The 57,671-nt window shown below is 66.3% G+C and carries 40 protein-coding genes, 1 tRNA gene and 1 rRNA gene (1 of these 42 running past the window's edge); 19 read left to right on the forward strand and 23 right to left on the reverse strand.

The window, feature by feature from the left end; translation table 11 throughout:
• Positions 1–23 precede the first annotated feature (23 nt).
• From rrf to AC1D0A_RS11985, 4 genes are all read left to right on the forward strand, one after another.
• Positions 24–140: ribosomal RNA gene (gene rrf, locus AC1D0A_RS11970) — 5S ribosomal RNA — on the forward strand.
• Positions 141–707: 567 nt separating this feature from the next.
• Positions 708–995: an HU family DNA-binding protein gene (locus tag AC1D0A_RS11975; RefSeq protein ID WP_011776355.1), complete on the forward strand. Its 288-nt coding sequence runs from the start codon at positions 708–710 to the stop codon at positions 993–995.
• Positions 996–1,225: 230 nt separating this feature from the next.
• A complete protein-coding gene (locus AC1D0A_RS11980) occupies positions 1,226–3,400 on the forward strand; it encodes a bifunctional copper resistance protein CopD/cytochrome c oxidase assembly protein (protein WP_476945909.1) in 2,175 nt (724 codons plus the stop codon).
• Positions 3,397–5,355: an NHL domain-containing thioredoxin family protein gene (locus AC1D0A_RS11985; protein ID WP_476945910.1), complete on the forward strand. Its 1,959-nt coding sequence runs from the start codon at positions 3,397–3,399 to the stop codon at positions 5,353–5,355. The genes AC1D0A_RS11980 and AC1D0A_RS11985 overlap by 4 nt, the downstream gene beginning before the upstream one ends.
• A gap of 106 nt (positions 5,356–5,461) precedes the next feature.
• Here the strand turns inward: AC1D0A_RS11985 and AC1D0A_RS11990 are convergent, their stop codons facing one another.
• The 4 genes from AC1D0A_RS11990 to AC1D0A_RS12005 form a co-directional block, all read right to left on the reverse strand.
• Positions 5,462–6,454 carry a hypothetical protein gene (locus AC1D0A_RS11990; protein WP_243180440.1) on the reverse strand — a complete coding sequence of 331 codons (993 nt, stop codon included), beginning with the start codon at positions 6,452–6,454 and terminating at the stop codon, positions 5,462–5,464.
• 134 nt (positions 6,455–6,588) lie between these two features.
• On the reverse strand, positions 6,589–8,337 hold the full coding sequence (locus AC1D0A_RS11995) for a helicase HerA-like domain-containing protein (RefSeq protein ID WP_476945911.1): 1,749 nt from the start codon (positions 8,335–8,337) through the stop codon (positions 6,589–6,591).
• A 49-nt stretch (positions 8,338–8,386) separates the two neighbouring features.
• Positions 8,387–9,091 carry a type 1 glutamine amidotransferase domain-containing protein gene (locus tag AC1D0A_RS12000; RefSeq protein ID WP_243180451.1) on the reverse strand — a complete coding sequence of 235 codons (705 nt, stop codon included), beginning with the start codon at positions 9,089–9,091 and terminating at the stop codon, positions 8,387–8,389.
• Positions 9,092–9,160: 69 nt separating this feature from the next.
• A complete protein-coding gene (locus AC1D0A_RS12005; RefSeq protein ID WP_243180453.1) occupies positions 9,161–10,030 on the reverse strand; it encodes an aldo/keto reductase in 870 nt (289 codons plus the stop codon).
• Positions 10,031–10,189: 159 nt separating this feature from the next.
• Here AC1D0A_RS12005 and AC1D0A_RS12010 point away from each other — a divergent pair, with 159 nt between their 5' ends.
• Positions 10,190–10,990, forward strand: coding sequence for a glycoside hydrolase family 25 domain-containing protein (locus tag AC1D0A_RS12010; protein ID WP_243180461.1), 801 nt, complete (start codon positions 10,190–10,192; stop codon positions 10,988–10,990).
• A gap of 133 nt (positions 10,991–11,123) precedes the next feature.
• Positions 11,124–12,113 (forward strand): LLM class flavin-dependent oxidoreductase, encoded by a 990-nt coding sequence (locus AC1D0A_RS12015; protein ID WP_243180463.1) that lies wholly within the window; start codon positions 11,124–11,126, stop codon positions 12,111–12,113.
• 20 nt (positions 12,114–12,133) lie between these two features.
• Here AC1D0A_RS12015 and galK read toward each other — a convergent pair whose 3' ends face one another.
• The 8 genes from galK to AC1D0A_RS12055 all read right to left on the reverse strand — a co-directional run bounded on the left by galK (position 12,134) and on the right by AC1D0A_RS12055 (position 23,131).
• A complete protein-coding gene (galK, locus tag AC1D0A_RS12020; protein WP_243180464.1) occupies positions 12,134–13,342 on the reverse strand; it encodes a galactokinase in 1,209 nt (402 codons plus the stop codon).
• Positions 13,339–14,520 carry a galactose-1-phosphate uridylyltransferase gene (galT, locus tag AC1D0A_RS12025; RefSeq protein WP_476945912.1) on the reverse strand — a complete coding sequence of 394 codons (1,182 nt, stop codon included), beginning with the start codon at positions 14,518–14,520 and terminating at the stop codon, positions 13,339–13,341. Before galT ends, galK begins: the two co-directional genes overlap by 4 nt.
• A gap of 1 nt (position 14,521) precedes the next feature.
• Positions 14,522–16,810: an alpha-galactosidase gene (locus AC1D0A_RS12030; RefSeq protein WP_476945983.1), complete on the reverse strand. Its 2,289-nt coding sequence runs from the start codon at positions 16,808–16,810 to the stop codon at positions 14,522–14,524.
• Positions 16,811–16,929: 119 nt separating this feature from the next.
• Positions 16,930–17,748, reverse strand: a complete 819-nt coding sequence (locus AC1D0A_RS12035; protein WP_079550600.1) for a DeoR/GlpR family DNA-binding transcription regulator — start codon at positions 17,746–17,748, stop codon at positions 16,930–16,932.
• Positions 17,749–17,757: 9 nt separating this feature from the next.
• On the reverse strand, positions 17,758–19,869 hold the full coding sequence (locus AC1D0A_RS12040; RefSeq protein ID WP_476945913.1) for a beta-galactosidase: 2,112 nt from the start codon (positions 19,867–19,869) through the stop codon (positions 17,758–17,760).
• Between the two features lie 2 nt (positions 19,870–19,871).
• Positions 19,872–20,840 carry a carbohydrate ABC transporter permease gene (locus AC1D0A_RS12045; RefSeq protein ID WP_243180492.1) on the reverse strand — a complete coding sequence of 323 codons (969 nt, stop codon included), beginning with the start codon at positions 20,838–20,840 and terminating at the stop codon, positions 19,872–19,874.
• Positions 20,837–21,787: a carbohydrate ABC transporter permease gene (locus AC1D0A_RS12050; RefSeq protein ID WP_028278192.1), complete on the reverse strand. Its 951-nt coding sequence runs from the start codon at positions 21,785–21,787 to the stop codon at positions 20,837–20,839. The genes AC1D0A_RS12045 and AC1D0A_RS12050 overlap by 4 nt, the downstream gene beginning before the upstream one ends.
• 66 nt (positions 21,788–21,853) lie before the next feature.
• Positions 21,854–23,131: an ABC transporter substrate-binding protein gene (locus AC1D0A_RS12055; RefSeq protein ID WP_476945914.1), complete on the reverse strand. Its 1,278-nt coding sequence runs from the start codon at positions 23,129–23,131 to the stop codon at positions 21,854–21,856.
• A 239-nt stretch (positions 23,132–23,370) separates the two neighbouring features.
• Between AC1D0A_RS12055 and AC1D0A_RS12060 the strand changes: the two genes are divergently transcribed.
• Together AC1D0A_RS12060 and AC1D0A_RS12065 are read left to right on the forward strand one after the other, a co-directional pair.
• Complete coding sequence (locus AC1D0A_RS12060) at positions 23,371–24,702, forward strand: hypothetical protein (RefSeq protein WP_243180495.1); 1,332 nt, start codon at positions 23,371–23,373, stop codon at positions 24,700–24,702.
• Positions 24,703–24,904: 202 nt separating this feature from the next.
• Positions 24,905–27,544 (forward strand): trehalase-like domain-containing protein, encoded by a 2,640-nt coding sequence (locus AC1D0A_RS12065; protein WP_476945915.1) that lies wholly within the window; start codon positions 24,905–24,907, stop codon positions 27,542–27,544.
• Positions 27,545–27,574: 30 nt separating this feature from the next.
• Here AC1D0A_RS12065 and AC1D0A_RS12070 read toward each other — a convergent pair whose 3' ends face one another.
• The 5 genes from AC1D0A_RS12070 to AC1D0A_RS12090 form a co-directional block, all read right to left on the reverse strand.
• Positions 27,575–28,729 carry a GmrSD restriction endonuclease domain-containing protein gene (locus AC1D0A_RS12070; RefSeq protein ID WP_476945916.1) on the reverse strand — a complete coding sequence of 385 codons (1,155 nt, stop codon included), beginning with the start codon at positions 28,727–28,729 and terminating at the stop codon, positions 27,575–27,577.
• Between the two features lie 91 nt (positions 28,730–28,820).
• Entirely contained in the window at positions 28,821–29,951 is a 1,131-nt protein-coding gene (locus tag AC1D0A_RS12075) for an FAD-dependent oxidoreductase (RefSeq protein WP_476945917.1), read from the reverse strand.
• Positions 29,952–30,018: 67 nt separating this feature from the next.
• Positions 30,019–30,945, reverse strand: coding sequence for an AEC family transporter (locus tag AC1D0A_RS12080; protein ID WP_476945918.1), 927 nt, complete (start codon positions 30,943–30,945; stop codon positions 30,019–30,021).
• Positions 30,946–31,051: 106 nt separating this feature from the next.
• Positions 31,052–31,480 carry an aspartate 1-decarboxylase gene (gene panD, locus AC1D0A_RS12085; protein WP_028275366.1) on the reverse strand — a complete coding sequence of 143 codons (429 nt, stop codon included), beginning with the start codon at positions 31,478–31,480 and terminating at the stop codon, positions 31,052–31,054.
• A 97-nt stretch (positions 31,481–31,577) separates the two neighbouring features.
• A complete protein-coding gene (locus AC1D0A_RS12090; protein WP_476873816.1) occupies positions 31,578–32,528 on the reverse strand; it encodes a LysR family transcriptional regulator in 951 nt (316 codons plus the stop codon).
• A gap of 142 nt (positions 32,529–32,670) precedes the next feature.
• Between AC1D0A_RS12090 and AC1D0A_RS12095 the strand changes: the two genes are divergently transcribed.
• Positions 32,671–34,134 carry an amino acid permease gene (locus AC1D0A_RS12095; RefSeq protein ID WP_028275368.1) on the forward strand — a complete coding sequence of 488 codons (1,464 nt, stop codon included), beginning with the start codon at positions 32,671–32,673 and terminating at the stop codon, positions 34,132–34,134.
• Between the two features lie 322 nt (positions 34,135–34,456).
• Complete coding sequence (locus tag AC1D0A_RS12100) at positions 34,457–38,011, forward strand: bifunctional proline dehydrogenase/L-glutamate gamma-semialdehyde dehydrogenase (RefSeq protein ID WP_476945919.1); 3,555 nt, start codon at positions 34,457–34,459, stop codon at positions 38,009–38,011.
• A gap of 132 nt (positions 38,012–38,143) precedes the next feature.
• On the opposite strand, the gene AC1D0A_RS12105 is transcribed toward AC1D0A_RS12100, so the two are convergent.
• On the reverse strand, positions 38,144–38,539 hold the full coding sequence (locus tag AC1D0A_RS12105; protein WP_243180521.1) for a hypothetical protein: 396 nt from the start codon (positions 38,537–38,539) through the stop codon (positions 38,144–38,146).
• A gap of 241 nt (positions 38,540–38,780) precedes the next feature.
• Positions 38,781–39,635: a LysR substrate-binding domain-containing protein gene (locus AC1D0A_RS12110; RefSeq protein ID WP_243180531.1), complete on the reverse strand. Its 855-nt coding sequence runs from the start codon at positions 39,633–39,635 to the stop codon at positions 38,781–38,783.
• A 139-nt stretch (positions 39,636–39,774) separates the two neighbouring features.
• On the opposite strand from AC1D0A_RS12110, the gene AC1D0A_RS12115 reads away from it, so the two are divergent.
• A complete protein-coding gene (locus AC1D0A_RS12115) occupies positions 39,775–41,172 on the forward strand; it encodes an MFS transporter (protein ID WP_476945920.1) in 1,398 nt (465 codons plus the stop codon).
• 17 nt (positions 41,173–41,189) lie between these two features.
• On the opposite strand, the gene AC1D0A_RS12120 is transcribed toward AC1D0A_RS12115, so the two are convergent.
• From AC1D0A_RS12120 to AC1D0A_RS12130, 3 genes are all read right to left on the reverse strand, one after another.
• The gene (locus AC1D0A_RS12120; protein ID WP_476945921.1) at positions 41,190–42,350 is read right to left on the reverse strand and encodes a N(5)-(carboxyethyl)ornithine synthase; all 1,161 of its coding nucleotides are present in this window, start codon (positions 42,348–42,350) and stop codon (positions 41,190–41,192) included.
• On the reverse strand, positions 42,347–42,496 hold the full coding sequence (locus AC1D0A_RS12125; protein WP_018774018.1) for a hypothetical protein: 150 nt from the start codon (positions 42,494–42,496) through the stop codon (positions 42,347–42,349). Before AC1D0A_RS12125 ends, AC1D0A_RS12120 begins: the two co-directional genes overlap by 4 nt.
• Positions 42,497–42,586: 90 nt before the next feature.
• Positions 42,587–42,660, reverse strand: a tRNA-Gly gene (locus tag AC1D0A_RS12130).
• 512 nt (positions 42,661–43,172) lie between these two features.
• On the opposite strand from AC1D0A_RS12130, the gene AC1D0A_RS12135 reads away from it, so the two are divergent.
• The 8 genes from AC1D0A_RS12135 (at position 43,173) to AC1D0A_RS12170 (ending at position 56,618) form a co-directional block, all read left to right on the forward strand.
• Positions 43,173–45,638, forward strand: coding sequence for a LamG-like jellyroll fold domain-containing protein (locus AC1D0A_RS12135; RefSeq protein ID WP_476945922.1), 2,466 nt, complete (start codon positions 43,173–43,175; stop codon positions 45,636–45,638).
• A 649-nt stretch (positions 45,639–46,287) separates the two neighbouring features.
• Positions 46,288–47,865 (forward strand): sugar transferase, encoded by a 1,578-nt coding sequence (locus AC1D0A_RS12140; protein ID WP_476945923.1) that lies wholly within the window; start codon positions 46,288–46,290, stop codon positions 47,863–47,865.
• A gap of 10 nt (positions 47,866–47,875) precedes the next feature.
• Positions 47,876–48,334 (forward strand): FAD synthase family protein, encoded by a 459-nt coding sequence (locus AC1D0A_RS12145; protein WP_243180547.1) that lies wholly within the window; start codon positions 47,876–47,878, stop codon positions 48,332–48,334.
• A gap of 71 nt (positions 48,335–48,405) precedes the next feature.
• The gene (locus AC1D0A_RS12150) at positions 48,406–49,602 is read left to right on the forward strand and encodes a DUF1972 domain-containing protein (protein WP_243180549.1); all 1,197 of its coding nucleotides are present in this window, start codon (positions 48,406–48,408) and stop codon (positions 49,600–49,602) included.
• A gap of 173 nt (positions 49,603–49,775) precedes the next feature.
• The gene (locus AC1D0A_RS12155) at positions 49,776–50,399 is read left to right on the forward strand and encodes a CDP-alcohol phosphatidyltransferase family protein (RefSeq protein ID WP_308197238.1); all 624 of its coding nucleotides are present in this window, start codon (positions 49,776–49,778) and stop codon (positions 50,397–50,399) included.
• Positions 50,396–51,157 carry a hypothetical protein gene (locus AC1D0A_RS12160; protein WP_243180552.1) on the forward strand — a complete coding sequence of 254 codons (762 nt, stop codon included), beginning with the start codon at positions 50,396–50,398 and terminating at the stop codon, positions 51,155–51,157. The genes AC1D0A_RS12155 and AC1D0A_RS12160 overlap by 4 nt, the downstream gene beginning before the upstream one ends.
• Positions 51,158–51,261: 104 nt before the next feature.
• Positions 51,262–55,161, forward strand: coding sequence for a LamG-like jellyroll fold domain-containing protein (locus tag AC1D0A_RS12165; protein WP_476945924.1), 3,900 nt, complete (start codon positions 51,262–51,264; stop codon positions 55,159–55,161).
• Between the two features lie 326 nt (positions 55,162–55,487).
• Positions 55,488–56,618 carry a right-handed parallel beta-helix repeat-containing protein gene (locus AC1D0A_RS12170; protein WP_243180554.1) on the forward strand — a complete coding sequence of 377 codons (1,131 nt, stop codon included), beginning with the start codon at positions 55,488–55,490 and terminating at the stop codon, positions 56,616–56,618.
• 58 nt (positions 56,619–56,676) lie between these two features.
• On the opposite strand, the gene AC1D0A_RS12175 is transcribed toward AC1D0A_RS12170, so the two are convergent.
• Positions 56,677–57,671: the 3' portion of a lipopolysaccharide biosynthesis protein gene (locus AC1D0A_RS12175; RefSeq protein WP_243180555.1), read on the reverse strand. The gene runs 352 nt beyond the window's last position; 995 of the gene's 1,347 nt are visible here — the last part of the coding sequence; its start codon lies off the right edge, out of view; it ends in the stop codon at positions 56,677–56,679.

Below are 57,671 nucleotides of genomic sequence, written 5' to 3' on the forward strand. Positions count from 1 at the left end.
CGGGTGCGTGGCGGAGCAAGGGTTACGGCGGTCATAGCGTGGGGGAAACGCCCGGTCCCATCCCGAACCCGGAAGCTAAGACCCACAGCGCCGATGGTACTGCACCCGGGAGGGTGTGGGAGAGTAGGTCACCGCCGGAACACCATTAAMGGTCGAGGACCCCCMCCACCAGGTGGGGGTCCTCCCGCATTTAACCGGCCTTTCAGGACCAGGCCCGTGCCTTCGGCGGCCCGGCCCCGGGGGAACGGCCGCCCGCCGGCCCCGGCTACGTGCCCAGCCGAACCCGGGTCACGGCCTGCCAGAACGCAGGTCCCAGGGCCCGCCACGAGTGCCCCACGTCCCCCGGGCAGCAGGCAGGGCATCCAAGACGGGTGCCGGCGTCGCCCCCGCCAAGGCCCCCCTCACGGCCCGCCAGGACCATGGGACCGGTGCCCAGCGGGCAGCGCCCGGGCTGGCTTCCTGGCGGCGGAAAGTCCGCCGGCGGGGACGGCGGCGGAACTGGGTGAAACGGCGCCGACGAGGGGGCTTCCGCTCTCGGCGCAATTTGACGGCGATCGGCGCCCGATTCCAGTGATTTTCCCCAAAAAAGGCCGAAAACACGCGGAATTTGCCACCTCTGAGGCGCCAAGCTGGTAAGTTTTCGAACAGTGGTTTGTACGCATGCCGTGTGCAGGCTCCAAAAATCGTGACCGTCCAGGAGGACATAAATGGCTAAGAACCGTAGTGAACTTGTTGCAGAGGTAGCAGGCAAGGCCGGCACCAGCCAGGCAGCAGTCAACTCCGTGCTCGACGCACTGTTCGAGGTCTTCGAGACCTCTGTCGCCGCGGGCGAGAAGATCACCATTCCGGGCTGGCTCGCTGTAGAGCGCACCGACCGTGCAGCTCGCACCGGCCGCAACCCGCAGACCGGCGAAACCATCCAGATTGCCGCTGGCCACAGCGTCAAGCTGACCGCCGGCTCCAAGCTGAAGGCTGCAGTCGCCAAGAAGAAGTAGTCTTCTTCGCAGGCTTGAAAGGAGCGGCAACCCTCGGGTTGCCGCTCCTTTTGCGTCCCCGGCCAGTCCCCGGGCAGCCGCCGGCCGGTCCCTAACCGGTCTTAGGCCGGCCGGGCTGCCTTCCCGACCAATCCGCAGCCCTTGAAGGCCGCGCCGGCTGGACGGATCCCCGGAGGCCCAGCCGCCGGGGCCGATTCGCTGAGCAAGGCGGCGTAGCGGACAATGGAGGTGTGCCTTCCGCAGTAAATCCCACGCCCACAACCGCAGCGCCCGTTCCCCCCGGGGACGCACGCGGCCCTGGCTCCGGTCCCGCCGGGATTGCCCGGCCTTGGCTGATCGCAGGCCTTGGCGCGTTGTTTATTGGCCTGGCAGCGGCACTGATCTTCTCCGGCGCAGCAGCCGCCCGCGAGGTCTCAGATCCAGGTGCGCTGGTGCGCTGGGGGCTTCCGGTGAGCAAAGCGATCCACAACGTCGCTGTCGCCACCGTGATCGGCGGCCTTATCTTCGCCGTCGGCATCCTGCCGCGAAACAGGAACAGCTCCCGGTCCAAGGAGCAGGACGCCCCGGAACATCCGGCCTTCACCCGGGCGCTGGCCGTGGCAGCGGCCGCCGGCGCCGTCTGGACGCTGTCCGCGATCACCGTACTGGTCCTGGGCTACGCGGACATTGCGGGGCAGGGCATCTCCGGGGATCCGGAATTCACCCGCTCCCTCGTGTACTTCATGACGGACATCGAAACCGGACGCGCGTGGCTGGCTGTCGTCATCATCGCCGCCGTCGTTACCACCGCCCTGTTCGGAGTGCGGTCCCGCGGCGGCCTGGCACTGACGCTGGTCCTTTCGCTGATCGGTCTGGTTCCCGCTGCCCTGATCGGACACTCCTCCAGCTCCAGCGACCACGAGGGCGCCATCAACTCGCTCGGCCTGCACCTGGTCGGCGTATCGGCATGGGTGGGCGGCATCATCATGCTCGCAGTCCTCTCCGGCGTCCTGGAAGGCACGGGCGCCGGCGGCCGCGCCTCCGGGGCAGGCTCGGGGACAGCAGACATCACCGAGCCAACCCTGCGCCGGTTCTCATCCCTGGCCGGCTTTGCCTTCGCCCTGGTCTTCGCCTCAGGCGTGATCAACGCCAGTATCCGCCTCACCACATGGGCAGACCTCTTCGGCTCGGCCTACGGGCAACTGATCCTGGCCAAGACGGCAGCGGTCCTGGTGTTGGGCGGCATCGGGCTCATGCACCGCCGCTGGGTCATCCCGCAGCTGGGCAACCGCGCCATGGGCAGGTCCGCGCGCCGGGTGTTGTGGCAGTTGGTGATCGTGGAGCTGATCATCATGGGGGCGACGTCCGGGATCGCCGTCGCGCTGGGGCGTTCCGCCCCGCCGCAGCCCACCACTTTCGCCCCCGACGCTTCGCCGGCCTTCATCCTCTCGGGCTACGAGTTGCCGCCGGAACTGACCCCGGACCGATGGCTCACGGAGTGGCGGCTCGACTGGCTCTGGATCGCCGTCGTCGTGTTTGGCTTGGTGTCCTACCTCCTTGGCGTACGAAGGGTGCTGAAACGGGGCGACTCGTGGCCCTGGTTCCGGACGGTCAACTGGGTGCTCGGACTCATGGTCCTCACCTACGTGACCTCGGGGCCGCCGTCGGTCTATGGCAGGGTGCTGTTTTCGGCGCACATGGTGGACCACATGGCCCTGACCATGGTGGCTCCCATCTTCCTGGTCCTCGGCGCCCCCGTCACGCTGGCACTGCGGGCGCTCACCCCCCGGCGCGACAGCTCCCGCGGCCCGCGCGAGTGGCTCATGATCTTCATCCACTCCAAGTTCTCGCAACTGGTGACCCACCCGCTGTTCGCGGCCGCCAACTTCGCCGGCTCGATCGTGCTTTTCTACTACTCGGACGCCTTCGGTTACGCGATGCGGGACCACGTGGGCCACGAACTCATGAACCTGCACTTCGCCCTCACCGGCTACATCTTCGTGCTCACCATGATCGGCACCGATCCGTTGCCGCGCCGCGCACCGTACCCCATGCGGCTGCTGCTCCTGTTGGCCACTATGGGCTTCCACGCGTTCTTCGGCGTCGCCATCATGGGCGGCACCGGGCTGCTGGCCGCCGACTACTTCGGCAACCTCGGGCGGACCTGGGGCCCCGCTGCCCTGCTGGACCAACAGATGGGCGGTGCCGTGGCGTGGGGGATCGGCGAAGTTCCAACCCTGCTGGTAGCGATCGGTGTCGCCGTGATGTGGTCCCGCTCCGACGCGCGCGAGTCCAAACGCACCGACCGGGCGGCGGACAGGAATAACGACGCCGATCTCACCGCTTACAACGATATGTTTGCCAAGCTGGCCGAGCGCGACGCCAGGCTTGCCGAACGCAATTCAAAGCTGGAAGGACGCTCATGACCGAAACCGTACGCACCCACCTCCGGGTCCGGGCCTCCGAACTGGTGGGCCGCAACTGGCTGAACACCGGTGGCAAGTTCCTGGACCTTGAATCCCTGCGCGGCAAGATCGTGCTGCTGGACTTCTGGACGTTCTGCTGCATCAACTGCCTGCACGTCCTGGACGAACTCCGCCCGCTCGAGCAGCAGTACTCGGATGTCCTCGTGACGGTCGGCGTGCATTCGCCCAAGTTCGAGCACGAGGCCGATCCCGTGGCGCTGGCGGCCGCCGTCGAACGCTACGAGATCCGCCACCCTGTCCTCGACGACCCCGAGCTGGACACCTGGAAGGCCTATACGGCCCGGGCCTGGCCGACCCTGGTGGTCATCGATCCCGAGGGCTACATCGTCGCGCACCTCTCCGGCGAGGGCCACGCGGACGGCCTCGCCGTCCTGATCCCCGAGCTGATCGCCGAACACGAAGCCAGGGGCACCCTGCACCGGGGCGACGGCCCCTACGTGGCGCCGGAACCGACGTCGGGAACGCTGCGCTTCCCGGGCAAGGCCCTGTTCCTGCCCGCCGGCCGCGGCGTCGGAAGTGCCGGCGACGGTTCGTGGCTGGTGACCGACACCGGCCATCACCGGCTCGTGGAACTCTCTACCGACTTTCAGACCGTGCTGGCCACTTACGGCTCGGGCGAAAAGGGCCACGCCGACGGCAACGCCGCCACCGCCCGGTTCAACGAACCGCAGGGCCTGGTGCTGCTGCCCGAGGATGTCGCCGCGGCCGCCGGTTACGACGTCGTCATTGCCGACTCCGTGAATCACCGGCTCCGCGGGCTGTCCCTCGCGGACGGCACCGTCCGGACGCTGGCCGGCAACGGCGTACAGCGGCTGCTGGAAACCGGCCCGGCCCGCGTGGACGAGGAAGGCGCCGCCTACGGTACCCGGCTCGAGGCGGACCCGCTCGCGGTGTCCCTGAGCTCGCCGTGGGACGTCGTCTGGTCCACCAAGCTCAACGCCGTGGTGGTGGCGATGGCGGGAGTGCACCAGATCTTCAGCTTCGACCCGACCTCCGGCGCCGTAAAGATCATCGCCGGCAACGGCCTCGAAGGGCTCCTGGACGGCCCGGCCGCTGAAGCCTGGTTCGCCCAGTCCTCCGGCCTTGCCGAAGACGCGGACGGCAACATCTGGGTGGCTGACTCCGAAACCTCCGCCCTGCGCAAACTCGTGATTGATGACGCCGGCAGCATCACCGTCGAATCGGCGGTGGGCAAGGGCCTGTTCGACTTCGGCTTCCGCGACGGCCCCGCCGCGGAGGCGCGGCTGCAGCACCCGCTCGGCGTCACGGTGCTCCCTGACGGTTCGGTGGCCATCGCGGACACGTACAACGGCGCAGTCCGCCGCTACGACCCCGCAACGGGCACGGTCTCCACACTGGCCCGCGGACTGTCCGAGCCCTCGGACGTGATTGTGGACCACACCCAGGTCGCCGGATCCGAGCCGTTGCTGGTGGTGGTCGAGGCCAACAAGCACCAGCTCGTGTACGTGCCCATCCCGAAGGAAGCCCAGCAGGTGGACGAGGGCGCGGCACAGACCCACCGGCCCAAGAGCCCTGTGGCGCCTGGCCCGCTCGAACTGGCGGTCCGCTTCACGGCGCCCACCGGTCAGAAGCTGGACGACCGCTGGGGCGATCCCACCCAGTTGAAGATCTCGTCCACACCCCCCGAACTGCTGGTCTCCGGCGGCGGGACGTCCGTGGGGCTCCTGCGCACCCTGGAGCTTTCCTCCGACGTCCCCGAGGGCGTCCTGCACATCACCGCCCGCGCGGCGGCCTGTGACGGGTCCGAAGACGCCGACGGCGAGATCCCGGACCATGCGGCCTGCCACCTCTACCAGCAGGACTGGGGAATCCCCGTGCTCCTGCAGGCCGACGGAGACACCGAGCTGGTCCTGGACCTGCGCGGAATGGACTGAGCCGCTGCGCCAAGGCTGACCAAAAGGCTGCTGTCCGTGACCCTGCGTCACGGACAGCAGCCTTTAGGCTTTCTTCGGGCCTCCGGCCGGGGAGTCCCGGCGGGTACTAGTAGTCCAGCTGCGGCGTGAGTTTGACGGTGTCGCCGTCGATGTCCAGACGGGTCGTGAAGCTGAAATCGTGGACGGAGTCGATCTCAGACACGGCGCCCGAGAACAGATCCTGTTGGCGGGCCTTGATCCGGGCCTTGCCGTCGAGGGGCGCCACCACCCAGCGGCCGCCGAACGGCTCGATGCTGACGCTCGGGTAGTCCGTGATGCTCCAGTCGATGGTTCCGTCCATCACGCGGTTGTTGGTGGCGTGGTAGAACGGGCAGTTGGGCTGCAGCTTCTGCTGCTTGTCGGCCTCGTCCGCGCAGGAGTCCAGGAACTCCTTGACCTTGCCGCTCACGGCCTCCTTCAGGGCGCCCGTGGCCTCGGTCAGCAGGTTCAGCGATGCCGGAGGCGCGTCCGCGGCCGACACTGTGGCGCGGGTGGCCGGGGCGGAGAAGTACTGGCCGTTCAGGGTCGCCTCGTACTCGCCCGGGTAGAAGACTGCGAAGGAGTTGCGGCCGTTGGGCATGTTCACCGGCACCCCGTTGAGGGTGGCCTCGCTGGAGTTGACCACGGTGACGTCCAGGACGGGCAGTTCAGAGGGGACGAAAGACCATTTGTGGAAGAACAGCCACTCGGTGCCGGAGCGCTCCAACAGGAATTCGGTCCGCAGCTTGTTGCCGTCGACGGTGTACTCCATGGGTACCATGACCTGATTGGCACCACGCTCTTCCGCGGCGCCAAGCTTGACGTCGGAAATGCGTGCCGCGGCGGTTTGCAGGGCCGTGCCGTCGAGCATCGCCGGGTTGCTTTGTGGCACGGAGGCGCGCAACAGGCCCAGCGCCTTTTCGCCATCGCCCTTTTGCAGGGCACTCAAATATTCGCGGACTGGCTGCTGGGGCCCTGCAATGGAGTCGTTCACCAGATTGATCGACACGATGGCGCCGGCGACGGCAAGCATCAGTCCCAGCAGCCACACTGCTGCGATTTTGACCAACGCCTGACTCATCTGCACCATTCTTACGTTACCTGTACCCCACAGGAATCCCGGTGTCACGGTCCGCATCTGTGACGCGGAGCATGGCTGAAGGCCGCCCGGCCCGCGGGCCGGGGACGTTCGGTTGGATGCCGCCGCGGTGATCCCTAGCGGCGGCGGCGTTTGGAGGAAGTGCCGAAGACGCCGCGGAGCAGTTCCCTGCCAAGCTGGGTCCCCAGCGAGCGGGCCATGCTCTGGAGGCCACCGCCCAGGGCCCCGGCGAGTTCGCCGCCGATGCCCCCGCCACCCCCGGCCGGCGGCKGCGCCGGCCGGGGGGCGCGCCGCTCGGCCACGTTGTCATCGTCGGGCGTCCTGGGCGCCGGCGCGGGGCGGCTGCTGGGGCGGCCGAGGATTTCCTCCTCGATCCGCCGGGCTTCGGCGTCGATGGCGCCGGGGTCCAAACCGCCGTCCTGGGCGGATTGCTGGCTGCCGCTGTCCCGGGCGCCGCCGTGGTGTGCGGTCCCGGCCGCCGGCCCGGTGGGGGCGGCGCCTGTGCGGTCGCCGCCTGCGGCGGCGATCTTCTCGTACGCCGAGATGTTGTCGACGGCGGTGCCGTACTTGGGCAGCAGGGCGGAGGCGGCGACGGTGCTGGAGATCAGCTCGTCGGTGCTGGGACCCATCACGGACTCCGGGGCGCGGAGCCGGGTCAGCGCCACCGGGGTCGGCGCGCCCTTCTCATTCAGGACTGTGATGACGGCCTCGCCGATGCCGGCGGTAGTGAGGGTCTCCTCGAGGTCGTAGTCGCTGGTCGGGAAGGTGGAGACGGTGGCCCTGAGGGCCTTGGCGTCCTCCGGAGTATAGGCGCGGAGGGCGTGCTGCACGCGGTTTGCCAGCTGGCCGAGGACGTCGGCGGGGACGTCCTTGGGGGTCTGCGTCACGAAGAAAATTCCGACGCCTTTGGACCTGATGAGCCGGACGGTGGTGGTGATCGCATCAAGGAAGGCTTTCGAGGCGCCGTTGAACAGCAAGTGGGCCTCATCGAGGAAGAACACGAGCTTGGGCTTGTCGAGGTCCCCGGCCTCGGGCAGGTCCTCGAAGAGGTCGGCCAGCAGCCACATGAGGAACGTCGAGAAGAGCATGGGCTTGGTCTGCAGCGTCGGAAGCTCCAGACAGCTCACCACACCGCGGCCGTCCGGCGCGGTACGCAGCAGTTCCGCGGTGTCGAACTCGGGTTCGCCGAAGAACTTCTCCATACCCTGCGCCTCGAGCGTGATCAGTTCGCGCAGGATCACGCCGGCGGTTGCCTTGGAGAGGCCGCCTAGTTCCTCAAGTTCGTCCTTGCCCTCGGCCGACGTCAGGAATTGGATCACGGCCCGCAGGTCCTTGAGGTCGATCAGCTCCAGGTCTTTCTTGTCCGCGAAATGGAAGACGAGCTGCAGGCTGGATTCCTGGGTCTCGTTCAGGTCCATGATGCGGGAGAGCAGGATGGGGCCGAAGGAGGTGATGGTGGCGCGGACCGGTATGCCCTTGCCGTCGCCGCCGAGGGCCAGGAACTCCACCGGAAAAGTCTTGCCGGACCAGGGCTGGCCGATGCTCTCCGTGCGGGCCAGGAGTTTTTCTGTGCCCGTGGCGGCGGTGGCCAGACCCGAGAGGTCGCCCTTGATGTCGGCCAGGAACACCGGCACACCCGCGGTGGAAAGCTGTTCGGCCATCATGTGCAGCGTGACGGTCTTGCCCGTGCCTGTCGCACCGGCCACGAGGCCGTGCCGGTTCATCATCGCGAGCGGCAGCCGGACGGAGGCTTCCTTGTGGAGTTCGCCGTCGACGATCGCCGCGCCGAGCTCGATCGTCGGGCCGTCCAGGGTGTAGCCCTGGACGATCGTGGCGACTTTGTCTGCAGTGGATTTGATGGCCATGCGGTTAGCTTAGCCGGGTCCGGGGTTCCCGGACCCGGCTAAGCGTGGCTTATTCGGCGAGGGCCTTGAGGACCTCCTTGGCCACGTCCTCGCTGGACTGCGGGTTCTGCCCGGTGATGAGGTTTCCGTCCCGCACAACATGAGACGTCCAGGCCGCGCCGTTCTCCACTACCGCGCCCTTCTCCTCCAGGACGTCCTCCACGAACCACGGTGTATTGGGTCCCGTGCCGCCACCCAGCTCCTCCTCATTGGTGAAAACGGTGAGGCGGCGTCCGGCGAAGGTGAACGCGCCGTCGTCGTCCGTGGCGCTCAACAGCCCGGCCGGGCCGTGGCAGAACGGCGCGATGATCTTGCCGGCCGTGTTGACGGCCGTCAGCAGACGGCCAAGATCTGCATCCTGGTAGAGGTCGGCCATGGGCCCGTGTCCGCCCGGCATCACGACGGCGTCGTAGGCGGAGGCGTCGACGTCGGCCAGCACCAGCGGGTTGGACAGTTCGGCGTCGAGGGAATCGATGTAGCGGCGGAAGCTATCCGCACGGTCCTGCCCGCCGGCGGACTCAGCCGCGAGGCTCACCTCATCCACCGTCGGCTTCTTGCCGCCCGGCGTGGCGATGTGCACGGTGTGGCCCGCGTCGAGAAGGGTCCGGTGGGAGACGACGAGCTCCTCGGCCCAGTACCCGGTGGGGTGGTCGCTGCCGTCGCGCATTGTCAGGGAATCTGCTGCCGAGACAACCATCAGAATATTTTTAGCCATGGTGTTGCTCCTGTTCTGCCGGCAGGGCCGGCGGACGGTGGATGAGGTGAATATGGGAAGCGGCGCGGTTCAGCGGGTCGCTTTGAGTTCCGCATAGGTGGCGTCGTCGAGGACGACGCCGGCGGCGGCCAGGTTCTCTTCAAGGTGCTTGACGGAGCCGGTGCCGGGGATCGGCATCATGACGGGGGACCGGCGCAGAAGCCAGGCCAGGGCCACCTGGGAAGTCGTGGCGCCCAGCCGCTTCGCAGCCTCGTCGAGCGGTCCGCCCGGCCGGGCCAGCTCGCCGGCGGAGATCGGCGCCCACGGAATGAAGCCGATGCCGTTCTCCTCGGCGTACTCGAGGACGTCCTCGGAGCTGCGGTCGGTGAGGTTGTAGCGGTTCTGCACCGTAGAGACCGTGAAGTACCTCCCGGCTTCCTCCAGTTCCTCCACGCTGACCTGGGAGAGGCCGAGGGCCTTGACCTTGCCTTCCTTTTGCAGATCGCGCAGCACGGCGAACTGCTCCTCGCGGTCCACCTTGGGGTCGATCCGGTGCAGCTGCAGGAGGTCGAGGGCGTCGACCTTGAGCTTGCGCAGGCTCAGTTCCGTCTGCTGGCGCAGGTATTCGGGCCGGCCGACCGGAACCCAGGCGTTGGGTCCGGTGCGGGTGAATCCCACCTTCGTCGCAATCTTGACGCCGTCCCGGTAGGGGTGCAACGCCTCGGCGAGGATTTCCTCGCTGATGTTGGGGCCGTACGAGTCGGCGGTGTCAATGAAGTCGACGCCAAGCTCCACGGCGCGGCGTACCACGGCGACCGCCGCGGCGCGGTCTGCCGGCTCGCCCCAGACGCCGTCGCCGACGATCCGCATGGCGCCAAAGCCCAGCCGGCGGACGGTTGCCAGGTCCTTTAGGGCGATCGTGGCGGATTTTTCCGGATGCTGTGCTTTGTCATGGCTCATAGGGAAGAGAACATCCTCAGCCTGCTGACTATTCCAAGGTTTCCTAACGGGGCGTCCCCGCGCCGGCGATGCGGGGCCGTGAGCAGCGGCCGTCCGGTCCGAGGATATGCGCCCTTCGGATTTACGCTAACGATTGGAAATTATGCCTTAGACTGTGGCATGCCCAACTCGCTCCCGCGCATCGTGCTGGCCTTTGTCGTGACCCTCGGCCTTGTCCTGCTGGGCGGAAGCCCCGCATCGGCCGCTACGGCCAGTACCTCGGGACCCGGAATCGATGTGTCCTGGCCGCAATGCGGGAAGACCCTCCCAAAGCAGCCGGCCTTCGCGATCGTCGGCGTCAACCATGGCCTGGCCAACAACACGAACCCGTGCCTGGCAAGCCAGCTGGCCTGGGCCAAGACCGCAAAGTCCCCGGCAGCCACGGCGCAGCCGAGGGTGGCGTTGTACGTCAACACGGCCAACCCCGCCCGGCAGGGGTCCTGGTGGCCGATGTTGAACACCTACAACGGGGTGAAGGTCACAAACCCCTACGGCAACTGCGCCTTGGGGTCGCTCAAAGCCTGCTCCTATATGTATGGGTGGGCCAAGGCGTCCGACGACGCCAAGCGCCGCGGGGTCAGCAACCCGCAGTCCTACCTCTGGTGGCTGGATGTGGAAACGGAAAACACTTGGCAGGAAGACAAAGCCGCCAACGTCGCCGTCCTGGAAGGCATGGCCGCCTACTTCAAGAAGATCGGCGCCCGCGTGGGCCTCTACTCCACCGCCTACCAGTGGGGGGAGATCGCCGGAAGCGTGAAGTTCACCAGCCCGCTGGCAGGACTGCCGAGCTGGCTCGCTGGAGCGGGATCGGCGGCCGGGGCCAAGGCGAACTGCGCCCGCCCCGGACTCACCTCGAACAGCCGCGTCTCGATGACGCAGTACATCTCGGGGGGCCTTGACTACAACTACTCGTGCCCCTGAGCCGCCCGCAGAAATATCCCGGGGGCCGCCGTCGTTGACCCCAGTGTGCCCGCGCCGGAAACCCGGTGCCACCCAGGACCGCAGTCCAAACTCCGGCCCGCACACTGCTCCGCTACGAAAGGCCGGCTTTTCCGTGACTGTTCCGCTTTCCATTCTTGATCTCGCTACCATCGGCCCGGGCCAGACGGCGGCGGATAGCTTCGCCGGCAGCGTGGCCATGGCGCAGCTCGCCGAGGACCGGGGTTACCGGCGGATCTGGTACGCCGAGCACCACAACATGTCCGCGATCGCCTCGTCCGCCACGAGTGTGCTGATCGCCCACGTCGCGGCCCACACTTCCAGCATCCGGCTCGGCGCCGGCGGCGTGATGCTGCCCAACCACTCCCCTTTGACCATCGCGGAACAGTTCGGCACGCTTGAGACCCTGCACCCGGGCAGGATCGACCTCGGCCTGGGCCGGGCGCCGGGCAGCGACCAGAACACCATGCGCGCCCTGCGCCGCGATCCGATGTCGGCGGACAGCTTCCCGCAGGACGTCCTGGAGCTCCAGGGCTACCTGAGCGGCCCCACCCGCATCCAGGGCGTCGAGGCCACCCCGGGCAAGGGCACCAACGTGCCGCTGTACATCCTGGGTTCCTCCCTGTTCGGCGCCAGGCTGGCCGCCCAGCTGGGCCTGCCCTATGCGTTCGCCTCGCACTTCGCGCCCAACGCGCTGCAGGATGCGGTGGCGGTCTACCGCCGCGAATTCCGGCCCTCCGCGCAGCTCGAGGCGCCGCACGTGATCGCCGGAGTCAATGTCATTGCCGCCGATTCCGCCGCTGAGGCGCAGGCGATGTTCCAGGCCACCAAGCGGGCCAGGGTTTCCTTGTTCTTCGGCAATGGCCGCGTGTTTAGCGACGACGAGGCGGACATGATCCTGGACTCGCCCCAGGGCCAGCAGATGGCGCAGATGATGAAGTACTCCGCGGTGGGCACCCCCGAGGCCGTTCTTGCGTACCTCGAGGAGTTCACGGCGCACGCCGACGCCGACGAACTGATCGTGGCGCACCAGAGCACCGGGACCGAACCCCGGCTCCGTTCCGTGGAACTTCTGGCCGACGCCGCCCGCCTCGTGCGGGCATAACGATCTGGGGGCCTTCCGGGCTACAGTTCCCGGCGGGCGCCCTCGGAGGCGGTGACGGTGAAGATGTGCGGGGCCGCGTACCCGGCCCGGGCGAAGTCGCGGGTAACTCCCGCGGCCACCGTTGCGGCGCCGTCGTTGCGGACCAGAGCGATGGCTGCGCCACCGAAACCGCCGCCGGTCATCCGCGCGCCGATGGCGCCCAATCCCTGCGCGCTGGCCACGGCGAGGTCGAGCTCAGGGGTGGAGATCTCGAAGTCGTCGCGCATGGACTCGTGCGATTCGTTGAGGAACGGCCCGATCGCGGCGGGGCCGGAGGTCCGCAGTGCCGTCACGGTGTCGAGCACCCGCTGGTTTTCCGTGATGATGTGGCGGACCCGGCGGTAGGTCTGTCCGTCGAGCTGTGCTGCGGCGCGGGGTAGATCGGCCGGGCCCAGCGCCCGCAGGCTGCCGACGCCCAGGCGTCGGGCGCCGTCCTCGCAGGAACGACGGCGGCTGGCGTAGCCGCCGTCGGCATGGGAATGGCTGGTGCGGGTGTCGATCACGAGCAGACCCACCCCGGCACCGGCGAAGCCGAGGGCAACCGCCTCGGTCGACAGGTTCTGGCAATCGAGCAGGATGCCATGATCGGGCTCACCCAGGAGCGAGGCCGACTGGTCCATGATGCCGGTGGGCGCGCCGACCACCCGGTTCTCGGCCAGCTGGCCGATCCGTGCCAGTTCGGGCCTGCCCAGCCCCAAGCCCCAGAGATCGTTCAGGGCCAGGGCCACCGCGCATTCGATGGCGGCGGAGGAGGACAGCCCGGCGCCGGCCGGGACATCCGAGGTCAGCGCCAGGTCCAGGCCGGACATCCCGGACGGGACGCCGGAACCGGCTGCGGAACCGGACGCGACGTCGGAACCGGCGCCGCCGGCTGCCGCCCGGGACATCGCCCAGGCCACGCCGAGGGGGTACGCGGCCCAGCCGGTGAGGCTATCCGGCTCCAGGCGGTCGAGGCTTACCTCTATGACGCCGGGGAAAGAGCTGCTGGTGACCCGGAGCAGACGGTCTGCGCGGACGCGGGCCGCCACCGTGGTGCGCTTGTCGATCGCGATCGGAAACGCGAAGCCCTCGTTGTAATCCGTGTGCTCACCGATCAGGTTGACCCGCCCGGGCGCCGACCACAAGCCGTCCGGCGCGCCCCCAAACTCACTGGAAAAGTACCCACTTTCCCGTTCAAGGACCTCGTTCATGGCTGGGCTGCTTCCTGTTCTGTTGCCGGGAGTTCTGTACGGAATGGCTCGAGCCCTGCTGTACGCGGTGGCCGCGATGCTGCCTCCATGGCGTCGCGGAGCCGGGCGGCGGCCGTTTCCGGCGGGATGTCCGCGATGAATGCCCCCATCGCGGCTTCCGACCCTGCCAGGTACTTGAGCTTGTCCTCCTCCCGGCGGGGCGAGGTCAGTTGCAGCATGAGCCGGATGTCGTCCCGGTGGGCGTGGACGGGAGCCTGGTGCCACGCCGAAATGTAAGGCGTGGGGCTGTCGTAGAGGGCATCGACGCCACGCAGGAGCTGGCGGTACAGCAGGGAGAACTCATCGCGTTCCTCGTCGGTCGTGGCGGCGAGGTCCGGGACGTGCCGGTGCGGGAGGATATGCACTTCCAGCGGCCAGCGCGCCGCAAACGGGACAAACGCCGTCCAGTGCTCGCCCTGGAGCAGCACCCGCTCGGATTTCTGCTCGAAGCTGAGGATGTCCTCGAACAGCGAGCCGCCGTAACTTTCGATCGTGCGGACCAACTGGGCCGTGCGCGGCGTGATGTACGGGTAGGCGTAGATCTGTCCGTGCGGGTGGTGCAGCGTCACGCCGATCGCTTCGCCGCGGTTCTCGAACGGAAAGACCTGTTCGACGCCGGGCAGCGCGGACAGCGCGGCCGTCCGGTCCGCCCAGGCTTCCACCACTGTGCGCATCCGGGACAGGGGCAGGCCCGCCAGGGAGCCGGTGTGTTCCGGGGAGAAGCACACCACTTCGCACCGGCCCACGGACTGCCGGCTGCGCCCCAGCCCTACCCGGGCGAGGTCATCCAGGCCTTCCGGCGCGGCGGCCCCCGCCAGGTCCGGCCCGAAGGAGGGAGACTTGTTTTCGAAGACGGCGACGTCGTAGAGGCTCGGAATCTCCGAGGGATTCTCCGGCGACGCCGGGGCCAGTGGGTCCAGGTGCGAGGGCGGCAGGACCACCCGGTTCTGCCGGGCGGCCGCAATCGAGATCCACTCCCCGGTCAGGACGTCCTGGCGCATGGTGGCCGTGGGCGGCCGGACCGCCGGCGCGCGGAGATCCTCGCCCCGGTGCGGGGGCAGGACGGTATCGGCATCATCGAAGTAGATGATGTCCCGGCCGTCGGAGAGCTTGTGGGAGCGTTTCGTAATCTGGCCCATGCTAGGGGTTCCTCACGGGGTGTGCGCTGTTTGCGGCTGGATCGGCGGCCGGAGCGCCGGCGGTGGTACGGCGGACTGCCAGGAGCAGCCCGTGTTCCGGGTTCAGGACCGGCATTGGGAGCCCGGATTCGGCCAGGAAGCGTCCCGACGCCTCGACGCCGCCCGCAAGCCACGCCGGTGGCGCCGCCTGCAGGAACGCCCGCCGGTCCTCGGCCGCCGGGTAGACCGCTTCCACCCGGTACGCGGTGTCCGGGAGCAGCCCGGGCAGGCAGACCTTCCCCGGGACTTCGGCGAACGAGGTCGCCACCGAGACCAGGGCGTAGAGGGCCTCCCCACCGTCGTGGGACACGACGCCGTGCAGCCGGAGGGCCGGATCGGGCTCGTCGGCCCGCACCATGCGCCCGCTGTGGAGGAGCGGCCGGTACTGCTTGAACAGCGCGATGGCTCGGGCAAGCTCGGTACGTTCGGCATCGTCGAGGCGCCGGACATCCCATTCGAGGCCGAAGTGGCCGAACATCGCGGTGATCGCCCGGAACGAGAGATCGTGCGTTCGCGCCGTGGTGTGGCTCGTGGTGGGGCCAATGTGCGATCCGACGAGCTCCGGCGGCACCACCACGCCGGTCCAGCGCTGGATGGTCTGCCGTTCCAGGGCATCGTTGCAGTCCGAGGCCCAGATCCGGTCGGTGCGCTCCAGGATGCCGAGATCCACGCGGGCCCCGCCGGAGGAGCAGCTTTCAATCTCGACGCCGGGGTGGGCCTTGCGGAGCTCGTCCAGGAGCCGGTAGACGGCCTGAGTCTGGGCGTGCACGGACGGGCGGCCGGCGTGGCCCATCTCGGCCAGGTCCCGGTTCTGGTCCCATTTGAGGTAACTGATCCGGTATTCGCTCAACAGGGCATCGAGCCTGTCGAAGATGTATTGCCAGGCCGCCGGATTGACCAGGTCAAGGACCTGCTGGTGCCGCCATTGCATGGGCAGCCGGCCAGTCAGCCGGCCGGCCGGGCCGCCGTCGTCGGGCGGGTTGCCCCCGGCGGACTGGTTCCCCCCGGGGCTCCGGGGTGCGGGGCCGGCGATCCAGTCCGGATGGGCGCGGGCCAGGTCCGAGTCCAGGTTGACCATTTCGGGTTCGACCCAGAGCCCGAATTCCATGCCGTGGCCTGTGACCGCGTCGATCAGCGGCGTGAGGCCCTCGGGCCACAGGTCCTCGTCGACGTACCAGTCGCCAAGGCCGGCGTGATCGTCGCGGCGGCCGCGGAACCAGCCGTCGTCGAGGACGAACCGTTCCACGCCGAGCCCGGCGGCCGCTTCGGCGAGTTCGAGCAGGGGCTCGAGGCGGTGGTCGAAGTACACCGCTTCCCAGACGTTGAGCACCACGGGACGGGCCTTGCCGGACCGCACGCCGGGATGGTGCGGGCGCCCGCGGAACCAGCTGTAGAAGGCATCGCTGATGCCGTCCAGGCCCGCGGCGGAGTAGGCAGCGTACAGCCACGGGGTCTCGTAGCTGGCGTTCGCTGCCACGCTGATCTCGCCGGTGCCGAGCAGTTCCGAAGCGCCCAGGACGGTCCGGCCGTCCGCGGCGGCGTCAACGAAGCTCTCGTGGTTGCCGCTCCAGCCCAGATGCACGGCCCAGACCTGCCCGTGGCGGTTCCCGAATCCGGGGGTGCCGGCCGCCAGCAGGAGCGAGGCGTCGTGGCCGGTCCGGCCGTGCCGGCCCGAGCGGACCCATGTGCCTTGGCGCAGCGGCAGGCGCTGGGGGTGGGACTCCCGGCACCAGCGGCCGGTCAGGTCCAGGATTTCTGTGGCGGCGCGGCCCACGGGCAGCACGGCTGCGAGTTCGTCGAGGCTGTACGGGCCGGCGCCGTCGTTGTCGAGCCGGTGCCGGAGCTGGAGCAGGCCGCCGTCGTTGATCCTGATCTCCGTGCGGACGCTGACACCGGCCTCGGGGTCGGCCTGGGTGATGACGGCCGAGCAGTCCGCCCCGCGGGACCGCCCGGCGCTGGACAGCTCAGCACTGGATCGTTCAACACTGACAACACGCAGACGGGCCGAGAACGCCTGGCCGTTCCGGTGGCCGCGAAGGCCGGGGCGCCCGCGCCAGCCGGAGGACGCCTGCGGGATCACGCCCAGCGTCACCGGGACGTCGAGGGCCGAGTGCGGCACGGCCTGGCCCAGCAGCGAAAGATCCGGCAGGGCCGGGCCGAGGTCGGCGCCGAAGTGCAGCATGGCGGCCTCGCCCGTGCTGAAGTCGATCAGCAGGGACGTTCCGGAGCGGCGCAGGTACAACGGCTCCAGATTCTGCGGCGACAGGTCCGGGACGCCCACGGGGGAGCGGGTCTCGGCGGCAAGGGTGAGGTCCGGGTTGTTCACGGCAGCTCCAGGCGTAGTGGTTTGGGTGGGCGGGGGCCGGGCGGTCAGCCTGTGGCTGCTGCGGGGCTGGCTGCGCTGATGCTCCGGGCGTCGCCGGTATGGGCCAGGCGGAGCCGGCCGACGCGCTCGCCGAGGATGCGCCGGGCCTCGCTGCCCAGAAGGTCATCGCTGATGAGTTCGTCAGCGTCCTCCAGGCCGGCAATCGTGCTGATGCCGAGGGTGCCCCACTTGGTGTGGTCCGCCAGCACCACCACCCGCCGGGCCGCGGTGACGAAGGCCCTGTCGGTTTCGGCCTCGAGCACGTTGGGGGTGGTGAACCCGGCATCGGCGTCGACACCGTGGACGCCGAGGAACAATACGTCCAGATGCAGCTGTTTGAGCGAGGAAGTGGCCAAAGGCCCGACGAGGGCGTCCGAGGGTGTGCGCTCGCCGCCGGTCAGGATCACGGTGGACGGGGAGGCGCTCTGGTGGAAGACATCCGCGATCCGCACGGAGTTGGTGACCACCGTGATCCGCGGGCCGGCGGACAGCAGCTGGGCCAGCGCCCACGTGGTGGTGCCGGCGCTGAGCCCCACCGCCATGCCCTCGCGCACCTGTGCGGCCGCCTCCTGCGCAATCGCCATCTTCTCGTCCTTGAGCTGGGTCACCTTCAGCTCGAAGCCTGGCTCGTGGGTGCCGGCGCCGCCGGGCAACTTGGCCCCGCCGTGGATCTTCTCCACGGCGCCCGCCGCGTCGAGGGCCTCGATGTCCCGCCGCACGGTCATCAGCGAGACGCCGAGCATCTTGGCGAGGTCCGCGACACGGACGATCCGCTCACGCTGGACCTCCGCGAGGATGGCGGAATGGCGGGCTGCGGCTAGCATGTGGAGTCCTTACAGGTTTGAGTGGTTTGAGTGGCTGGCGGAGGTGCCGACCAATCGGGCGGCAGCCGAACGGACGACGGCGACACTGCCGGCCGCGAGGCCGAGTCCGCCGTCGAGTTCGGCGCCGGTGAGCAGGTCCACGCCTTCCAGCGGCAGCCGGACGTCGTGGGCGCCGTGGTTGATGCAGAACGTCCAGTCCGTCCCGTCCTTGCTGCGCCGGACCACTTCGACGTCGGCCGGCAGGTCCGGGACGAGCGGCTGCACCCTGGCATCGGCGCAGACGACGGCGAGCAGCTCGCCCAAGCCTTCCGGCGCGAGTGACGTGGCGACATAGTAGGAGCGGCCGCTTCCGGCACGGTTACGGGTCACGGCGGGAGAACCGGCGGCCGGTCCCTCTTCCACGGCCGCGAGGACCTCGGCGGTGGTGGCATGACCCAATTCGTTCCAGCAGGTACCCGCCCCGAAGCTGCTGAGCCGGATACTTTCGCCGCCGCGCAGCGGGAAAAACTCTTCCATCTTCACGCCCAGCAGTCCGCTGAACGCGCCGGGATAGCTGCCAAGCCTGATGTGGTCATTTTCGTCCACGATACCGGAGAAATAGGTCACCACGAGGTGGCCGCCGGAGCGCACGTACGCGTCAAGTTTCGTGGCCCCGGCATCGCTCACGAGGTACTGCATCGGCGCGACGACGAGCCGGTAGCCGGACAGGTCATCGGTACTTTGGCGGAAGTCGGTGGGGATGCCGGAGCGGTAGAAGGCATCGTGCCAGCGCCTGGTTTCGGCGATGTTGGAGGCGTCCACGCTCGGGTGCGAGTCCAGTTCCGAGGCCCAGCGGGCGTCAGTGTCGTGGAGGATCGCGACGTCCACCCGGCCGGACGCGCCCGTAACTACCGAGCCGCTGACTTCGGCCAGGCTGCGCAGCGCCTGGCCCAGCTGCACCACTTCGCGCCAAACCTTGGTGTCCGTGCCGGCGTGCGGCAGCAGCCCGGAATGGAACTTTTCGGCGCCGGCCCGCGAGGCCCGCCACTGGAAGAAGAGCGCGCCGTCGGCGCCGCGGGCTACATGCTGCAGGGAATTGCGCAGCATCTCGCCGGGCGCTTTGGCGATGTTGCGCGGCTGCCAGTTCACGGCAGAGGTCGAATGCTCCATGAGCAGCCACGGCTTGCCCTTGGCCCAGCCGCGGGTGAGGTCCGCGGTTGCCGCCAGTTCCTGGAAGTTCCGCGGATCCTCGGCAATCAGGTAGTGGTCGTTGGAGACCACATCCATCTCTTCGGACCAGCGCCAGTAGTCCACGGGCTGGTGCAGGCCCATGTTGAAACCCATGAAGTTGGTGGTCACGGGATGTCCCGAGTGCGTGCGGATGATCGCGGCCTCGGCCTTGTAGCATTCGAGCAGCTCATCGGAGGAGTAGCGGGCGAAGTCCAGCTGCTGGGTCGGGTTCACCCAGGTCCCGGAGGTGCGCGGCGGCAGGATCTGCTCCCAGGCCGAGTAGCGCTGGGACCAGAAGGCGGTGCCCCACGCGGCATTGAGGGCCTCCAGGCTGCCGTACCGGCGTTCGAGCCAGCGCCGGAAACCTGCGGCGGCACCGTCCGAGAAATCAGGCTGGTTGTGGCAGCCGTACTCGTTGTGGACATGCCACATCACGACGGCGGGGTGGTCCTTGTACCGGGTGGCGATCTGCTCGGTCAGGGCCGCGGCGGCCCGGCGGTATTCGGCACTCGAGGCCGCGAAGGCCTGCCGGGAACCGTAGCTGTGCCGCACGCCGTCGGCCGTCACGGGCAGGGACTCGGGGTACTTGTGGCTGAACCAGGGCGGCGGCGACGCCGTGGCGTTCGCCAGGTCCACCCGGATGCCGTTGGCGTGCAGCAGGTCCAGGACCCGGTCCAGCCAGCCGAACTCGTAGACGCCCTCGGACGGCTCAAGCAGGGCCCAGCTGAAGATGCCCACGCTGACCAGGTTGACGCCGGCCTCGCGCATCAGCCGGACGTCCTCGTCCCAGGTCTCCTCGGGCCACTGCTCCGGGTTGTAGTCTCCGCCGAATGCCAGCATCGGGGAGCCTTCGGAGCCGAGGCGGGCGGTGATGTAGTCCATGGCGTTGTTCTGGTTGGAGCTGTTGTCCACGTTTATCCTTTGCTGGAGCCGAGGGTCAGGCCCGCCACGAAGTGGCGCTGCAGGAGCAGGTAGATGATCAGGGCCGGAACAGCCGTGATCATGGCGCCGGCGGCGATCAGGTTGTAGTTGGAGAGGAACTGGCCCTGGAGGTTGTTGATCGCGGTGGTGACCGGAAGCCGGTCTCCGCTTTGGATGAAGAGCAGGGGCCAGAAGAAGTCGTTGTAAATGAAGATCACCTCGAGCGTGCCCATGGCGGCCAGGGCCGGGCGGCACAGCGGCAGGATGATGTCCCAGTACTGGCGCCAGACGCCGGCACCGTCAACCAGGGCCGCCTCGGTCAGCTCGGGGGACAGGGCCTTCATGTAGTTCGAGAGGACGAACGTCACGAAGCCGATCTGGAAGGCGGTGTCCACGGCGATCACGCTGATGTAGGTGTTGAGCAGGTTCCCTGAATCGCTGACGGCGTAGGGAAGCTCGAAGTGCTTGAACATTTCAAAGAGCGGCGCCGCGAGCACCTGCGGCGGCAACAGGTTTCCGGCGGTGAACATGATCAGCAAGGTGATGTTGAACTTCCAGCTCACCCGGCTCACGGCGAACGCCATCATGGAGGCGAAGAAGAGGATCAGGAACACCGAGGGGACCGTGATGAGCACGGAGTTCCAGAACAGCTGGGAAAAGCCGCCCTGTGTCCAGGCCTGGGCGAAGTTGTCGAAGTTGAAGGCGCCGCCGGTGCTGAAGTAGCCGTATTTGTCGGTGTCAGCTTTGGGCCGCAGGGCAGTGAAAATGGCCCAGGCCAGGGGTACGAGCCAGATCGCCGCCATGACGATGAGGAAGACGTGGGTGCCGTAGTGCTTCTTGCCCTGCTTGTTGTTGGCCGGGCGGCCGGGGCGGGGGCCGGTCCTTCCTGGGCCGGAGCTGCGCTGCCGGGCGTCTGCCGGGCTGCCGGCCGCGGCGGCATCGGTTGGATGGGCGATGCTCATGCCTCTTTGTCCTTTCCGAATGCGCGGGAGAGATAAAACGTGATGGGGATCAGCGAGATGACGAGCAGGATGACGGCCAGCGCCGAGCCGATGCCGATCACCTGCCCTTCGCCCACCAGGTTCTGGATGACCAGGGCGCTGATCAGTTCCAGCCCGTTGGTGCCGCGGTTGATCACGTAGACGATGTCGAACGCCCGGAGGGATTCGATGACGGTGATGACGATGATGATGACGTTCACCGGGCGCATGGCCGGGAATACCACCTGGAAGAAGGTCTGGACCGCGTTGGCGCCGTCGATCTGGGCCGCCTCGCGCAGGGTCGGATCCACGCCCTTGAGCCCGGCCAGGTACAGGATCATGACGTAGCCGGCGTGCCGCCAGGTGGCGGCGAAGAGGGCTGCCCAGATGTTGACGCTGGAATCCCCGAACCAGTCGACGGCCTGGGGCGTGCCGGCGGTGCCAAGCAGGAAGTTCAGGAGGCCGCTGTCCCGGTTGTAGAACAGCTGCCAGATGATCCCGATCAGGGCAAGGGAGAGCATTACCGGGGCGAAGAAGATGCTCTGGTAGATCCGCGTGCCGCGGATGTTCTGGTCCAGGAGCACGGCCAGGAGCAGCCCCAGCGGGGTGGCGACGAGTGCCAGGAACGCCAGCCACAGCACGTTGTGCTGCATGGCCGGCCAAAACGGCGGGTAATCCTGGGCGATGAACTGGTAGTTCTCGACGCCGGCGGGCTTGATGTCGGTCAGCTCCAGCCCGTTCCAGCGGGTGAAGGACAGTCCGACCGACATGAGGGTGGGGATCCAGACCAGTACGAGCTGGATCAGCGTGGGGATGCCCACCATCAAGCCGAGCACCACTTTGTCGCGGCCGGACAGCCGCCGAACCCGCCGCGCGGGGGCTGCGGCTGCTTTGCGCCCCCGCGCCGACGGGTTGGTAGAGACACTCATGGAGATTCCTTGCCTTGTGAAATGCAGAGTGAAATGCAGAGGAAAAGAGCCGTGCTGACCGCGCGGTCACCCGCGCGGGACGTTGCCGTCCTTGATGAATGACTGAAGCGCCGGGATCATCACGTTGTTGGCCATGGCGGGCAGGGCATCGCGGTCGAAGAACTGGCTGATGTTCTTGGCGCCGCTGATGGCTTCGGCCAGCTTCTTGTTCAGCGGAGTGAACTTGGAGGTATCGGCGCCCTTGGCGGTGGCGATGTTGGACGAGTCGACCGAGGCGTACACATCCTGTCCTTCCGGGGTGCCGACGTAGGCCAGGAAGTCCCGGGCGGCCTGGTTCTGGCCGCCCTTCTTGGAGAGCAGCAGGCCGTCGATGGGTGCCTCGATGGCGTCCTGGCCTTCCACCGCGATCTCGGGGAACGGGAAGAAGTCGATGTCGTCGGCGATTGCCTTGTCCGTGTACTGCTGGGTGAGGAAGGAGCCGAGCAGGTACATGCCGGATTTCTTGTCCGCGAGGGACTTCGCCGAGTCCTGCCAGGTCATGCCCAGGGCGTTCGGGTTCTGGAACGGGAGCAGGGCCTTCCAGGTGTCGAAGACGTCGCTGACCTTCTTCTGGTCCCAGCTTTCCCGGTGCGCGGTGAGGTCCATGTGGAACTGGTAGCCGTTCAGGCGCATGTTCAGGTAGTCGAATGTGCCCATGGCGGGCCAGCCGTCCTTGTCCGCGAATTCAATCGGGATCAGGCCGTCGGCCTTCATCTTGGTGGCGAGGGCCTTCAGCTCATCGAACGTCGTGGGGACGGTGTACCCCTTTTCCGTCCAGAGGCTCTTGCGGTAGAAGAAGCCCCAGGGGTAGTTGTAGTTCGGGATCAGGTACATCTTGCCGTCGGCTCCGGTCGAGGCCTTTTTCAGGGCATCGGAGTAGTTTCCGCCGACCTTTTCCCAGACGTCATCGATCGGGGCGAGCAGCCCCTTACCGGCGTAGTACTGCATGCGGTACCCGGCGAACCAGGTGAACGAATCGTCGGGGCTGCCCTGGAGGTAGGTGTTGATCTTGTTCTGGAAGTCGTTGTGCGCCACCACGTTGGTGGTGACCGCGATGCCGGACTTCTTCTGGAAAGCGTCGGTCACGGCCTTGTAGGCAGCCTTGGGGACCTCGTCGGAGGACCCGGAACCGAACGTGGCCGTCTTGGCGCCGCCGCTGGCAGGTGCGCTGCCGCCCGTGCAGGCCGAGAGCAGGGGGATGCCGGCCATCGCGACTGCTCCGGCGCCGAAGGTCTTCAGCAGCGTCCTCCGGTCCCACCCGCCTCGGCTGGAGGCCCGTAGCAGTGCGTCTTCATGCATGGTCATAATTTCTCCTTTGAAATAACGCGGGTGGAGTGAAGCAGCTCACATCATTAGCTATCATAATCGCACAATAAGGAACGTCAAGTAGCAAAAAAGAACATTTTGATGCGTGTGGCCGGACTTGTCCGTTGACTTAGGGCGGGGCCGCTCTTAGCGTTAAGCCCCTCAGGGTGCCGATGTGGTCCGCCGGCTGGCGGTGGCGCCCGGAACCGCGGATACATGGCGAAAACCCAGGTGCACCCATGAAGATCAAGTCCACAGCCGCCGCCACGCTGCTCGTCCTGCTGTTCCTGGGAGGATTGCTCGGCGGCCCGTCCGCGTCCGCGCCGGCGTCGTCCGAGGGCGCCACGTATTACGTGAGCGCCGACGGCAGTGACGCCAACGACGGGACGTCGCCGCAATCGGCCTGGGCGACGCTCGACAAGGTCAATGCCACTGCGCTGCGGCCCGGGGACTCGGTCAGCTTTCGCCGCGGAGACATCTTCTCCGGCGGCCTCGTGGTCGGCCAGAGCGGCACCAGCCGGCTCAAGGTCACGCTGAATGCCTACGGAAGCGGCGATCCGCCCGCCGTTACGGGCGGACTGGCAGGTACGTGCGTCAGGCTCGACGGCGACTACATCGCCGTTGACGGCCTGCGGGCGGAGTCGTGCGGCTATGCGGGCTTCAGCATCAACGGCGACCACGGCTCCGTGCGGAACTCCGCCGCCAGGAACAATGCTGCGGGCATCAAAGTGAGCGAGGGCTCCGACTTCGGCACCTACACCAACAACACGCTTGCCGACAACAACATCATGAACGTCAATACGCCGGGGGAGCTGTGCGGCACCGCCACGTCCCTGAAGTGCGATGACGACTCGGGCGCCTTTGGCTTCCTGATCAACGGCAGCGACAACGAGTTCGCCGGCAACACCGTCACCGGCTCCACCGCGGTGTCCTACGACTTTGGCCACGACGGCAGCGCGTTCGAAATCTTCAACGGCAACCGGAACAGGATCCACCACAACGTGGCCGTGGATAACAACGTCTTCTCCGAACTGGGGCGCGGGAAGGGCGGAACTGCCGACGGCAACACGTACAGCTACAACCTGGTCCGGTCCACCTGCGGCCCCAACTGCTCCCAGGCCATGGGGCTGATCGCGCGCGGCAGGACGTCCTCCTTCGGCCCAACCAACGGCACCACGTTCGAATACAACACCGTGTGGCTGGACGGCGCGGACTCCCAGGCTCTGGTCTGCCACGCGTCGTGCCCGGCCTCCACCGTCGTCAGGGGAAACATCCTGGTGGCCGCCCGCAATGCGCTGTGGATGGACGGCGCCGGCTGGACCGAGCGGGAAAACGTCCTCAACGGCCCCACGAACATCATTCCCGATGCCACCTCCACTACTGAACCGGCCGACTTTGTCAACGCACCCGCCGATCTCCACCTCTCCGGCGCGAGCCCGGCCATTGACCGGGCCGGGGTCAGCCCCTTCCCCTTGGATCTGGACGGGCGGCCGGCCAACCAGAAGGGCGACTGCCAGGGCGGCGGCGCGGCCGATGCCGGGACCTACGAATACAGGCCGGCCGGCTGCTGAAACGCAACGGCATGGCGGCGCAGCAAGGAACCAGCACCTGGTGCCATCGCTGGTCCCAAGGTGTCCGGGCGGCCCGGCGGATGTTACATAGTTGCAACTGCAGGGACACCCATGCGAAATCGTCCCGGGACGATACTTGAAGTGCGTCCTCCCGGGGACGCTTCGCATGCAGGCATTGGGGACTACTCGAAGGACCGCGCCGATGCCCACACCGCTCAACCAGGCCCTGGCCGACTCTGCGCTTCTCACCAAATCCCTCCCGCTGGGCCTGCTCCGCGCTTTCGTGCAGACCAACGCGGCCGACGACGGGCTCACGCCGCAACTGCTGGCTGAGCTCAAGATCCTGGCCCGCACTCCCGGGCTGCTCGTGGCCTGCAACTACGGCGGCACGCTGTGCGCGGCAGAAGGCATTTCCACCGAGACCCTGCCGCTGGGCAGCGCGGCGATCGCGCTGAGGGCGCTGGCAGCCCTCCCGAACACCCACGCGGCCGTCATCTCCGGGCGGTCGCTGCGGGATCTGGCCGCCGTCTCACGGCTCCCGGCGGAGGTGCACCTGGTCGGCTCGCACGGCGCGGAGTTCGACATGGGCTACGCCCACGGGCTGTCCCTCGCCACCGAATCAGTGCTGCAGCAGGCCAGCCAGGCACTCGCCGAAACCGTGGGCGCCTACCGGGGCATCAGCATTGAGCGCAAGCCGGTCGCAGTGTCGGTGCACACCCGCCCGGCCGCCCCCGACGTCGTCGCACTGGCCACCACGAAGGCGGAGGAGATCGCCCGGGAGCACGGGTTGCACTTCATTGTGGACGGCTCGGTGCTGGATCTCTCCGTGGTGGAACCGTCCAAGGCCTCCGCGTTGGAGCACCTGCGCTCCATGCTCGGCGTGAGCGCCGCCCTTTACGCCGGCGACGCCTTCAGCGATGAGCTGGCCATGGCGACGCTGCGCGGGCCGGACATGGCGCTGCGCGTGGGGGAGGGGCCCAGCGTGGCGGCCCACACGCTCCGGGACCCGGAGTCGTTCGCCCGCGTCCTGGCGATCCTGTTCGAACTGCGGCGGGCGTGGCTGTTCGGCGAGGACGCCGTGGGGCTTGAGCGGCACTCCATGATCGGCAACGGCTCGTCCACCGCCCTGATCACCCCGGACGCGAAGATCTGTTGGATGAGCCACCCGCTGCCGGACAGCGGGTCGCTGTTTGCCCATCTGCTCGGCGGCGATGCGGCGGGGCACTTCTCCGTGGAACCGGCGAAGTCCTCGCAGGTCCTGGGCCAGCGCTACGTGGACAGCACCATGATCGTTGAAACCCGCTGGGCCGACGTCACCGTGACGGACTACCTGGAGCCGGCCCCGGACGGCATCACCAGCCTGGTCCGGGTGCTGTCCGGCACCGGCACGGCGAGAATCGTCTTCGCTCCGCGGCCGGACTACGCGAATGCGCCGTTCAGCATGGAGGCGCGCGGAACGGAACTGCACGTCGTGGGAACCGCGGACCCCATCATACTTCGGGCGCCCGGAGTGGCCTTTTCCATCACCTCGGACGGCCGGCACGGCACCGCCACCGGCGAGGTCGACTTGCGGGACGGGCCGGTGGTCCTCAACCTGCGCTGCGGCGACACGGAACCGCAGCCCGCGGTGCCCGGGGACGAGACTGATGATGAGGCCCGACGCCGCGCCGCCGTCGCCCATCACTCCCGGCGCTGGGTCCACGAACTGCAGCTGCCCGGCGTGAAGCCGTCGCTGGTCCGCCGGTCCGCGCTGGTGCTCCGGGCGCTGGTCCACGAACCCACCGGCGCTGTGCTGGCCGCACCCACCACCTCACTGCCGGAGGGAATCGGCGGCACCCGCAACTGGGACTACCGGTACTGCTGGCTGCGGGACGGGTCCATGACCGTCAACGCGCTCGTGGACCTGGGCTCCACGGCCGAGGCTGAGGGCTTCCTGGCCTGGCTGGGCCGGATCCTGACCCACGCCCCGGGTCCGGAGTGGCTCCATCCGCTCTACTCCGTGACCGGGGCGCCGCTGTCCACCGAGGCCATCATCGAGAGCCTGCCCGGCTACGCGGGATCCCGCCCGGTGCGGATCGGGAACGCCGCCGACCACCAGGTGCAACTGGACGTGTTCGGCCCGATCGCCGAGCTGATCCACGCCCTCAGCGCCCGCCAGGGCATGCTCTCCGACGGGCACTGGGACCTGCTGGTCCAGATGGCCGCAGCCGTGCTGGCCCGCTGGCAGGAGGCCGACCATGGAATCTGGGAGGCCAGGCGGGCGCCGCGGCACCATGTCTACACGAAGGTGATGTGCTGGGTGGCGCTCGACCGGGCGCTGCGCACGGCCGTCCGGCATGGCCGGGAACCGCTGCCGGCCTGGGAGCCCACGGCGGCGAAGATCCGGGAGGAAGTCCTGCGCGAGGGCTGGGACGAGTCGGCGTCCTCCTACGCCGTGGCGTACGACAGTCCGGACCTGGACGCAGCCGTGCTGCACATCGGTCTGTCCGGCCTGCTGGACGTCAACGACCCCCGGTTCCTGGCCACCGTCACGGCGGTGGAGCGGGAACTGCGGGTGGGGCCCACGGTTTTCCGCTACAGGTACGACGACGGCCTGCCGGGCCTGGAGGGCGGGTTCCACATCTGCACCACCTGGCTGATCGAGGCCTATATCGCCGTCGGCCGGATCGAGGAGGCCTGGGACCTCTTTGACCAGCTGGTGAACCTGTTCGGTCCCACGGGGCTGCTGCCCGAGGAATACGACCCCGGCACGGAAACTCACCTGGGCAACCATCCCCAGGCGTATTCGCACCTGGGCTTCATCCGCTGCGCCCGGCTCCTGCATGAGCACCAGAAGAACTGACCACCCGGCCCGCGGACAGGCCGGCCGCCGTTACTCGCAGCCGACGCCGTCCCCGTCCCGGTCCAGCCTGCGGCTGTACCCGGGCTGGCCGACGCGGATGGGCGCCGCGCCGGCCGCACGGACCGCGGCGCAGTTCGCGTACGCCACCGCCGCCGGTGCTGGCACGGGGGCCGGTGCTGGCGCAGGAGCGGGTGCAGGCGCAGGAGCGCGCGCGGGTGCCGGCGCGGCTTGGGCTGGAGCGGCGGCCGGCTGGGTGGCGGGGGCCAGGGCGTCGGGGCAGTTCGACAGGACCCGGGCCATGGCGTCGTGCTCGGCTTGGGTCACCCAGAGCCCATAGCTGGATTTCACCGAAATCTGCCGGGCGACGTAGTTGCAGCGGTAGGACTTGTTCGGCGGCAGCCAGGTGGCGGCGTCGCCGTCGCTCTTGCTCTGGTTGGCCGGGCCGTCCACCGCCAGCAGGTTCAGGGGATCGTTGGCGAAGGCCAGCCGCCGTGCCGGGCTGAGCTGTTGCGCGCCCTTCTGCCAGGCGTCGCTGAGGGCCACGACGTGGTCGATCTGGACGGCTGTGCTGGTGGCATTGCCGCGCAGGAAGTGGATGGCGGCGGCCGTGTAGGGGTCGGCCAGGACGCCGGAGAGCACCACGCAGTCCCGAGTCCCGGGCCGGAACGCGACGGAAGTGAGGTCGCGGCGGAGCACGTCGTTGCGGGTATCGCAGCCGTTGTGATCAACGTCGGACCAGGCCGGGCCGAACTGGTCGCGGGAATAGCCCGTCTTGGGGGCGCGGCCCTTGACGGGCAGCGTGGCCAGTACCGCGAGGGCCTTGCCCGCCGAGGCCGGCTGCCGGGTCGCGGCGGCCGCAACATCGGCGCCGGCAACTTCGACACTGGGAACTTCGACGCCGGGAACTTCGACGCCACGGGTGGCGTCCGGATCCAGCGGAGCGCTGTCCGTGCCGGCTGACGCAGTGGCGGGGGCAGCGGTGACGACGGGGAGGACGCCGGGTCCGCCGGCCGGGGGAACAGCACCCGGGCCGGAGCACGCTGACGTCGCCACCAGCAGCAGGCCCGCCACCCCGCGCACGATCCAGTCGACCGCACCGATCCTCGGGCTGCGGGCACCCATTGCTTGGGCGCTGCTGGACTGGATGTCGCTGGACTGGATGCTGCCTGACCGCGTGCTGAGCAATTTTCCCCCACCTCATGCTGGCGCCCCGGGTTCCGCGGGCGCTTAAGACCGGCCCCAGCCTACCGGCCCACACAGCGTTGCTCCGACGGAGTCAGCGGACCCCGGGGCGGGAGGCCGAGAAGATGGCCGGCGCTCGGCGCTCGCCCGTCGCGAGGTCGGCCAGGATCCTGCCCACGACCGGCGTGAACTTGAAGCCGTGCCCGGAGAAGCCGGCGCCGATGACAACCGGCCCGATCCGGTCCAGGACAAAGTTTTCATCCACGGTGGTCGTGTAGGTGCAACTGATGTCGGTGAGGGAGTCGGCGTCGACCCCGGGCAGCCAGTCCCGGGCGTAGCGCTGCAGGGCCGCCCGCTGTTCGGGCTCCGCCGCGAAGCTCCGCCGGTCCGGGTCCACCACCGGGCCCACCCCGTGCCATCCGGCCTTGATCCCCTCGCCCGGTGTTTGCATGCCGTACACCGGCGAACGCCAGTACGCGTACGCGTCGCCGTGGCCGGGCATGTGGTTGAACCCCGGCCACTGGGCGCCCTCATCGGTGATGGCGAAGTGTGCGGGTTGTTCCTGGGTGACCGTCAGCCGGGGCAGGGGCGCCACCCCGGCGAGCAGTTTAGTGGTCCAGCCGCCGGCGGTGACCACTGCCTGCCTGGCGTCGAGGACCTCGGTGCGGCCGCCGGCCTCGAGTGTGAGCCGGACGCCGTCGTCGAGGACTTTCAACTCGAGGACCTTCACATGATGGCGGATCTCGGCGCCGAGTCCGGCGGCGAGCCGCTGCAGCGCCGGCAGTGCGACGTCGGGGTTCAACTGGCCGCCATCCGCCATGTGCAGCACGCGCGTATCGAAACGGATGCCCCGCCAGCGCTCGGCGGCTTCCCCGGCGGAGAGGAACTCCGCCCGGAGCCCGGCCGCAAGCAGAGCGTTCCGGACCTCGGGCAACCGCGGATCGGGGCCGTGGTTTACGACGCCGGTGCGCGCCAGCAGGCGCTCGCCGGCGTCCGTTTCGAGCTCGCGCCACAGCCTGGCCGCCTCTGCCAGCATGGCGACGTAGTCCGGATCCGCGTAGCCGGGATTGAAGTTCCGGGTTGTGCCGTGGGAGGCGCCGTTGCGGTGGCCGGGCCCGAACTGCTCGAGCAGGGTCACCTCCCGGCCGCGCCGGGCCAGCGCCCACGCGGCGGCCGAGCCCATCGCGCCGCCGCCGATGACCACGGTGTCCAGGGTTGTTTTCAAGGGTCCTCCTCCGGGTTTGGTGCCGGTCCGCCGATCCCGTTCAGCCGACCCCGGCTGCCCGGCGAGGTCAGGCCAGCAGCAGGGCCACGCCGATCATGGCGGGCACAGCTACCACCGTAGTGATCAGCACGGTGTCCCGGGCAACCGTTACGCCGGTGCGGTAACGGCTGGCCGCGACAAACACGTTTTGGGCGGTGGGCAGGGCGGCCGTGACGACGGCGGCAAAGAGCGCCTGTTCCTGCATGCCGAGGACAAAATGGGCAAAGAGGTAGGCCACCAGCGGGTGGACAACGAGCTTGAAGAAGCTCGCCAGCAGGGCGTCCAGCCGGCGTCCTGCGGCCGCCTGCAGCGGCTTGGAACCGTTCAGGCTCATGCCGAAGGCGATCAGCATGGCCGGGATCGCGGCCCCGCCAATCAAATGGATGGGCTCCAGGATCAGCGGCGGCACCGTCCAGCCGGTGGCGGCCACCAGGAGCCCGAGTCCGGTGCCCACGATCATCGGGTTGCGCAGGATCATGAGCACGAAACTCAAGGGCGTGGTGCGGTGCGAGCTGGTGGTGGCGTCCAACGCCATGAGGAACATGGGGGTGAAGAAAGCCAGCTGGAAGATGAGCAGAGGTGCCACATAGCTGGCATCGCCGAGCACGAAGACGGCGATGGGAATGCCGAGGTTGGCCGAGTTGGCCAGCGACGAGCTCATGGAGGAGATGAGGGCTTCCGGCAGGGACCGCTTGAGCGCGAAGCGCACGATGCCAAAGAACAGGACCGCTGTGGTCACCGCCCCGACTGCCGTCACGAGCAGCGGTGCGGCAAAGACGTCGTGGAGTTTCGCCTTGCTGAGGGTCTCGAACAGCAGGGCGGGGCTGGCCACAAAAAACGTCAGGGCGCTCAGGACGGGGCGGGCGTTCTCGCCCAGGATATTGCGCCGGCCCACGAACATGCCGACCAGGATGATGGCCCAGACGACGAAGAATCCCGCCAGTACCCCTAGCACGCGGCTCTCCGCAGCGGGGCGGGTGGGCGGCGGGTAAGAGTCACCCGTCCAGAGTAATCAGCTTTATTCCACGCGCCGTCCTATTACGCCCGACGGCGCGCTGCCGCTAGTTGAGCGCGGCGTTGTTCAGCGAGTGCGGCGGACGCATGAGCCCGGGTGTCATGCCCTCGGCGGGGTCGTTGCCGATCTGGACAATCTTGTTGTCCTGGTCAACGTGGACCACCTTGGGGTTGTACGCCTTGGCCTCTTCCGTGGTCATCTGGGCGTAGGTGATGAGGATGACGATGTCGTTCTCGTGCATCAGGTGGGCGGCGGCGCCGTTGATGCCGATCACGCCGGAACCGCGTTCGCCGGCAATCGTGTAGGTCTCGAGCCGGGCGCCGTTCGTGACGTCGACAATCGCCACGAGCTCCCCGGGCAGGATGTCGGCCGCCTCCAGCAGATCCAGGTCCACGGTGACGGATCCGACATAGTGAAGGTCCGCGTGCGTGACCGTCGCGCGGTGGATCTTGGATTTGAATATTGTGCGATTCATAACGACATCAGTCTAACGCGGGGCCACCGCCCGCGCTGTGGCCCACTGCACATGCCGGGGGCCGTTACGCGCCGTTCCACACCACACATGCCGGAAGTCACGCGGGCCGGTCCACGGGGGCCGGACCGAGGACGCCCGCGGCCGCCGCCGGCACGATGGATGCCGCCGTCACCGCCAGGATTTCCCGGGCCGCCAGCAGCGCGGGCCGCCTGGCGCTCGAGCGCCGCACCGAGGTGAACACCGTACGGTGCGGATCCCCGGGCAGGTCCAGGAGTTGCGCGCTGGTGCCGCGGCCGGTCCACACGAGGTCGGGCATCAGGGCCACTGCATTTCCGGATTCGATCAGCCGGATCTGGGCCTGCAGGTCGGCGGTCTCAAAGCGGACGTCGGGCTCAAACCCGGCGCTCCGGCAGGCCTGCTCGGCCCAGTGCCGGGAGGCCGCTCCGCGGGGTTCCATCACCCAGGCCAGCCCCGCGGTATCGGCCAGCGTCCTAATGGGGTCGCGGTCGGGCGAGGGCGGCGGAACGGCGAGTCGGATGGCGTCGCGGGTCAGGGCCACGCGGTCCAGTTCGGCGTAGTGCGGGGCGGCGTGGCCCGGGTACTGCTCGGCGATCACGAGGTCGAAGTCGCGTGCCCACGTCTCGTGAAGGGCCGTCTCCGGTTCCCGCTGGGTCATTTCGACCCTGACTTCCGGGTAGCTGGCGGTCATTCTGGTCAGGGTGTCCGGCATGAGCGCCAGCGCGGCAGACTGGAACACCGCAATCCGCACGGTGCCGGTGACCGTGGTCAGCGACGCGGCCAGGTCCGCCTCCGCCTGCTCGAGGGTCTCCAGTAGCTGGGAGGTGTGGGCCACCAGGACTTCGGCCTGCGGGGTCAGCTGCACCCGGCGCCCGGTCTTGCGGAGGAGCTCCACCCCGGCCTCCTTCTCAAGGAGGGCCAGTTGCTGCGAAACTGACGACGGGCTGTACTGAAGCGCTTCGGCCACTTCGGCCAAAGTGCCCCGGATCTTCAGTTCGCGCAACAGTCGCAAACGCCGGACGTCGAGCATCGCTATTCCTTTGTGAATCCTGACGGTTATTCATTAAGAGAATTCACTTTATCTAATGCAACCGGGCTTGCATACTGTTCTCACTCGATATGCCCCATCACAGGGTGGAGTGATGGGCACCGCACCTAAGCAGGAGGCCCTCATGGCTACACGGGATTTGTCACAGTCGATCATGCGGCGCAAGCCCATCGACGACATCGAGGAAGAAAACAAACACAGCGGTCTGCACAGGAGCCTGGGGCTCTGGCAGTTGACGGCCATCGGCGTCGGCGGCATTATCGGCGTCGGCATCTTCTCCCTGGCGGGCCTTGTGGCCCACGGCAGCGAGTCCGAGCCCGGAGTCGGGCCGGCCGTGCTCGTCTCCTTCCTGATCGCCGGCCTGGCATCCGCCGCCGCGGCGCTGTCCTACGCGGAGTTCGCAGGAATGATCCCGCGGGCAGGCTCGGCCTACACCTACGGCTACGTCGCCCTCGGCGAGATCATCGGCTGGTTCATCGGGTGGGACCTGCTGCTGGAGTACATCGCCATCGTCGCCGTGGTGGCCATCGGCATCTCGGGCTACTTCGACGCTTTCCTCTCCGGTATCGGCATCCATATGCCCGCCTGGATGACCGCGACGCCGGATGAAGGCACCGGCGGCATCATCAACCTTCCCGCGATCCTCGTCTGCCTGCTCGTGACCTGGATCCTCTCCCGCGGCACCAAGACCTTCGGCCGCTTCGAACTGATCGCCGTCGGCATCAAGGTGCTGCTGATCCTGTTCATCATCGGCTTGGGCATTTTCTACGTGAACACCAACAACTACAACCCGTTCTTCCCCAGCGGTTTCGGGCCCGTGGTGGCCGGCTCCGCTACGGTGTTCTTCGCGGTGTTCGGCTACGACGCCATGAGTACCGCGGCGGAGGAAGCCACCGACGGCAAGAAGCACATGCCCAAGGCGATCATCCTCTCGCTGGTCATCGCCATGCTGCTCTATGTTGCCGCCACCCTGGTGCTCACCGGCATGCAGAACTTCACGGAGATCGACCCCAAGGCCGGCTTCGCCTCCGCCTTCAACAGCGTTGGCCTTCCGGTGATCGCGACGATCATCTCCGTGTTCGCCGTCCTGTCCATCCTTACCGTGATGCTGACCTTCCTCCTCGGCGTCACCCGCGTCTGGTTCTCGATGAGCCGCGACGGCCTGCTGCCCGGCTGGTTCTCAAAGACGGACCGGCACGGCACGCCCCAGCGCGTGACCTGGATCGCCGGCGTCGGGGCCGCAATCCTGGCCGGCGTCCTCCCGATCAAGGCCGTCGCGGACCTGACCAACATCGGCATCCTGGCCGCGTTCGTCGTCGTCTGTGTGTCGGTGATCGTGTTCCGCTACAAGAAGCCGGACGCCCCGCGGACGTTCCGCCTGCCGCTGATGCCCCTGGTTCCGGCGTTCGGCGTGTTTGCCTCGCTCTTCCTGATGTTCCAGCTGCACTGGGAGACCTGGCTGCGGTTCGTCGTCTGGCTCATCGTCGGCCTGATCATCTACTTCACGTACGGCCGCAGGCACTCGCTGATGAACCCGGACAGCCCGCGGCACGAGGAGATCGTGGAGATGCACCGCCCCCTGACCTAACTACCCCGCCCCCACCCAACGCTCCCTCACTTCCCGCAGAAAATATTCGGACGCTCCCTCAGGTCCTGTGCAATATCGGCGAACCCTCTCTCACCTCTTGGGAGAGGGTTCGCCGGTTCGGTGCGGGCAGTGCGGGAGCGTCGCTTGAATAAGTGCCAGAAGTGCGGGAGGGTCGGGGCGGTTGCCGAACGTTCGGACGGGGACCGGAAGCATCGGTTCTTCTAACTGGTATTGCTCAGAAAACTTCGCTTTATCTTATGAAAATCCGGTCGCATACTGTTTCGTAAGAGGTCCACATTTTGAGAAAGAACGTGTTTCAGCCATGACCAACATCTCCACGGAGCCCGGCGCCACCACCGGAAACGCCGCAGGCAACGACGCCACGCACGCCGCCGTTTCGGAAGGCTCCACGGTCCTTGAGGCCGCAGCCCTCGCCGAGGACACCATCGCGCTGGTGCGCCACTGGCTCACCGAGGCCGCAAAGGTGCCCGTCGACGCCTCGGCCGAGCAGCTCGCCGGGGTCCTGAAGGACCCCAACGGCCTGGACTTCACGGTCGGGTTCGTCGACGGCGTCGTCCGTCCCGAAGACCTGCAGGTCGCCGCCCGCAACCTCGCCGCACTGGCCCCCAAGGTCCCGGCCTTCCTGCCCTGGTACATGCGCAGCGCGGTCCGCCTCGGCGGCACCATGGCCCCGGTCCTGCCCCAGGTGGTCATCCCCGTCGCCCGCCGGGTGCTGCGTGAAATGGTCGGCCACCTCATTGTCGACGCCACCGACGCCAAGCTCGGCCCGGCCATCGCCAAGATCCGCAAAGACGGCATCAAGCTCAACGTCAACCTCCTCGGCGAGGCCGTGCTCGGCGAACACGAGGCCACCCGCCGGCTCGAGGGCACGCACACCCTGCTGTCCCGGCCCGACGTCGACTACGTCTCGATCAAAGTCTCCTCCACGGTGGCCCCGCACTCCGCCTGGGCCTTCGACGAGGCCGTGGAGCATGTCGTGGAGAAGCTCACCCCGCTCTTCGCCCGTGCCGCCTCCTATGCGTCCACTGGCCAGAAGGCCAAGTTCATCAACCTGGACATGGAGGAATACAAGGACCTGGACATGACCATCGCGGTCTTCACCCGGATCCTGGACAAGCCCGAGTTCAAGAACCTGGAGGCCGGCATCGTGCTCCAGGCCTACCTCCCGGATGCCCTGTCCGCCATGATCCGCCTGCAGGACTGGGCCGCCGCCCGCCGCGCCGAAGGCGGCGCCGCCATCAAGGTCCGCGTCGTCAAGGGCGCCAACCTGCCGATGGAGCAGGTCGAGGCTTCCCTGCATGACTGGCCGCTCGCCACCTGGGGCACCAAGCAGGACTCGGACACCAACTACAAGCGGGTCATCAACTACTCGCTGCACCCGGACCGGATCCGCAACATCCGGATCGGCGTCGCCGGCCACAACCTCTTCGACATCGCCTTCGCCTGGCTCCTGGCCAAGCAGCGCGGCATCGCGGATAGCGCACAGCAGAGTATCGAATTCGAGATGCTGCTCGGCATGGCACAGGGCCAGGCCGAAGCCGTCAGACAAGATGTCGGCTCCCTCCTGCTCTACACGCCCGTGGTCCACCCTGCCGAGTTCGACGTCGCGATCGCCTACCTGATCCGCCGCCTCGAAGAGGGCGCCAGCCAGGACAACTTCATGTCCGCCGTGTTCGAACTCAGTGAAAACGAAACGTTGTTTGAGCGCGAGAAGCAGCGCTTCCTCGCCTCGCTCGCCAAGCTCGACGACGAGGTCCCGGGCCCGAACCGGCTGCAGAACCGTGCCCTTCCGGCCACGCCGCTGCCGCACGATTCGTTCGAGAACACTGCCGACACGGATCCGTCGCTGCCCGCGAACCGCGACTGGGGCCGCGCCATCCTGGGCCGCGTGACGACGTCGACACTGGGCAACGCCTCCGTCGAGGCCGCCACGATCAACGATGCCGCGACCCTGAATGCCGTGATCGGTACCGCCGTCGAGAAGGGCAAGGCCTGGGGTGCACTCTCCGGCGCCGAGCGCGCCGAAATCCTGCACCGCGCCGGCGACGTCCTCGAGGCCCGCCGCGCGGACCTTCTTGAGGTTATGGCCTCCGAGACCGGCAAGACGATCGACCAGGGCGATCCGGAGATCAGCGAGGCGGTCGACTTCGCGCACTACTACGCAGAGTCCGCCCGCAAGCTCGACGACGTCGACGGCGCCACCTTCGTCCCGGCCAGGCTCACCGTCGTGACGCCGCCGTGGAACTTCCCGGTCGCCATCCCGGCCGGCTCCACCCTTGCGGCCCTCGCCGCCGGCTCCGCCGTCGTGGTCAAGCCCGCCAAGCAGGCCCGCCGCAGCGGCGCCGTCATGATCGAGGCCCTCTGGGAGGCCGGCGTTCCGCGCGACGTGCTCACCATGGTCCAGTTGGGCGAGCGGGAACTCGGCCAGCAGCTCATTTCCCACCCGGCCGTGGACCGCGTCATCCTGACCGGCGGCTACGAGACCGCCGAGCTGTTCCGCTCGTTCCGCAAGGACCTGCCCCTGCTGGCCGAGACCAGCGGCAAGAACGCCATCATCGTCACCCCGAGCGCGGACCTGGACCTCGCGGCCAAGGACGTCGCGTACTCCGCGTTCGGCCACGCCGGCCAGAAGTGCTCCGCCGCCTCGCTGGTGATCCTCGTCGGTTCCGTGGCGAAGTCGAAGCGCTTCCACAACCAGCTGATCGACGCCGTCACCTCGCTCAAGGTCGGCTACCCCCAGGACCCGGCGAGCCAGATGGGCCCGATCATCGAGCCCGCCAACGGCAAGCTCCTGAACGCCCTCACCACCCTCGGCGAGGGCGAGACCTGGGCCGTCGAGCCGCGGAAGCTCGATGATTCGGGCAAGCTCTGGAGCCCCGGCGTGCGCTCTGGTGTCCGCCGCGGATCCTACTTCCACCTCACCGAGTTCTTCGGCCCGGTCCTGGGCGTTATGACTGCAGAGACCCTCGAGGAGGCTATCGCGATCCAGAACCAGATCGAATACGGCCTCACCGCGGGCCTGCACTCGCTGAACAGCGAGGAGCTGGGGATCTGGCTGGACACCATCCAGGCCGGCAACCTCTACGTCAACCGCGGCATCACCGGCGCGATTGTCCAGCGCCAGCCCTTCGGCGGCTGGAAGAAATCCGCCGTCGGCGCCGGCACCAAGGCCGGCGGCCCGAACTACCTCGTCGGCCTCGGCGAATGGGTCAGCAAGCCCAGCACCGCCGCCGGCACCCCGGGCGCTGCTCCCGCCCACGCCGGCGTCCGCCGGATCGAGGATGCCGCAAAGGGCTTCCTGACCGCCGACGAACTCGCGCCGCTGCAGCGCGCGCTCGCCTCCGACGCCCGCGCCTGGGCCGAAGAGTTCGGCACCGCGAGGGACGTCTCCGGCCTGAGTGCGGAACGCAACGTCTTCCGCTACCGTGCTCTGCCCGTCACTGTCCGCCTCGCGGAAGGCGAGCCGCTTGCCGGCCTCGTCCGGACCGTCGCCGCCGGCGTCCTGGCCGGGTCGGCCCTGACGGTCTCCACCGCCGTCGAACTGCCCGCCCAGCTGCGCGCCGTCCTGTCCGGGCTTGGCATCGCCGCGACTGTTGAGAACGACGCCGAATGGCTCGCTTCCGCCGGCACCCTCGCGGCGGCGGGCAAGCTTTCCGGCGCCCGGATCCGGCTGATTGGCGGGGACGCCAAGGCGCTGGCCGAGGCCACGGGCGGACGCCCGGACCTGGCGGTGTATGTCCACCCCGTCACGGAGGCCGGACGCGTGGAACTGCTGCCGTTCCTGCACGAGCAGGCCATCAGCATCACGGCGCACCGCTTTGGCACGCCCAACCACATCTCGGACGCCCTGATCTAGCCCGGGGCTGCTAAAACCCCGGCTCGGGCGTGCTGGAACCCTGAAACCCAAAAAACGCCGCCGCCGTGCAGGCACCATATGGTGCGGCACGGCGGCGGCGTTTAACGGCGAAGGCGCTAAGCGGAGTCGGGGCTAGCCGAAGTACCAGCCCGGCGGGACCCAGGAAGCGGGGACCGCGTGGGCGGAGAAATCGTCGCAGCCCGAGCAGAAGTAGGTGACCTCGCCGAGCTTGCTGACCGAGCCGTCCCTGCGGTGCGTGGCCGGGACGAAGGTCTCAAGGTAAATGAACTCGTCCGTGCCGCAGCGTTCGCAGTACGGGCTGGCCACATAATCGGACTCTGCGAGGGTAGTCGGGCGGATTCCCCGTTGGCCCGGGGTGGCCGCGTGCTGGACCGCGGCCGAGTGCTGCATTCCGGCGGTCGAGTGGTGCATGGCCGCTGCGGGGTGGGCCGGCGCGGTTACCTGACGGGAGGATTTTGTCGCGTGGGCGGCGGGGGCGGGCAATCGGGGGTGATTAATGGCTGGCATCAATGGCGGCCTATCCCGAACGCTCCGACGCCAGCCACAGGGCGTCAGCGACGGACAGCGTTCGTTATTCGAATCGTTGTCGTGGGCCACTGCTTGACCTCGAACGGTGAATCTTAAGTAGTGTCAGGATAGATGAAGTACGTGCACCGTTCAATGGTCAAGTAAGTACTGCCCGGGTCCGGGTAGTCCGCCCCGTAGGTACCGTGGCAGGATCAGCGCTGGCTGCGGGACCGCCCGCGCGTCAGGACGGTCGCTTCAGGGTCCGGCCCACGATCGCCTGCGTGAGGGCATCGATCACCTCGGTATTGGCCAGCGGATTGCGGATGAGCGTGAAATCGACGTCGCCCACCTGCGGCAGATCGAAGCGGCGGGTGATGATTTTCAGGTCCTCCGGCACCAGGGAGGAAGGCATCACCGCCACACCGATGCCGGCCCGGACGGCGGCCAGTACGCCGCTGATTTGGCGTGTGGTGCAGGTGATCCGCCAGGTGCGCCCGGTGGCCTCCAGGGCGTCGATCGCAAGCTTCCGGCTCAGGCTGGGGGAGGGGTAGGCGATCAGCGGGACAGGATCAGCCGGTTCCAGCACGGTCTGCTCCAGACCGACCCAGGCGAAGGCGTCCTGCTGGACCACGGTCCCGTCCTTGGCGCCGGCCACCCATTTCACAAAGACCAGATCCAGCTGCCCGGCATTCAGGCGCTTGTAGAGCTGGTCGCTCTGCCCCACCGTCAGCTCGAGGTTGATCTGGGGATAGATCTGCCGGAACTCCCGGAGGATGCGTGGCAGCCCGGTGATGGCGAGATCATCGGCCGTGCCGAAGCGCAGGCGGCCGCGCATGGCGGAGCCGGAGAAATAGCGGGCGGCGGAGTCGTGCGCGGCGAGGATGCTGCGGGCGAACCCGGCCATGGCATCGCCGTTGTCGGTCAGGCGTACATCCCGGGTATCCCGGGCAATCAGCACCCGCTTGGCGGCGGTCTCCAGCTTGCGGACGTGCTGGCTGACGGTGGGTTGGGCCAGGCCGAGGCGCTCGGCGGCCTTGGTGAAACTCAAGGTTTCGGCCACGGCCAGGAACGAGCGGAGCTGGGCGGGTTCGAACATGGCGGTCTCCGGATCGGTGCCGCATACCCTGCATTGCGTTTTGTAATGCGAGTTATGCGTGGAATAGGCTTCCATAATCTCTTGGGGCCAGCCTAGCGTTAAGTCCATCCCACTCACCCGCTCTTTTGAGGACTTTTCCGTGGCACCCCCCCCGCCGCTAGAGGCGAACGCAGCTTCCCTGCCGGACACCATCACCCAACCACTCGCCGTCGTCAACGAGCCTCTGCCTTGGCGCCACACTTTCATGTCGCTCAAGGTCCGCAACTTCCGCGTCTTCGCGATCGGGCACTTCGTCGCCGTCATCGCGCTCTGGATGCAGCGGATCGCCCAGGACTGGCTGGTGCTCCAGCTCTCCGGTTCCGTCACCGCCGTCGGCATCACCGTGGCCCTGCAGTTCCTGCCGTCCCTGTTCCTCGGCCCGTGGGCCGGCATGATGGCGGACCGCTTCGCGAAGCGGAAGATCCTCATGCTGTGCCAGTCGGTGGCCGCCGCGTTGGCCGCGGTCCTTGCCGTCCTGGCGCTCAGCCACCGGATTGAGGTGGGGCACGTCTACGCGATCGCGCTGGTTCTGGGCCTCGTGACCGTGCTGGACCAGCCGGCCCGCCAGGTGTTCGTCAACGAGCTCGTGGGCCCCGGCTATCTGCGAAACGCGATCAGCGTGAACTCCACGATTTTCCAGCTGGGCGGGCTGATCGGTCCTGCGATCGCCGGGATCCTGCTGACCGCCGTGGGGGCCGGCTGGGCCTTTGCCGCCAATGCGGTGGCGTGCTGCTTCACGGTGGCCATGCTCCTGAGCCTGCGCAAGGACCAGCTGCATGTCAGCACCCCGGCCGCCAAGCGCCCGGGCATGCTGCGGGAAGGGCTGGACTATGCGCTCAGCAAGCCCACCATCTACTGGCCCTGGCTGATGGCCGGGTTCATCGCGGTGTTCGCGATGAGTCTGCCGGTGCTGCTGGCCGCGTTCGCGGACCACGTGTACGACGCCGGTGCCGGCGGCTATGGGCTGCTCAACACGCTCGTGGCCCTCGGTGCCCTGGCCGGCGCGATCACCTCGGCCCGGCGGCGCGCCCTGCGGTTGCGCTCCGTGGTGCTGGGCGCCGGGATGTACGGGCTCATGCTGTGCCTGGCTTCCCTGGCGCCGTCCATGGCCTGGTTCGGCGTCGCCATGGTGCTGGCCGGATTCTGGTGCCTGATGTTCCTGACCGCCGCGAACCAGCTGGTCCAGGTCAGCGCGAACCTGGCCATCCGCGGGCGGGTCATGAGCCTGTACATCATGGTGCTGATCGGCGGCCAGGCGATCGGCGGCCCGATGATGGGCTGGCTGGCCGAGCACGCGGACCCGCACACCGCCGTCCTCGTCTCCGGCGGCGTCCCGGTGCTGGCTGCCGCGACCGTCGCCGTCGTCCTCGCCCGGCGCGGGCAGCTCATGCTCAAGGTGGACCTGAAGGACCGGCGCCGGCTGCTGCGGATCGTCCGGACCGATTTCCGCATCGAAAAAGGACAGCCGCTACGTGGATCCACGCAGCGGCCGTCCTAATTCGTCGCGGAAACCCCTTAGAGCGCCAAGGGGCGGTGCGGGAACTCGGCCTCCCGCTGCTGGAACTGCAGCACATCCGGGTTCAGGACTACGCCGTCGCGGATTTCGATCGCGCGGCGGATGGTCTCGTTTCCCGCCCAGGCCTCGGGGCCGGACACCACGGTCTCGAGGAACGGCAGCAGCGCCTCGCTGATTTCCCAGCTGGCGGAATTCCACAGATAGGACGGGCTGTGGTCCACGGCGTAGTAGTCGATGTGGTCACCCACTTTGAACATCGGCTCGGCGAAGGTGGTGGTTTTCGCCCAGCTGAAGCCCATGCCCTCGTCGCAGGAAACGTCCACGATCAGGCTGCCGGGCCGGAAGGCGGCCAGGTCCCCGGTGCGCAGGTAGGTCAGCGGCGCGTTGGGGTCCTGCAGCGTGCAGTTGACCACGATGTCGCTCGCGGCCAGGAACGGCGCCAGCGGCACGCGCCCGCGCTCGGTGATGACCTCGCTCAGGAACGGCGCCTCGCTGTCATGGTCGAACTGCGCGATGCGGACCGAGTGGATGGGAGAGCCAACGGCGGCAACACCGCGGTTGGTCAGCACCTGCACGTCGTGGACACCGTGGGCATTCAGCGCCGTCACGGCGCCGCGGGCGGTGGCCCCGAAGCCGATCACGACGGCGCTCAGCCGGCGGCCGTAGTCTCCGGTGGAACCGGTCAGCGCCAGGGCATGCAGCACGGAACAGTAGCCGGCGAGCTCGTTGTTCTTGTGGAAGACATGCAGGCCGAAGCCGCCGTCGCTGGCCCAGTGGTTCATGGCCTCGAAGGCGATCAGCGTGAGTTTCTTGTCGATCGCCAGCTGGGTGATGGCCCGGTCCTGGACGCAGTGCGGCCAGCCCCAAAGGACCTGCCCGTCCCGGAGTTCGGCCAGGTCCTCGGGCTGCGGCTTGGGCAGGAGGACGACGTCGGCTTCCGCCAGCAGTTGCTGTCGGGGCGCGATGCGCCCCACGAGGGGTGCGAGCTCGGCGTCGGACCGGCCGAAGCGCTCGCCGTAGCCTTCCTCGAGGATCAACCGGTCCCGGATCTCCGGCGCGATGCGGTCCAGGTGCAGGGGGTGGATCGGGAGGCGCCGCTCGTCCGGTTTGCGTGTGCCGGCGAGGATGCCGAGCGTGAGGTAATTCGGTGAAGGGGTCACTTCTTTTTGGGGCTCGCCGTCTTTGCGGCGGTCACTTTATCGAGGGAGCTGGCCGGCGCTGAAGCGGCCCTCTTGTCAGCGCGCTTTTCCTTAATGGATTTGCCGGATTTTTTGGATGCTGCTTGACGGGGGGATTTGTCAGCCATGATTGCTCCTGTAGCGGAACCGAAGAGGTTCCTGACTTCCGACGATACAGGTAGCAACCTAATAAGAGCCCGGGATCCTGTGGGGGCATGTGGAGCGGCTGACGGGAATCGAACCCGCGTATCAAGCTTGGGAAGCTAGCGCTCTACCATTGAGCTACAGCCGCAGAGGGGCCGGCCACAGTTGTGGACATTGCCCCGATGAAACAACGAGATTTACATTACCCCAGTCTGGCGCGCCAGCCGAATACACCAGTCCTGGCTGCGCGCAGAAACCGGAGGTATCCGGCGTGCCCGGCATCCTGTGGCACCGTGCACTGACATCGCAGCTGGTCTTTGTCCCGCGACGGCGGGGTGTTGGCATTCAGGCAAAGCAGGATAGGTAATTTTGCCCCCGATGCGGGTAAAGGGACGCACCGTAACGGCTGACTCCACGTGCTTCCTTCGAGTGGTCCGCCCATCCAACAGGGTAGTTGTCACTCGTGTGCACTGGAGGGCAATCCAATCTACTAGGAAGACCACAGCCGACCGAGTTGCTAGGAGGCATCAATATGTTTTGTCGTCGTCCATGGGGTCTTTCCTGCCGCCCCAGAGCGGGGCGGTCCAGGTTCGACCCCCGGGCGTGCCTCGTTTCTTCAACTGCAAATGCCTCTACCGGTGCCACATCAGGAGGAAAGTCATGAGTATCGTCGAGGTATTCGGGAAGAATCCCGCGCGGCCGTGCGGGGACGAGGGGCACCTACCGCGCTCAACGAGGCAGGCGTTGTCGACGCACTCCGTCCTGCGCGCCACCCAAGGGGTGGTTGTCGGGGCTGTGGCTGTCGCCATGATCCTCGCGCTCGCGTTGTTGCCGGGTCCCGGTGCCTTGGCCGACACCGCGCCGTCAGATCCCGCCAACCCGGCCACGCCACCCACGGTCTCTGCGGACGGGTTGCCGACAGTGCAGATAGATGGTGTGGCGTGGCAGCAACTCGTCGTGGGCAACACTGTTTATGTGGTGGGTAGTTTCACGACCGCGCGACCGGCCGGTTCGGCTCCCGGGACCAACACAGTGGTTCGGAACAACATTCTGGCTTATGACATAACGACAGGAAATCTCAATACGACGTTCGCGCCGAGCCTGAATGCCCAGGCAAAGGCCATCACCGCAGCCCCCGATGGTTCCCGGATCTATGTCGCCGGCGCTTTCACCCAGGTCAACGGCGTGTCGCAGCCCTACGTGGCGGCGCTGAATCCGGCCACGGGAGCCCTGATCACGAGTTTTGCCCCGAAAGTGAATTCGCGCGTGTACGCCCTGGCAGCCACGAACACTTCCGTCTTCATGGGCGGCTGGTTCAGCGGCGTCGGTTCTGTCAGCCGGTCCCGCCTAGCTGCGGTCCGCGCCTCAGATGCTGCGCTGCTGAGCTGGAATCCTGTGGTCGCGGGTGGAGACGTCAACAACATGGTGATCTCTCCAGATGGCACAAAGTTGGTCGCGGGCGGGAGCTTCACAAGTGTGAACGGATCGAGCAACCCGGGTTACGGCATGGCGGCCCTGAACACTTTGACGGGGGACCTATTGCCGTGGGCCGTCAACGGCGTGGCACGCAACGGTGGGGTCAACGCCTCAATCTATAGCCTTGCCACGGACGGAACGAGCGTTTACGGCACCGGCTATGTGTTCGGCTCGGGGGGCAACCTCGAAGGTGCATTCTCCGCCACCTGGAACGGAGGGGTGGTCAACTGGGTGGAAGACTGCCACGGAGACTCTTATGGTGTTTACCCCTCGGACACAGCGGTCTACGTCGTGGGCCACCCCCATTACTGCGGCAATATCGGAGGCTTCCCCGAGACCTCCCCTCGAACCCATCACCGCGCCCTTTCCTTCAGTAAGGCCCGAACAGGCACCATAACGACTGAACCGAGCACCAGCTACTTTAACTTTGCTGGCACCCCCCGGCCATCCCTCCTGCCCTGGTTCCCGGACATTGACGCCGGAACATTTACCGGCGCCAGCCAGGGCGCTTGGACTGTGACTGGAAATTCGCAGTACGTCATTTTGGGCGGAGAGTTTCCCAAGGTCAACGGAATCCCTCAGCAGGGACTGGTCAGGTTCGCGGTCAAGAGCCTTGCCCCGAACAAACGAGGGCCCGTACTGACCGGCAGTGCCATGAACCCGACCCTGCTCTCTACGAAACCCGGAACCGCTCGTGTGGGTTGGCGGGCCGACTGGGACCAGGACAACGAGAACCTGAAGTATGAAGTCATCCGCGACGGCAATGAGGCCACGCCCATCTACACCAAAACCCAAGCGTCGACCTTCTGGAATCGGCCGGCAATGGGGGTCGTGGACTCGGGCCTCGTGCCAGGATCCACCCACAACTACCGCATCAAGATCACGGACCCGCTAGGCAACGTGACCAGGTCAGACAATGTCAACGTGACTGTGGCCTCGGCAAGTCTGAGCGCGTATGCCCAAGGCGTACTCACGGATGGTGCCGGGAGTTTCTGGAGGCTCGGAGAGGCAAGCGGTAACACTTTCGCCGACTGGGCCGGATGGGCAGACGCCGTCGTCGGCCCAGGCGTTACCAGGGGCACGCCGGGCGCAATTGTGGGGGATGCGAACACTGCGACGACGTTTAGCGGAATCGCAAGCGGATTCGCATCCACGCAGACGTCAATCCCCGGGCCCAGCGTGTTCAGCGCGGAAACCTGGATCAAGACGACCACCACGGCCGGCGGCAAGGTTCTAGGCTTTGGCGACAGATCAACGGGAACATCCATTAAATATGACAGGCACGTCTACATGGACAATTCGGGCAAAATCTACTTTGGCGTAAACAACGGCGTGCGCAGGACGCTGAGTACCGCAAGAAGCTATAACGACGGCAACTGGCATCAGATCGTGGCAAGCCTGGGATCGAGCGGGATGGCCCTCTACATCGACGGCGTACGGGTCGTTCAGCGGACTGATGTGACACGCGGGCAGGACTTTGCAGGCTACTGGAGAATAGGCGGGGACAGCACCGCTAATTGGCCCGGCGTCCGGTCGAGCAACTTCTTCCAGGGTGTCATTGACGAAGTCTCGATTTACCCCAGCGTATTGAGCCCGGCGCAGGTCCAGAAACACTACGTCGATTCCGGTCGCACTCCAGTCACTCCATGAGTGCAAGGGAACGCCTAGCCTCTACAGGGCTTTGAACGACCTCCCGAATAACTGCCGCGTCCCACGGGCCCCTTAGGGCTCCCGTGGGACGCCGCTGCGTCTGCGCCGTCGCGTCTGCGTCCGAGACCAACAGTCGCAGGCACCTGCCCGGTTCGGGATCTTGCCGACTGCACGCAGCTGATCCACACTCGTCCCCGCAGTTCCGGCCAAGCCCATGAGGAACGGCCCTAACCGGGCCGAATCGACCGCTTGCGTCCCTGCGACGTACGGGTATTTCACTATCGCTTGTGGGTATTCGGTGCAGGTACTCAGCCAATCTAAATAAATCCTACAAGTGGTTACCCGGATGAATAGGGGTAGACCCCACTCGTGTGCAGGGCAGGTCCATCCCCTTGACTAGGGGGACCAAAGCCGACCGAGTCATTAGAAGGTCTCAGCATGTATGACCAACAGCTTCAGTGGGTCCCCCCCGGTTTGTTCCTAATGGATGAGCCTCACCGGCAGAGCGCACGGGAAATGACGCTCTCGCACCGGCAGACGCCAGCCGCCGCCCTCCTGACCCGGCGCCACACTTTGCCCCCGTTCGCAGCGCTCACTGCTGCGAATAGTTGCGGGTCGTCTAATCGGCTCAAGGAAATCGGCGGCGGGCATGAGTGACGTCAAGCACCGCCGGCTACTCCATGCGGGGGTACGCCCCACGAACACTATCCGAACCCAGGCCCCGGCAAAAATTTCAACGAGGCCTCAGCACTCGGTATGGGATGACGAATCCCCTGCCGATATCGCCGTTCCCCGGAGTGCAGCCACCCGCCGGTGGAAAAAATTCTCCAATCATCTCCGAATCACTGATGCGACAGCGATTTTCATTTCGGTCGCCTCGGCTTACCTTTTCCGCTTCGGCGCCGAGGTGCCGGCGGCGGCCGAGTGGGACTTTGAAACCAGCTACATCGTGGTATCAATGCTGATCCTGGTCACCTGGATTGCAGTTCTGGAGATTTACTCCACCCGAGATAGCCGGACGTTTGGTGCAGGCGCAACTGAATACAAGAGGGTAGTTCAAGCCACGCTCAAGCTATTCGGTGTCCTGGCAATAGCAATGGTCTTTGTCCGTTTCGATGTCGCACGGGGCTACTTTGCGATTGCCCTGCCCCTAGGGCTTGTGCTGCTCACCGGAAGCCGGTGGCTTTGGCGGAAGTGGCTGAACCAGCAGCGGAGCCGGGGCGAGTACCTCTCCCGAGTCATCGTGATCGGAGATACGCCGGACGTCGAGTACGTGATCAACCAGATCGAACTGAATCCGGCCGCCGGTTATCAGATTTCCGGTGTGGCTTTGTCCACCCTGGATAAGTCCCTGGAGCTGCGGCCTCCCTGGTACCGCATTCCGGTTCTCTCGACACTGGCTGAGATTTCACGGATGGTCAAAGTCGCAGGCGCGGATGCCGTCATCGTTGCGGGCCCGCTCCCTGGAGGCAGCAAGTACATCCGGGAACTGGGATGGAAGCTCGAGGCTACCGGAACGGAACTCGTCCTGGCGTCACGCCTCACAAACGTTGCCGGTCCGCGAATCCACTGGCGCCCTGTAGACGGATTGCCGCTGGTGCATGTGGAGCTCCCTCAGTATGCCGGCGGCAAGCACGTACTGAAACGCGTAGTAGATGTCGTGGCTGCCTCAGCGGCGCTGGTGGTTTTGTCGCCCCTAATGCTGATCCTGGCCGTCATCGTCAAGCGCGACAGCGCGGGTCCAGTCATCTTCCGCCAGGTACGTGCGGGCAAGAACGGCGTTCCCTTCCACATGTTGAAGTTCCGGACGATGGTTCAGGCCGCTGAAACCGACATCGACTCCCTGCGAGACCTGAACGAGGGTGCCGGCCCGCTCTTCAAGATCCGAAATGATCCACGAATTACAAAATGCGGGCAATGGATGCGTAAGTTCTCCCTCGATGAGCTGCCCCAGTTCTGGAATGTGCTGACCGGCGAAATGAGCCTGGTCGGTCCCCGGCCCCCGCTGCCTCTCGAAGTCCAGAGCTATGAGAAATTCACCCACCGCCGGCTGCTGATTAAGCCCGGGATAACTGGGTTGTGGCAGATCAACGGCCGTTCCACCCTCCCCTGGGAGGAGAGCGTCCGACTGGATCTCTATTACGTGGAGAATTGGTCGCTCACGGGCGACCTCGTCATCCTGTGGAGAACCTTTAGAGCCATGCGCAGTCCCGTCGGTGCGTACTGAAGGAGATGCTATGACCCCCCGAATCGGCTATGCAGCGGGCGCCTTTGATCTATTTCATGTAGGCCACCTGAATTTGCTGCGGCAGGCCAAAGCGGAATGCGACTTCCTGGTTGCCGGCGTTGTCACCGATGAGCTCCTGGTCAAGACCAAGGGCCAGCCGCCGATAATTCCGCTGGCAGAACGTTTGGAAATCGTTCGCAATATCCGATTTGTAGATGATGCGATTTCTGAACACCTCCCGCGCAAGATCGACACCTGGCGTTCCAATCCCTTCGACGTTCTTTTCAAAGGGGACGACTGGAGGGGCACGCCCAAGGGCTTGGAGCTTGAACGAGATTTCGCGGCAGTGGGCGTGGACGTTGTCTATTTTCCCTACACCGTGCACACGTCGAGCACAGCCATTCGCCGGACCCTTGAGCTCCTAAACTCCGACGCTCAGGGGTGGGTGCCCCTGCAAGGCATCCCCTAATTCAAAACGTTCGGGCCCCACGGGGCCAGCCAGCAGGTCTCTCTAAAACCACAAAGTCCCCGGGGGGGAAAATGAAACATAAAGCTGTTCGGCGTGCCGGATTACGTATTGCACTGGTCGGGACACGGGGTGTGCCCGCACATTACGGCGGCTTCGAAACCTGTGTCGAGGAAGTGGGGCGCAGGCTAGCTGAGCGCGGCCATCTGGTAACGGTCTACTGCCGCTCCGGAAACGGCATAGACACCCGCGTCAAGGAATACGAGGGGATGCAGCTTGTGCATCTGCCGGCACTCCGCCGACGCTCACTCGAGACTTTGAGCCACACCGGATTGTCGGTGGCTCATCTGCTGTTCCGCAGGGCTGACGCCACAATCGTTTTCAACGCAGCGAACGCTCCTTGGCTTCCCCTTCTCCGGTTGGCGCGCATTCCCGTGGCCACCCACATGGACGGCCTGGAATGGAAGCGGGCCAAGTGGGGGACCCTCGGGAAACGGTACTACCGCTGGGCAGAGAGATTTTCCGTCCGGTTTTCCAATGCCCTTATTGCAGATGCAGCCGGGATTCGTGACTACTACCGCGCCACCTTCAATGCCGCCACCCAGCTGATTTCGTACGGCGCACCCTTACTTGCGCCCCGGGAGCCGGAACGTCTCGCGGGCATCGGCCTGTCCTCCGGGCAGTACCATCTCGTGGTGGCCCGGCTGGAGCCGGAAAACCACGTTCATATGATCGTTGAAGGCTATGTCCGGAGCGCCGCCAAGCTCCCCTTAGTCGTCGTGGGAACCACGCCTTACGGCCAGGAGTACAGCCAAAAGGTACAGGATTCCGCAGACTCGAGAGTGCGATTCCTTGGCGGGGTTTGGGACCAGGAGTTGCTGGATGAGCTGTACGCCAACGCCTTGGTCTACTGGCACGGCCATTCTGTCGGGGGCACCAATCCTTCCCTGCTCCGGGCGATCGGTGCGGGTACGGCGACCAACGCTTTTGACGTCAACTTCAACCGCGAGGTGTTGGAGTCAGCCGGCGAATACTTCCGGGACCCGGCCGACGTCGCACGGTTGGCCGAGGACTCTGAGGCGCGTCTCGCCGGAACCAGATCGAGAGGGAGCCAAGCCCGGGAAATTGCGGCGAAGTACGACTGGGACCTGGTGGCAGATCTTTACGAAACGCTGTGCTACGGGCTGGACTCCGGTGCCCTGACCCACGCTCAAAACAGCGAACCCCCTGCCGCCGGACGGGCGCAGGACGAAAGCCGGGTGGCATCGTGAGCAGGGTAGGAGCACAGCATGCTCGGACGTCACCGCCGCGGACCGGCTTCAAGGGAACGCTCGCAGCGCTGGGATCCGCCCAGAAACCAGTAGCGGCCGGGGCCCCGCCATATTCCATACTCGTCAACCGGCGGGCCGGCAGATTCGTCGCGGCAGCAGCGTATCGCGCCGGCATGTCCCCTAACCAGGTCACCGCGGTCAGTGCAACCTTCACCTTTGGCGGGATAATCCTGCTGGCCACGACCGCCCCGGCTGGGTGGGTCGGGGCACTCGTCTGGGCAGCGCTGGCGCTGGGATACATCTTTGACTCCGCAGACGGGCAGTTGGCGCGGCTCCAAGGGAGTGGCTCCGTGGCCGGAGAATGGCTGGACCACGTCGTGGACAGTACGAAGATCGTCAGCCTGCACCTTGCCGTTCTCATCGCGGCCTTCCGCCATTTCCAGCTTCCCTCGGATGGATGGCTCCTGGTTCCGATTGGCTACGCCATCGTCGGAACCGTGTCGTTCTTTGCAATGATCTTGAACGATCAGCTCAAGGCAGTGGTGCTGCTGAAGTCCGGCCGCGCTGCCATCCCCAGGAAGTCGTCAGCGCTCAAATCTGCGCTTTTAGTCCCCACTGACTACGGAGTGCTGTGTTTGGTGTTCCTGCTGCTGGGGGCCCCGCTTGCCTTCTTCACGGTTTACAGCTTGTTCTTCGCGCTCAACGCAATGCATCTGGCAGTGGCTTCGACCCGGTGGTTTGGCGATATGAGAAGCCTCTCAACATCCAAATTGGTCTCAACTCGGAGCGAATCATGAATAACAGCACGAATACTGCAGAGGGCCGTCCCCTGGACAGCCGGCGGAGAGTCCAGTTCCTGGTGATCGGATTTATCCTGACCGTGTTCCTGATAGGAGCCATCATCTGGGGGACCAGCCAGTCCTCCAACCACCGTCCCGCGGGTCTAGCTGGCTCCTCAACCGGGGTTGTTGCGACGCCGACACCGACAGCGACGCCGACGGAGACGGCAATGCAATCCTTGCCGGGCGGCACAACTGCCCCGGCCTCGCCGGCTTCCGCGCCGGCCCCGGAGCCGACGGCGGCCAGCCCGGCTCCTGCGCCCGCGACCGGCAGCGACGCGCAGCTTGCCAACGTGGACCAGCCTGTCGCGCCGCCGGTCCCGCTGGATCAACCAGCATCCATACGGGAAGGCATCACCGCCGAGATCACCGAGTTTGAGAGCGTCCAGGGACAGGCTCAAAAAGCCGGTGAGGTCGCTGGCCCATCCCTCCGGTTCACCGTCACTCTCCACAACAGCACGGACCGCCCCCTTACGACGGCGGACGTCGTAGTGAACGTCAGCGCAGGTGCGGAGGATCTGCCTTCCATCACGCTCAGCGGGCCTGATGTGTCCGAATTTCCCCCCACGATCGCCCCCGGGGAGTCCGGCTCGGCCACGTATGTTTTCCTGGTTCCCGTAGACCAACGGGACAAGGTTCGAGTTCTCGTGAATTTTCAGGTTGATTCGCCTATTGCGGCATTCGAAGGTGCCGCACCGACAGAAGGTAAGCCATGATCGAACCGTCCAGTCCCCAACCCGTTCCAACAAACCGCTCTCGACGCTGGCCCGGTAACGGGCCTAGGAAGCTTGGCGCCGTCCTGCTCGCTTCCGCGGTTGCTATGTCGATGGCCCTGGTCGCGGCTCCTCCCGTTACGGCCGACACCGCTCCTCTTGATCCCGCCAACCCCGCCACACCCGTCACCGTCTCGGCGGATGCTTTGCCCACGGTGCAGATCGATGGAATCGTCTGGCAGCAGGTCATCATCGGCAACGTGGCCTACGCGGTAGGACAATTCAACACGGCCAGGCCGGCCGGCGCCGCACCGGGAACAAACACCGTCGCCCGGAACAATATCCTGGCCTACGACGTCACAACCGGAAATCTGATTACGACATTTACCGCCAGCCTGAACGGCATGGCGAAAACCATTGCGGCTTCACCAGACGGATCCAAGCTCTTCGTCGGGGGCGCCTTTTCGCAGGTGAACGGCGTAGCACGGCCCTATGTAGCTGCGCTGAACCCCACGACTGGTGCGCTGATCACGTCCTGGGCGCCGAAAGTTAACTCGCGTGTGGTGGCTCTCACAGCATCCAACAACGCCGTCTACATGGGCGGGTGGTTCAGCGGCGTCGGATCGGTCAGCCGCCCCAAGCTGGCCGCAGTGTCGACGTCAAACGCTACCCTGCTGAATTGGAACCCGGTCCCGGCCGGCGGCGACGTCAACACGCTGCTCGTTTCACCGGATGACTCCAAGGTTGTAGTGGGGGGCGGCTTCACCACACTCAACGGTTCGAGCAACCCCGGCTACGGGCTGGGGGCAGTCGATACTAACACCGGCGGGCTGTTGCCGTGGGCCGCGAACGGCTTGGTGAGGAACGGCGGGCCACAAGCAGCCATCCTCAGCCTCGCCAGCGACGGAACAAGAGTTTACGGAACGGGCTACGTGTTTGGCAACGGCGGGAACCTGGAGGGAACATTCTCCGCTGACTGGTCCGACGGTGCCATCAAGTGGGTCGAGGACTGCCACGGCGACACCTATGGCGTCTACGCATCCGATACAGCCGTCTACACCGTAAGTCATGCCCATTACTGCGGAAACATCGGCGGTTTTCCCCAGACGTCGCCAAAGTGGACATTCAATCATGCACTGGCGTTCAGCAAGGCAGCGACGGGCACTCTGACCGATGATCCCTATGGATACTTCAATTTTGCCGGGAATCCCTCGCCGTCTCTCCTTCAGTGGTACCCCGAATTCGCCGTCGGCACGTTCAGCGGCGCATCCCAGGCCGCCTGGAACATCACCGGCAACAACCAATACATCGTCGCCGGCGGCGAGTTCCCAAGCGTAAACGGAAAAGCCCAGCAGGGCCTGGTCCGGTTTGCAGTCAAGGGCATTGCGCCAAACAAGCAGGGCCCGGTGGTCACAGGCGCCGCCTTCAACCCGTCCGTTATCAGCACCGCCACCGGAACGGCGAGGGTCAGCTGGCAGGCGAACTGGGATAAGGACAATCAAAACCTGAGCTACCAGCTCATCCGTGACGGAAAGACTGCCACGCCGATCTACACCAAAACACAGGAGTCCGACTTCTGGCGTCGGCCGGGCATGGGATACATCGACACGGGACTGGCGGCCGGATCCACCCACACATATCAGATCATCGCCACCGATGCCTTCGGCAACACCGCGAAATCGAACGCCGTCAGCGTCACCACCGCCACGGCCGGGAGCGTCAGTGACTATGCCCGTGGCGTTCTCGACGACGGTGCGGCTGACTACTGGCGGTTGGGCGAAGGCAGCGGAGGGACCGCCGTAGACTGGGCCGGCTGGAGCGATATCAGCCTAGGGACCGGCGCAACACGCGGAACCGCCGGCGCCATCACCGGGGACACGAACGCTGCAACCACCTTCGACGGAACGAATACCGGGTTCGGGGCTACCCAGACCCGGATCCAAGGCCCGGACACGTTCACGGCCGAAGCGTGGTTCAAGACCACAAGCACTTCAGGAGGCAAGATACTCGGCTTTGGAAATAGCCCGACAGGAGAGTCCGGCAGCTATGACCGCCACGTCTATATGGACAACGCAGGACGGATCATCTACGGCGTCTACACCGGAAACACGGAAACCCTGCAAAGCTCCGCCGGTTTCAATGACGGGCAGTGGCACCAAGTCACCGTCAGCCTTGGTTCTAACGGAATGGTGCTATATGTCGACGGAAAGCGAATTGCGAAGCGCGCGGACGTGACCAGCGGACAGCCCTACACCGGGGTCTGGCGAATCGGTGGCGACAACCTCAACGGCTGGCCGTCGCAGCCCGCAAGTAGCTACTTCCAGGGAAGCATCGATGAAGTAAGCATCTACCCGACCGTACTGGGGCTGTCCCAGGTCCAGAACCACTTCCAGGCCTCCGGCCGCACCCTTAACCTGCCCACTGCGCCTGTAGACAACTACGGCAAGGCAGTGTTCCAGCTCAACCCGGACCTGTACTGGAGGGTGGGCGAAACTACGGGAACGACGGCAGCCGACAGCGGTGCGGTAGGCAATACAGGTACCTTCGTCAGCGGAACGAGTCTGGGACGCCCAGGGGCGCTCGCAGGAGTGACTAATACAGCCGTCGAATTCGACGGCTCATCGGGCTTGCTCTCGTCCGACGCCCAGTTCTCCAACCCCACGGTTTACACGGAGGAGCTGTGGTTCAACACAACCACCACCAATGGCGGCAAGCTGATCGGTTTCGGTGGTTCCCAGACCGGACTCTCGGGCAACTACGACCGGCACGTCTACATGGAGAACAGCGGACAATTGACGTTCGGCGTTTGGACGGGTCAAGCCAACACCATTACGACTCCACAGCCGTACAACGACGGGTCGTGGCACCATATGGTGGCAACCCAGTCGTCGGACGGGATGAAGCTGTATGTGGATGGCCAGGAGGTCGGTTCCAATCCGCAGGCCGGGTCCCAAGCCTACAACGGCTACTGGCGTGTGGGTGCAGATACGACGTGGGGACCGCAGCCATACTTCGCGGGAGCCATCGATGAGGTGGCCGTGTACTCCACGGCGCTGAGTTCCTCCGACGTTTCGGCTCACTACGCCCTGGGTGCGGGCACCACGCCTGCCAACCAGTCTCCGGTGGCTGCCTTTAGCTCGGCTGTGGCGGATCTGACCGCGACGCTGGACGGGTCGGCGTCGGCAGATCCGGACGGCACGGTTGCCAGCTACGCCTGGGACTTCGGCGATTCGTCGCCGGCCGGGACAGGGCGGACTCCGTCGCACACATATGCAGCGGCGGGAACCTATCAGGTCAAGCTGACGGTGACGGATGACAAGGGAGCGACAGGTACCGTCAGCAAGTCCATCACGGTAACGGCTCCTGCCGACCAGCCCCTGGCAAAGGACGACTTCGGTCGGACAGTTGCCGGCGGCTTCGGGCAGGCGGATGTCGGAGGCAACTGGACGACCCCGTCCGGTGCGAGCAACTATTCGGTCGCCAATGGAAATGCAACGATCAACAACGCTGCGGGAGCTACTCGAAGCGCATTCCTGAATGCGGTTTCTGCGGACTCGGCCGTGACGCAGTTCGATGTATCCCTCGACAAGATCGGAGACGGTGGCGGGACCTTTGTCTCGGTCATAGGCCGTAACGCCGGCAGCTCCAACGACTATCGAGCCAAGCTGTGGATTTCCAGGACCGGAGCCTTGACTCTGTACCTGACCAAAACGGTTGCAGGGGCGGAAACCATCCTTTCGACCAGGACCCTCGGGCTGACGTACAACGTGGGAGATTCCGTGCGGATCAAAATGGCCGTGACCGGAACGTCGCCCAGTACTTTGAGCGCTAAGGCCTGGAAAACCAGCACCGCTGAGCCGGCAGCATGGAGCCTGACCGCGACCGACTCGACGTCGGCGCTCCAGGTCCCTGGCTCCGTCGGCATACTCAGCTACGTGTCGGGGTCGAACCTCAACGGCCCGGTGAAGGTGACCCTGCGTAACTGGCTTACCACCAGGGAGCCCTAACCCCCGGCGCGACACGGCCGGGAACGCCGGCGGAGAGCCCCCTTGGGTGTGGTATTAATCACACTCAAGGGGGCTCTCCGCCGTCGAGGCGGGACTCGCGGGTGGTCGGCGTCACCCGCGTCAGGACTCGCGTCTGGCCGGGGGGACCCCAAAGGGAGCACACTTGAGGTGGCCCGACACGCCGCGCCTCAAGGGGGAACAAACTCGTGGTGCTGGTTTGACACGCCGTCGCGCCTTCCCCGATGCTGTAACGGCAAAAGTTATCCAGTCGTTACGTTGCGGTAGAGCGCAAGCTTGGGCGGCCCCTCAGATCTAAGGAACAAATAATGGAAGCGACTCATCTTTCCCGTAGGAGCGCCCTGGGATTAGGGGCCGCGGCGGCCCTCGGGCTGGCGGCAGGCCAGCTCGGTAACGCCACACCGTCCGCAGCGGCCATCGCTCGTCCGACGGGCACCGGCTACGTCCGCTATGAGGACCTGTACAGCTCCGGCAACGACCTGCAGACGGTCATCAACAAAGTTACCGGTAATCGGGTGCTGACCTTCCCCGAAGGCGTGTTCACCATTCCGTCCAATTTCCGCTACGGGTACAAAGACGGCGTGCGGTTGGGGAATCGTTCCGGTGGTGCCGGCTGTCGCGGCCTGGTGGGGTCCGGACGCAACACTATTTTTAGGATGGCCTCCTCGAGCCAGCCGAGGTGGACCGGTGGAGCTTCGCCCTACATGCTCATTCACGCGATCGCTTCCAGCGCAGATCCGATGATCACAGTCGAACTGCGCAACTTCCAAATCCAGGGAACCAGCCTGGGCCATGAGTACAACGGTCTTCGGCTGAGCCGGGCAAACGGCGTCGTCGATAACGTCTATATCAATGGCATCACCGGCTACGACTCCGTCCCGCCGGGCGAAACCGGGGGCATCAGCATATTCCAGTGCACTTCGGTGCGGGTAACCAACACCGAAGTGGATGGCCGCCGCGCAGGTGTGCGGGTTAGTTCCAGCCCCGTAATGGTGAACAACAGCTCGGGGATCACATTCCAGGACTGCTACTTCCACCATTCTCTTACTGGTGGCGGCGGCATTGCCTGGTTCGAGTCGCGTGATTCAACTGTGACCCGGGTGCGTTCGGAATACATTGGCTCCGGGACAGGCAAGCTTGCAGGCTACTGCTTCAACCACGAACAGTCCACGCGTATCACGTACAACGATCCCGTGATGATCTGTGACCGGAAGACCACCGGCGGTACTTTGCACATGTCCTTGAACTCCGATGCAGCCCGCGGCGGAACAGACTGTGTGCTCACGGTGAAAAACCCCAAGTGGGACGGGACGAGTGTGGGCTCCGGAAAATTCGTTGTCGAGACATGGACCATGGGGAACCAGGCCCAAAAGTCCGCCCCCCGCGTTTATGGCCCGACGGGGGCCGCGCTGCCGTTCACCTGGCTGCATCCGGCCTAAAGCCTGTTCTCCTCACCACCCCGGCCTGCGACCAAAGTGAGACTCATCAGCAGGAAGTTCATAGCTTGGCCGTGTTGCTTTCATGGGGCGACAAGTTGGCCCCGGCGCCCTGCCCCTGCCGGCGCCGGGCCAAGTCGCGCGTCACGTAGCAGAGATTAGGGATCAGCTGGCAGGCTGCAACCGAGATGGCGGAGCCGATGATCGGACCGGCCGCGCCCAGCAGCGAAATCAGCCACCACGATATGGCAATGTTCAGCGGGACAAGCATGAGTATGGGCAGGACCTGAAACCGCAGGCCTGCGCTGTCGGTCATGTACATGCCCGTTGGGTATTTAGCTGCCTGGAGGGCGACGAAAACCGCGAACCCGGAAACGAGCCACGCATCCAGAATAATTCTGCCATCGGAAACAAAGGCAACGAGAAATGGCGTGGCGATGGCCAGTAGTCCGCCTAGGAATAGGCCGCCCGCGGCAAACCAAATTGTCGGAACGAGCGGCGATTCGATGCGCGACGCCGATCTCGCCTTGGCATAAATGGGCCACAGAACTATTCCTGCCGCGGCAATAACTTGCAGAATCATGCCAAAAAGTTGCGAGGCAAGGTTGTACTGCGCCAGCTCCTCTCCATGGGTCAAATGGCTGAGCAGCAGCCGGTCGCTCTGCATAGCTATTGGAAGGGCGACCATCTGGAGGAGCATGGGCCAGGCAAGATGGAAGGCTTTGATGCCGGGCTCGCGTTTTATGTGCGGAACGGATCTGAGAGCTGAGGTCAGCTGAGGACTGATCAGACGGCTGGCAATGATGAGGCAGATGATGGAGTTGACGGCAGCAGCGGCGTAGGAAAACACTGCCAAATAGCTGCCAACCGGCGCCGCAAGCCCAATCGATAGTAGAACAGCCAGCAATATGAGCGGGGCAACGACTATTTGGCTCTTAACCTGTGTGGCTGTCCGCTCAAGCCCGACCAGGATCCGTTGCCCCACCGCGAGGGGAAGGGTGATCCCGAATACGGCCATGCACAAAAAGGCCGCCCAAGCTCCGCCATCCGGTAGAA

It is taken from the genome of Arthrobacter sp. P1_D4 (genome assembly GCF_056406115.1).

Bases quoted from the DNA above. Each gene is read 5' to 3' on its own strand.
- galT (WP_476945912.1), bottom strand. From the start codon at position 14,520: ATGGGCCAGATTACGAAACGCTCCCACAAGCTCTCCGACGGCCGGGAC.
- AC1D0A_RS12000 (WP_243180451.1), bottom strand. From the start codon at position 9,091: ATGGCTAAAAATATTCTGATGGTTGTCTCGGCAGCAGATTCCCTGACA.
- panD (WP_028275366.1), bottom strand. From the start codon at position 31,480: ATGAATCGCACAATATTCAAATCCAAGATCCACCGCGCGACGGTCACG.
- AC1D0A_RS12095 (WP_028275368.1), top strand. From the start codon at position 32,671: ATGGCTACACGGGATTTGTCACAGTCGATCATGCGGCGCAAGCCCATC.
- AC1D0A_RS12010 (WP_243180461.1), top strand. From the start codon at position 10,190: ATGCCCAACTCGCTCCCGCGCATCGTGCTGGCCTTTGTCGTGACCCTC.
- AC1D0A_RS12170 (WP_243180554.1), top strand. From the start codon at position 55,488: ATGGAAGCGACTCATCTTTCCCGTAGGAGCGCCCTGGGATTAGGGGCC.
- AC1D0A_RS11975 (WP_011776355.1), top strand. From the start codon at position 708: ATGGCTAAGAACCGTAGTGAACTTGTTGCAGAGGTAGCAGGCAAGGCC.
- AC1D0A_RS12165 (WP_476945924.1), top strand. From the start codon at position 51,262: ATGTCGATGGCCCTGGTCGCGGCTCCTCCCGTTACGGCCGACACCGCT.
- AC1D0A_RS12145 (WP_243180547.1), top strand. From the start codon at position 47,876: ATGACCCCCCGAATCGGCTATGCAGCGGGCGCCTTTGATCTATTTCAT.
- AC1D0A_RS12060 (WP_243180495.1), top strand. From the start codon at position 23,371: ATGAAGATCAAGTCCACAGCCGCCGCCACGCTGCTCGTCCTGCTGTTC.
- AC1D0A_RS12105 (WP_243180521.1), bottom strand. From the start codon at position 38,539: ATGCCAGCCATTAATCACCCCCGATTGCCCGCCCCCGCCGCCCACGCG.
- AC1D0A_RS12155 (WP_308197238.1), top strand. From the start codon at position 49,776: ATGTCCCCTAACCAGGTCACCGCGGTCAGTGCAACCTTCACCTTTGGC.
- AC1D0A_RS12090 (WP_476873816.1), bottom strand. From the start codon at position 32,528: ATGCTCGACGTCCGGCGTTTGCGACTGTTGCGCGAACTGAAGATCCGG.
- AC1D0A_RS12055 (WP_476945914.1), bottom strand. From the start codon at position 23,131: ATGACCATGCATGAAGACGCACTGCTACGGGCCTCCAGCCGAGGCGGG.
- AC1D0A_RS12050 (WP_028278192.1), bottom strand. From the start codon at position 21,787: ATGAGTGTCTCTACCAACCCGTCGGCGCGGGGGCGCAAAGCAGCCGCA.
- AC1D0A_RS12005 (WP_243180453.1), bottom strand. From the start codon at position 10,030: ATGAGCCATGACAAAGCACAGCATCCGGAAAAATCCGCCACGATCGCC.
- AC1D0A_RS12035 (WP_079550600.1), bottom strand. From the start codon at position 17,748: ATGCTAGCCGCAGCCCGCCATTCCGCCATCCTCGCGGAGGTCCAGCGT.
- AC1D0A_RS11985 (WP_476945910.1), top strand. From the start codon at position 3,397: ATGACCGAAACCGTACGCACCCACCTCCGGGTCCGGGCCTCCGAACTG.
- galK (WP_243180464.1), bottom strand. From the start codon at position 13,342: ATGAACGAGGTCCTTGAACGGGAAAGTGGGTACTTTTCCAGTGAGTTT.
- AC1D0A_RS12160 (WP_243180552.1), top strand. From the start codon at position 50,396: ATGAATAACAGCACGAATACTGCAGAGGGCCGTCCCCTGGACAGCCGG.
- AC1D0A_RS12140 (WP_476945923.1), top strand. From the start codon at position 46,288: ATGAGTGACGTCAAGCACCGCCGGCTACTCCATGCGGGGGTACGCCCC.
- AC1D0A_RS12100 (WP_476945919.1), top strand. From the start codon at position 34,457: ATGACCAACATCTCCACGGAGCCCGGCGCCACCACCGGAAACGCCGCA.
- AC1D0A_RS11990 (WP_243180440.1), bottom strand. From the start codon at position 6,454: ATGAGTCAGGCGTTGGTCAAAATCGCAGCAGTGTGGCTGCTGGGACTG.
- AC1D0A_RS12135 (WP_476945922.1), top strand. From the start codon at position 43,173: ATGAGTATCGTCGAGGTATTCGGGAAGAATCCCGCGCGGCCGTGCGGG.
- AC1D0A_RS12150 (WP_243180549.1), top strand. From the start codon at position 48,406: ATGAAACATAAAGCTGTTCGGCGTGCCGGATTACGTATTGCACTGGTC.
- AC1D0A_RS12110 (WP_243180531.1), bottom strand. From the start codon at position 39,635: ATGTTCGAACCCGCCCAGCTCCGCTCGTTCCTGGCCGTGGCCGAAACC.
- AC1D0A_RS12045 (WP_243180492.1), bottom strand. From the start codon at position 20,840: ATGAGCATCGCCCATCCAACCGATGCCGCCGCGGCCGGCAGCCCGGCA.
- AC1D0A_RS12125 (WP_018774018.1), bottom strand. From the start codon at position 42,496: ATGGCTGACAAATCCCCCCGTCAAGCAGCATCCAAAAAATCCGGCAAA.
- AC1D0A_RS12065 (WP_476945915.1), top strand. From the start codon at position 24,905: ATGCCCACACCGCTCAACCAGGCCCTGGCCGACTCTGCGCTTCTCACC.